The organism is Aliiglaciecola litoralis (genome assembly GCF_039523355.1).
GTDB classification, from domain to species: domain Bacteria; phylum Pseudomonadota; class Gammaproteobacteria; order Enterobacterales; family Alteromonadaceae; genus Aliiglaciecola; species Aliiglaciecola litoralis.
This window is the reverse complement of the sequence record NZ_BAAAFD010000003.1, coordinates 288,358-346,028: the sequence shown is the minus strand read 5'-3', so window position 1 is coordinate 346,028 and position 57,671 is coordinate 288,358. Positions and strand designations below refer to the sequence as shown.

General features: G+C 44.5%; 45 protein-coding genes, 4 tRNA genes and 1 pseudogene (2 of these 50 only partly in view). 13 read left to right on the top strand and 37 right to left on the bottom strand.

Going from position 1 to position 57,671, the window contains the following annotated elements; genetic code table 11:
• Nucleotides 1–1,265 carry the 5' portion of a S8 family peptidase gene (locus ABD036_RS08520; RefSeq protein ID WP_343858672.1) on the bottom strand. Its footprint begins 688 nt before the window's first position, so 1,265 of the gene's 1,953 nt are visible here — the first part of the coding sequence; the start codon lies at nt 1,263–1,265; its stop codon lies beyond the left edge, outside the window.
• Nucleotides 1,266–1,577: 312 nt separating this feature from the next.
• On the opposite strand from ABD036_RS08520, the gene ABD036_RS08515 reads away from it, so the two are divergent.
• Nucleotides 1,578–2,459, top strand: coding sequence for a DUF2138 family protein (locus ABD036_RS08515; RefSeq protein ID WP_343858670.1), 882 nt, complete (start codon nt 1,578–1,580; stop codon nt 2,457–2,459).
• A gap of 750 nt (nt 2,460–3,209) precedes the next feature.
• Here the strand turns inward: ABD036_RS08515 and ABD036_RS08510 are convergent.
• From ABD036_RS08510 to ABD036_RS08485, 6 genes are all read right to left on the bottom strand, one after another.
• Nucleotides 3,210–3,294, bottom strand: a tRNA-Leu gene (locus ABD036_RS08510).
• 3 nt (nt 3,295–3,297) lie between these two features.
• A tRNA-His gene (locus ABD036_RS08505) sits at nt 3,298–3,373 on the bottom strand.
• 123 nt (nt 3,374–3,496) lie between these two features.
• Nucleotides 3,497–3,573, bottom strand: a tRNA-Arg gene (locus ABD036_RS08500).
• 26 nt (nt 3,574–3,599) lie between these two features.
• Nucleotides 3,600–3,676 (bottom strand) — tRNA-Pro (locus ABD036_RS08495).
• A gap of 161 nt (nt 3,677–3,837) precedes the next feature.
• Entirely contained in the window at nt 3,838–4,098 is a 261-nt protein-coding gene (locus ABD036_RS08490) for a DUF5062 family protein (protein ID WP_343858667.1), read from the bottom strand.
• A gap of 25 nt (nt 4,099–4,123) precedes the next feature.
• Nucleotides 4,124–4,756 carry a hypothetical protein gene (locus tag ABD036_RS08485; RefSeq protein WP_343858664.1) on the bottom strand — a complete coding sequence of 211 codons (633 nt, stop codon included), beginning with the start codon at nt 4,754–4,756 and terminating at the stop codon, nt 4,124–4,126.
• A 172-nt stretch (nt 4,757–4,928) separates the two neighbouring features.
• Here ABD036_RS08485 and folD point away from each other — a divergent pair, with 172 nt between their 5' ends.
• Both folD and ABD036_RS08475 read left to right on the top strand, forming a co-directional pair.
• The gene (folD, locus tag ABD036_RS08480) at nt 4,929–5,783 is read left to right on the top strand and encodes a bifunctional methylenetetrahydrofolate dehydrogenase/methenyltetrahydrofolate cyclohydrolase FolD (RefSeq protein WP_343858662.1); all 855 of its coding nucleotides are present in this window, start codon (nt 4,929–4,931) and stop codon (nt 5,781–5,783) included.
• Entirely contained in the window at nt 5,783–6,343 is a 561-nt protein-coding gene (locus tag ABD036_RS08475; protein ID WP_343858659.1) for a DUF1415 domain-containing protein, read from the top strand. The genes folD and ABD036_RS08475 overlap by 1 nt, the downstream gene beginning before the upstream one ends.
• 46 nt (nt 6,344–6,389) lie before the next feature.
• Here the strand turns inward: ABD036_RS08475 and ABD036_RS08470 are convergent, their stop codons facing one another.
• The 4 genes from ABD036_RS08470 to ABD036_RS08455 are packed head-to-tail and all read right to left on the bottom strand — an operon-like array spanning nt 6,390 to nt 10,948.
• Entirely contained in the window at nt 6,390–7,430 is a 1,041-nt protein-coding gene (locus tag ABD036_RS08470; RefSeq protein WP_343858656.1) for a DUF4340 domain-containing protein, read from the bottom strand.
• A 2-nt stretch (nt 7,431–7,432) separates the two neighbouring features.
• Nucleotides 7,433–9,286, bottom strand: a complete 1,854-nt coding sequence (locus ABD036_RS08465) for a GldG family protein (RefSeq protein WP_343858654.1) — start codon at nt 9,284–9,286, stop codon at nt 7,433–7,435.
• 4 nt (nt 9,287–9,290) lie between these two features.
• On the bottom strand, nt 9,291–10,025 hold the full coding sequence (locus ABD036_RS08460; protein WP_343858652.1) for an ABC transporter permease subunit: 735 nt from the start codon (nt 10,023–10,025) through the stop codon (nt 9,291–9,293).
• Nucleotides 10,025–10,948 (bottom strand): ABC transporter ATP-binding protein, encoded by a 924-nt coding sequence (locus tag ABD036_RS08455; RefSeq protein WP_343858649.1) that lies wholly within the window; start codon nt 10,946–10,948, stop codon nt 10,025–10,027. Before ABD036_RS08455 ends, ABD036_RS08460 begins: the two co-directional genes overlap by 1 nt.
• Before the next feature lie 343 nt (nt 10,949–11,291).
• Between ABD036_RS08455 and tsaA the strand changes: the two genes are divergently transcribed.
• The 3 genes from tsaA to ABD036_RS08440 all read left to right on the top strand — a co-directional run bounded on the left by tsaA (nt 11,292) and on the right by ABD036_RS08440 (nt 14,846).
• Nucleotides 11,292–12,011: a tRNA (N6-threonylcarbamoyladenosine(37)-N6)-methyltransferase TrmO gene (gene tsaA, locus ABD036_RS08450; RefSeq protein WP_343858646.1), complete on the top strand. Its 720-nt coding sequence runs from the start codon at nt 11,292–11,294 to the stop codon at nt 12,009–12,011.
• A gap of 115 nt (nt 12,012–12,126) precedes the next feature.
• The gene (locus ABD036_RS08445) at nt 12,127–13,842 is read left to right on the top strand and encodes a proline--tRNA ligase (RefSeq protein WP_343858643.1); all 1,716 of its coding nucleotides are present in this window, start codon (nt 12,127–12,129) and stop codon (nt 13,840–13,842) included.
• Between the two features lie 164 nt (nt 13,843–14,006).
• The gene (locus tag ABD036_RS08440) at nt 14,007–14,846 is read left to right on the top strand and encodes an MBL fold metallo-hydrolase (RefSeq protein WP_343858640.1); all 840 of its coding nucleotides are present in this window, start codon (nt 14,007–14,009) and stop codon (nt 14,844–14,846) included.
• Nucleotides 14,847–14,953: 107 nt separating this feature from the next.
• Here ABD036_RS08440 and ABD036_RS08435 read toward each other — a convergent pair whose 3' ends face one another.
• Nucleotides 14,954–15,844: a GGDEF domain-containing protein gene (locus ABD036_RS08435; RefSeq protein ID WP_343858638.1), complete on the bottom strand. Its 891-nt coding sequence runs from the start codon at nt 15,842–15,844 to the stop codon at nt 14,954–14,956.
• 143 nt (nt 15,845–15,987) lie between these two features.
• Here ABD036_RS08435 and ABD036_RS08430 point away from each other — a divergent pair, with 143 nt between their 5' ends.
• Nucleotides 15,988–17,958, top strand: coding sequence for a monovalent cation:proton antiporter family protein (locus tag ABD036_RS08430; protein WP_343858636.1), 1,971 nt, complete (start codon nt 15,988–15,990; stop codon nt 17,956–17,958).
• A gap of 77 nt (nt 17,959–18,035) precedes the next feature.
• Here the strand turns inward: ABD036_RS08430 and ABD036_RS08425 are convergent, their stop codons facing one another.
• The 3 genes from ABD036_RS08425 to ABD036_RS08415 form a co-directional block, all read right to left on the bottom strand.
• Nucleotides 18,036–18,431: a hypothetical protein gene (locus ABD036_RS08425; RefSeq protein ID WP_343858634.1), complete on the bottom strand. Its 396-nt coding sequence runs from the start codon at nt 18,429–18,431 to the stop codon at nt 18,036–18,038.
• A gap of 46 nt (nt 18,432–18,477) precedes the next feature.
• Entirely contained in the window at nt 18,478–18,891 is a 414-nt protein-coding gene (locus ABD036_RS08420; RefSeq protein WP_343858633.1) for a hypothetical protein, read from the bottom strand.
• Between the two features lie 105 nt (nt 18,892–18,996).
• Nucleotides 18,997–21,024: a TIR domain-containing protein gene (locus tag ABD036_RS08415; protein ID WP_343858631.1), complete on the bottom strand. Its 2,028-nt coding sequence runs from the start codon at nt 21,022–21,024 to the stop codon at nt 18,997–18,999.
• A gap of 277 nt (nt 21,025–21,301) precedes the next feature.
• On the opposite strand from ABD036_RS08415, the gene ABD036_RS08410 reads away from it, so the two are divergent.
• Together ABD036_RS08410 and ABD036_RS08405 are read left to right on the top strand one after the other, a co-directional pair.
• Nucleotides 21,302–23,011, top strand: a complete 1,710-nt coding sequence (locus ABD036_RS08410; protein ID WP_343858629.1) for a hypothetical protein — start codon at nt 21,302–21,304, stop codon at nt 23,009–23,011.
• A 128-nt stretch (nt 23,012–23,139) separates the two neighbouring features.
• Nucleotides 23,140–25,305, top strand: a complete 2,166-nt coding sequence (locus ABD036_RS08405) for a hypothetical protein (RefSeq protein ID WP_343858627.1) — start codon at nt 23,140–23,142, stop codon at nt 25,303–25,305.
• A 207-nt stretch (nt 25,306–25,512) separates the two neighbouring features.
• Here the strand turns inward: ABD036_RS08405 and ABD036_RS08400 are convergent, their stop codons facing one another.
• Nucleotides 25,513–27,336 (bottom strand): DUF885 domain-containing protein, encoded by a 1,824-nt coding sequence (locus tag ABD036_RS08400; RefSeq protein WP_343858624.1) that lies wholly within the window; start codon nt 27,334–27,336, stop codon nt 25,513–25,515.
• Nucleotides 27,337–27,633: 297 nt separating this feature from the next.
• Between ABD036_RS08400 and ABD036_RS08395 the strand changes: the two genes are divergently transcribed.
• Entirely contained in the window at nt 27,634–28,287 is a 654-nt protein-coding gene (locus ABD036_RS08395; protein ID WP_343858622.1) for a hypothetical protein, read from the top strand.
• A 161-nt stretch (nt 28,288–28,448) separates the two neighbouring features.
• Here the strand turns inward: ABD036_RS08395 and ABD036_RS08390 are convergent, their stop codons facing one another.
• From ABD036_RS08390 to rpsB, 21 genes and pseudogenes are all read right to left on the bottom strand, one after another.
• Nucleotides 28,449–29,477, bottom strand: coding sequence for an alpha/beta fold hydrolase (locus ABD036_RS08390; protein WP_343858618.1), 1,029 nt, complete (start codon nt 29,475–29,477; stop codon nt 28,449–28,451).
• 143 nt (nt 29,478–29,620) lie between these two features.
• Nucleotides 29,621–30,754, bottom strand: coding sequence for a serine hydrolase domain-containing protein (locus tag ABD036_RS08385; RefSeq protein WP_343858616.1), 1,134 nt, complete (start codon nt 30,752–30,754; stop codon nt 29,621–29,623).
• A gap of 844 nt (nt 30,755–31,598) precedes the next feature.
• Nucleotides 31,599–32,597: pseudogene (locus tag ABD036_RS08380) on the bottom strand (branched-chain amino acid aminotransferase); the annotation flags it as partial.
• Between the two features lie 156 nt (nt 32,598–32,753).
• Entirely contained in the window at nt 32,754–34,076 is a 1,323-nt protein-coding gene (gene tilS / locus ABD036_RS08375; RefSeq protein WP_343858614.1) for a tRNA lysidine(34) synthetase TilS, read from the bottom strand.
• A gap of 57 nt (nt 34,077–34,133) precedes the next feature.
• Nucleotides 34,134–35,090 (bottom strand): acetyl-CoA carboxylase carboxyl transferase subunit alpha, encoded by a 957-nt coding sequence (gene accA / locus ABD036_RS08370; RefSeq protein WP_343858612.1) that lies wholly within the window; start codon nt 35,088–35,090, stop codon nt 34,134–34,136.
• Between the two features lie 40 nt (nt 35,091–35,130).
• A complete protein-coding gene (dnaE, locus tag ABD036_RS08365; protein ID WP_343858610.1) occupies nt 35,131–38,616 on the bottom strand; it encodes a DNA polymerase III subunit alpha in 3,486 nt (1,161 codons plus the stop codon).
• Complete coding sequence (gene rnhB / locus ABD036_RS08360; RefSeq protein ID WP_343858608.1) at nt 38,606–39,211, bottom strand: ribonuclease HII; 606 nt, start codon at nt 39,209–39,211, stop codon at nt 38,606–38,608. Before rnhB ends, dnaE begins: the two co-directional genes overlap by 11 nt.
• Nucleotides 39,204–40,382 carry a lipid-A-disaccharide synthase gene (gene lpxB / locus ABD036_RS08355; protein ID WP_343858606.1) on the bottom strand — a complete coding sequence of 393 codons (1,179 nt, stop codon included), beginning with the start codon at nt 40,380–40,382 and terminating at the stop codon, nt 39,204–39,206. The genes rnhB and lpxB overlap by 8 nt, the downstream gene beginning before the upstream one ends.
• Nucleotides 40,383–40,412: 30 nt before the next feature.
• On the bottom strand, nt 40,413–41,183 hold the full coding sequence (gene lpxA / locus ABD036_RS08350) for an acyl-ACP--UDP-N-acetylglucosamine O-acyltransferase (protein WP_343858603.1): 771 nt from the start codon (nt 41,181–41,183) through the stop codon (nt 40,413–40,415).
• Nucleotides 41,184–41,186: 3 nt separating this feature from the next.
• The gene (gene fabZ, locus ABD036_RS08345) at nt 41,187–41,621 is read right to left on the bottom strand and encodes a 3-hydroxyacyl-ACP dehydratase FabZ (protein ID WP_425542563.1); all 435 of its coding nucleotides are present in this window, start codon (nt 41,619–41,621) and stop codon (nt 41,187–41,189) included.
• Between the two features lie 50 nt (nt 41,622–41,671).
• Complete coding sequence (gene lpxD, locus ABD036_RS08340; RefSeq protein ID WP_343858597.1) at nt 41,672–42,706, bottom strand: UDP-3-O-(3-hydroxymyristoyl)glucosamine N-acyltransferase; 1,035 nt, start codon at nt 42,704–42,706, stop codon at nt 41,672–41,674.
• 18 nt (nt 42,707–42,724) lie between these two features.
• On the bottom strand, nt 42,725–43,240 hold the full coding sequence (locus ABD036_RS08335) for an OmpH/Skp family outer membrane protein (protein WP_343858595.1): 516 nt from the start codon (nt 43,238–43,240) through the stop codon (nt 42,725–42,727).
• Between the two features lie 57 nt (nt 43,241–43,297).
• Complete coding sequence (gene bamA, locus ABD036_RS08330; protein WP_343858593.1) at nt 43,298–45,769, bottom strand: outer membrane protein assembly factor BamA; 2,472 nt, start codon at nt 45,767–45,769, stop codon at nt 43,298–43,300.
• 63 nt (nt 45,770–45,832) lie between these two features.
• Entirely contained in the window at nt 45,833–47,179 is a 1,347-nt protein-coding gene (gene rseP, locus ABD036_RS08325; RefSeq protein ID WP_343858591.1) for a sigma E protease regulator RseP, read from the bottom strand.
• A complete protein-coding gene (ispC, locus tag ABD036_RS08320) occupies nt 47,176–48,378 on the bottom strand; it encodes a 1-deoxy-D-xylulose-5-phosphate reductoisomerase (protein ID WP_343858589.1) in 1,203 nt (400 codons plus the stop codon). Before ispC ends, rseP begins: the two co-directional genes overlap by 4 nt.
• The gene (locus tag ABD036_RS08315) at nt 48,378–49,244 is read right to left on the bottom strand and encodes a phosphatidate cytidylyltransferase (RefSeq protein WP_343858587.1); all 867 of its coding nucleotides are present in this window, start codon (nt 49,242–49,244) and stop codon (nt 48,378–48,380) included. The genes ispC and ABD036_RS08315 overlap by 1 nt, the downstream gene beginning before the upstream one ends.
• A 28-nt stretch (nt 49,245–49,272) precedes the next feature.
• On the bottom strand, nt 49,273–50,004 hold the full coding sequence (gene uppS, locus ABD036_RS08310) for a polyprenyl diphosphate synthase (protein ID WP_343858585.1): 732 nt from the start codon (nt 50,002–50,004) through the stop codon (nt 49,273–49,275).
• A 36-nt stretch (nt 50,005–50,040) separates the two neighbouring features.
• Nucleotides 50,041–50,598, bottom strand: a complete 558-nt coding sequence (gene frr / locus ABD036_RS08305; protein WP_343858583.1) for a ribosome recycling factor — start codon at nt 50,596–50,598, stop codon at nt 50,041–50,043.
• Between the two features lie 36 nt (nt 50,599–50,634).
• Nucleotides 50,635–51,375 (bottom strand): UMP kinase, encoded by a 741-nt coding sequence (gene pyrH / locus ABD036_RS08300; RefSeq protein WP_343858581.1) that lies wholly within the window; start codon nt 51,373–51,375, stop codon nt 50,635–50,637.
• 129 nt (nt 51,376–51,504) lie between these two features.
• Nucleotides 51,505–52,377: a translation elongation factor Ts gene (gene tsf / locus ABD036_RS08295; RefSeq protein WP_343858579.1), complete on the bottom strand. Its 873-nt coding sequence runs from the start codon at nt 52,375–52,377 to the stop codon at nt 51,505–51,507.
• Nucleotides 52,378–52,510: 133 nt separating this feature from the next.
• Nucleotides 52,511–53,242 carry a 30S ribosomal protein S2 gene (gene rpsB, locus ABD036_RS08290; RefSeq protein ID WP_343858576.1) on the bottom strand — a complete coding sequence of 244 codons (732 nt, stop codon included), beginning with the start codon at nt 53,240–53,242 and terminating at the stop codon, nt 52,511–52,513.
• 432 nt (nt 53,243–53,674) lie between these two features.
• Between rpsB and map the strand changes: the two genes are divergently transcribed.
• The 3 genes from map to dapD all read left to right on the top strand — a co-directional run.
• Complete coding sequence (gene map / locus ABD036_RS08285; RefSeq protein ID WP_343858573.1) at nt 53,675–54,466, top strand: type I methionyl aminopeptidase; 792 nt, start codon at nt 53,675–53,677, stop codon at nt 54,464–54,466.
• A 168-nt stretch (nt 54,467–54,634) separates the two neighbouring features.
• Nucleotides 54,635–57,280: a [protein-PII] uridylyltransferase gene (gene glnD / locus ABD036_RS08280; protein ID WP_343858570.1), complete on the top strand. Its 2,646-nt coding sequence runs from the start codon at nt 54,635–54,637 to the stop codon at nt 57,278–57,280.
• On the top strand, nt 57,268–57,671 hold the start of the coding sequence (gene dapD / locus ABD036_RS08275) for a 2,3,4,5-tetrahydropyridine-2,6-dicarboxylate N-succinyltransferase (RefSeq protein ID WP_343858568.1). The gene runs 421 nt beyond the window's last position; the window shows 404 of its 825 coding nt (coding positions 1–404); it begins with the start codon at nt 57,268–57,270; its stop codon lies beyond the right edge, outside the window. The genes glnD and dapD overlap by 13 nt, the downstream gene beginning before the upstream one ends.

Genomic DNA, 57,671 nt, shown 5'->3' with positions numbered 1-57,671 from the left:
TGCTGAAGCATCAACGCCACTGTTCCTGAAACCACCGCCGCAGCTTGTGAGGTACCCGAAATCTGATAATAATCTTCACCTAACAGGTCAGAGACAAAATTTTTCTTTTGCAATAAATTTTTATTCATTTTCGAACGAATGTGACCGCCAAAAGCCACCACTTCTGGCTTCACAAAGCCTTCAAAGGTCGGCCCTTTAGACGAGAACGTAGCGATACGATCGTCCGAGAAATCGAATTCAGTGAAGTTATCGGTCACAGCACCAACGCTAATAACATATGGATTGTTACCTGGCACGGTGACGGTGCCGTAATCAGAGCCTGAGTTACCTGTGGAAGTTATCACAACCACACCGGCATCCCACAAACGCATTACAGCTTGGTTAATAGGATCATTCCAATAGTTAGACTGCACATCAGCACCTAACGATAGGTTGACAACTCGAATTCTATAACGGTTGCGATTTTGATAGATGTAATTCAAACCATCTAATACATCGGAATAACTGCCACTGCCAGATGCGTCAAAGGCTTTAACAGACAATAAGAACACATCAGGCGCCATGCCGTTGAACTTGCCGTTCTCACTTTTCAGACTACTGGCAATAATGCCTGCTATATGACTACCATGACCGTTTTGATCGTCATTAAGTAAACGTGTACGCACCCCTTGTCGAGCATCATATTTAAAAAACGCTCTTGGGCGGTTGTAGCTGTTACGCAACAACCCTTTACCTTTTTTACCGCCCATTAAGGTACCACTATCCAAAACCGCAACGGTGATGCCTTTACCGGTAATACCAAACTCATGCAACTTATCCGCTCCAGTTTGGGTAGTAATGTAGTTATCTATAGAGAATTTTTTTGTAATACTGGTAACTGTCGAGAGTGCATCACTGATCCCAAGTCCCATAGTCATCACATTACGGTCTTCGGTCATTCTAAGACCTGACACGCTGGCCAGCTCAGTGGCTTGTGACGACGTTAGGTATGCGCTAATAGCGTTGATAATTGGAAATTCACGGGCTACTGCACCGCCGACGTTCTCAACCGCTGCGACCAAAGCATCACGTCCCAACCCTTGTAGAATGTAAGAGTTTTCTTGGCGTAATTGATTGCTCACAACCATCGTTGGCGTATTGCCTGATTGAGTAAAGAATGGCGTGCTGTTGGTATTAGCTTGCGTTGTCAGCATCACTGCTGAGACACTACTGATGAGGGAAACTGCCCCAACTAATAGTGTTTTCTTATCTGTGAAAAAACTCATATCACTTCTCCCTTACGGATGAATAAAATTACTCTGACCAAATAATGCACAACCCGTGCCAACCTGAAAGTTCAACATATCCCATTGATTTTACTAGAAAAATACTCAGACTTAAAAAGTGAACTTAAAAAGTGAACTGGAAAACTTAATATATGAATGAGTGAACACATCCCCTGGTCACTTTTTAAGTTCATTTTTTAAGTGGAAATAAATTACCTCAGGCTTTTATTACATGTTGATTACAGATATCAACAGGGTATGAACACAGACTTTCGATTAGCAATTAAGTTGTATCGATGGGTTTACCTATATATGCTTAATATTAATTTTAGTGAGTACGAGTGCAAAATAGATATGAGCCAAGGTTTAAATAGAAGCAGTAAGACGATTATTTCAATACTCGTTTTAGCCATCGCAATTCTTAGTTACGTTGTTTTTGTCAACCCTAGCCATGATCCCATCACCCTTTCAGAAGAAGCCGAAAGTAGCTTACTGGACGATGATGCTAACGCAGCCTTGTGGGAACAAAACCGAGAGGGATTACAAGGGACTCAAGAAAATGTTGATCTTGAAGGACTCGAACAAACACCGTTAGATTTGACGTTACTTGGTTTAGTCGCATCTGACACTCAATCTGAAGCGTCTGCGACTATTCAATCTCGGCTGCAAGTTAGAACCTATTATGTCAATGATCAGATTGCCTATACCAAAGCAACCCTAGTCGAAATACGGAATGATCGCGTGATATTGCTTAATAATGGCAGTAAAGAAGTATTGCTTTTGCAAGGTACTAAAAGCTCAGATCACAATTATGCAATTGATCCTAAAGACAGTGACGGCGAAAATTACACAATAGTTGATGATCCTGAAGGATTAGCCAAGAAGATCGGAAATCGCCCCAAGTTGCTAGAGCATGTTATTAGTACTCAACCACACACGGCAAATGACGGAACTTTAGGAATGTTAGTTTCGCCAGGTCAAAATCCAAAGCTATATAAGGCTGCGCGTTTTAAAGAAGGTGATGTACTTCAGAAAGTGAATGGTCATGATGTCACCACTGACGAAGGACTAGAAGCCATTCAAACATTAATCCCCAATGCGCAAACCTTAGTATTTAGTGTACTAAGAGGTGGTCGGGTGATCAGCTTATACTTGGATATCCCTTCTGAAGGATTAAAAGTAAAAACCAATTAAGCATCAGAACAAATATCTGATCGGGGATCTTCTAAACTCCTGTTTGTAATTAACTTCGTCAGACGTTGTAGGAGATCCCAGCTAACAACACCGTCATTCCCGAATGCTTTTGTCGGGGATCTTTTAAACTCCTGCTGGTAGTTAACTGCGTCAGACGTTGTAGGAGATCCCAGCTAACAACACCGTCATTCCCGAATGCTTATGTCGGGGATCTTCTAAGCTCCTGCTGGTAGTTAACTACGACAGACGTTGTAGGAGATCCCAGCTAACAACACCGTCATTCCCGAATGCTTTTGTCAGGAATCCTCTAAGCTCCTGCTGGTAGTTAACTACGACAGACGGTTTAAGAGCTCCCAGCTAACAACACCGTCATTCCTGAGTGCTTTTGTCGGGGATCTTCTAAACTCCTGCTGGTAGTTAACTACGACAGACGGTTTAAGAGCTCCCAGCTAACAACACCGTCATTCCCGAATGCTTTTGTCGGGGATCTTCTAAACTCCTGCTGGTAGTTAACTACGACAGACGGTTTAAGAGATCCCAGCTAACAACACCGTCATTCCCGAATGCTTTTGTCGGGGATCTTCTAAACTCCTGCTGGTAGTTAACTACGACAGACATGAACAACAATCAAAATTGGCAATTGTGGCTTTAGAGTGACAGCTTTGTTTCAGGGAAATAGATTTTTTGAAGAGAATTCGAGAATTACTGCATTTTGATAAGTGTCTATTGAGTAGACCAACAACATCAAAATGGTGCGGAAGGAGAGACTTGAACTCTCACGCCGTGAAGCACTGGAACCTAAATCCAGCGTGTCTACCAATTCCACCACTTCCGCAAGTGGGGTGGACGATGGGGTTTGAACCCACGACCACCGGAATCACAATCCGGGGCTCTACCAACTGAGCTACGTCCACCACTGAGTCTTACATTTTTACACTATTTCTTTGTTGCTCGCTACCGAATTATCACCTTTTAGTCGTTCTAAACTGTATCAAACAATTTAGTCTAACTTTTAAGGTATTCATCCTTCCGACCGCTGGCGCGTCCGGCAGGACTCGAACCTGCGACCACCCGCTTAGAAGGCGGGTGCTCTATCCAGCTGAGCTACGGACGCGTGACGAATCAATACAAACAAAAAAGTGGTCGGTGAGACAGGATTCGAACCTGCGACCCCTTGGACCCAAACCAAGTGCGCTACCAAGCTGCGCTACTCACCGAACAATCGTTGCGAAATCCTCTTCGCTACGGGGGGCGCATATTACCCACTTGCCCCTACCTCGTCAAACACTTTTTTAAACAAAATATTCAGATGCTCAATATTAGTCCAATTGGATTAAATATCAGCCAAAATATTGCCGATTTAATGAGGGTTGCTCATTTATTTTAACAACTCGTGATCTGGCGGCAATTTATTCTTAATCCACACCGCCAATCGGTGTTTCATGCTCAATAGATCTTCAGAGTCACTGGCTAATGGTGCAACCAATTTATCATTTACCAACAAACGGTAGATAATTTCGACTTTTTCTTTTTGTCCCATCTCAGGACTAAAATCTTTATAGCCACGATTTTTAGCATAGGTGCCGCCGACCGCAATAGCCATCTTCAACAATTGAGCTTCATTTTTAATTTTTTTCATGCATTAGGGCCTGTTGAACGTTTTTTTAAGTTGTTGGTTTATAAGACCATACGCCATTCTCATTCGCTGAGAAACCAATTTCCTTGAGATAGTTTTCATGTTCGGGACTGTCGGCTTCAGCCACTATTTCATCATATTGCGTCACCTGTTTAAGATGCTGGCCCGAACCCAGTACAAATTGTCCCAAACGACAATCTCGATAAGCGGGGATCACAAAATCAAAATCTACCACAAAAGTACCATCATCTAATTCAAATCCCGACAATAATCCCACCACTTCGGTGTTTTCCATTAGATAGAAAAAGCGCCGATTGAGCTGCGCCATCTTATTTAAAAAGCGAGGGAATAAAACATCTACCTCTTGTTTGTGAAAGTCTAAAAAAAATTTCACATAATTGGAGGGTAGGCTTACTTCTAAAATAGATAAGTGCTGATCGGTTTGCGTCAGCATTTTTCGTAAATAAACCACGTTGGTCAGCGCAATGAAGCCGTTTAATATGGCGACAGGGGCCGCGCCAATGATGACACCGTAGATACAAAAAGAAGCAGCGCCGAACAAGTTATACCAGCGCAGTTTAATGATAGAGCTTCTTGTTAATGAGAAGGCTATGAGCGCAGATGCGCAATAACCAAAAATTTCGACACCTGAGAATTCCAAAAACCACTTCCTATCATAAATTTAACATTGAATCGCAATCGTCTCGGTATTATACGTTAAATTGAGCTGAGCATATAACTCAAATCCACCGATAACGAGTAAGTCGAGATTGCAGAAAATGCATTGGATATGGGACAATGGGTACATCTCTTAGTTACACAAAGAAACCAACATGCCAGCGCAACTGATTAACGGTAAATCCATAGCACAGCAAGTAAGACAAAATGTAGCAGCGCAAGTTGAAGCCATCACGGCTGCAGGTAAGCGAGCACCGGGACTAGCTGTGATTAAAGTTGGCAATGACCCGGCATCTGGCGTTTACGTTGCCAATAAACGTAAAGCCTGTGAAGAAGTAGGATTTGTTGATCGCGCTCACGACTTACCTTCGAGTATCAGCCAAGAAGAATTATTGACCTTGGTCGATGAGCTTAATAATGACAACGAAGTCGACGGTATTTTGTTGCAATTGCCCCTACCCGCCGGCTTGGATGCGAACGAAGTATTAGAGCGCATTCGTCCTGATAAAGATGTAGATGGATTCCATCCATACAATATTGGTCGTTTAGTGCAACGTATGCCCGCCTTACGCCCTTGCACACCTAAAGGCATAATGACCTTAATCGAATCAACAAAACGCCCAGCAAAAGGATTGGACGCGGTAATTGTTGGCGCCTCGAATATTGTTGGTCGCCCAATGTCACTGGAGTTATTGTTAGCCGGTTGTACCGTAACAACCTGTCATAAATTCACTAAAAACCTAAAAAGCCACGTACAACGTGCTGACATTTTAGTGGTTGCTGTTGGTAAGGCAGAATTTATCCCCGGAGATTGGGTGAAGCCTGGCGCTATTGTGATTGATGTCGGTATCAATCGACAATCTGACGGTAGTTTGGTCGGTGATGTGGAATTTGACGTTGCCAAACAACATGCAGGCTGGATCACACCAGTTCCTGGTGGCGTTGGGCCAATGACGGTTGCGAGCTTGATAGAAAACACCTTAGAGGCGTACATTAAGTATCGTTACTGATGGTCAACGAATCCCCTGCAATTAGCGCCACTAAAGTCTGGGTTGAACAGGTAATAGTTAAGCTAAATTTCTGCCCATTTGCGAAAAAAGAAGTGCTTAATCAAAGCATTCGATATTGTGATATCGCGCAACCATCGACGCAGGTCGAACTTACCAGTGTGCTGCACCAAGAAATCATCTACCTAAATGAAAACCGGCAAACAGAAACGACTTTGATAATCGTCTCAAAAGGGTTAGAGAGCTTTTTTGATTATTTGGATGTTCTCGACAAGTTCGAAGATTGGATTGATGATAATCAGTATCGCGGCATCTATCAGATTGCCAGCTTTCACCCCGACTATTGTTTTGAGGATGAGCACTATGATGCGCCTTCAAACTACACCAACCGCTCGCCCTATCCCGTTTTTCATTTACTTAGAGAAGACAGTTTGGAAAAGGCGATAGCGTCATACAAACATCCTGAGCTTATTCCTCAGAATAATATCAATAAGGCCAATGACATGGGCAGCAGCGCTCTAAAAGAGCTTTTAAAGCGCTGTTTTCAATCACCTCAGTGCTAGACAAATAACAGCAGTCGTCTAAAACGACTCACTCATACCCAAGAAGTTACTCACCTGAAGGTGATTCACCCTCGTCAATATTCACATCTCGAGTTTGACTTTGCTGTGCTTGGCTTTCAGATTTAATAAAATCCGTCACCTGTTTATCTAATTGCTGTGCTGAGAAATTGGAAATTTGATAGCTAAGTCCGTCCCAATAACTCTGCCCTGTACTCGTCACTCGGCTAAATTTCACCCAAGCTTTTGGATCAGCGTTTAGTAACTGCATCTGGATAGCAGTGCCGTCCTCAAGCGATATTTCGTAGGTAATGATGTCGGTTTCTGCAGACCAGTTGGCTTCAGCGTCTGTTAGGATTTTATCAAAACTCAAATTGACCACAGACTCAACAAATCCATCAATCACAGTAGCATATTTCAGTGCTTGATTGGGCTGCAGATTGGTAAGTTCGAACGCACCGTCCTCAGCTTGATTACGCTGTATGCTAAAGCCTTTATCACCCATTCGAGCAATGGCCGAGAGTTGCTTTACATCAAAATCTAAAATCGGTTGTCGGAGCCAATCGAATCCATCAGTAGGTAGTTGAATCGATTGATCCAATAACCAACTCTGATTGTTGTCTACAAGGCGTGCGTAGGTCCCCTGACCAGAGCTCGCCTGACTACCAATCAATACTTTGTGAGTTTTCCCCGGCCTTGATACCTCGACTAAAGTCGCTAAGCTATCGGGGTTAGACACATCGGTTAAATTCAATTTATCGAAGTTTTCCGGACGCTTTGTTTTGGCTTCAAACAACACCGCCTGTGAAAGACCTTCGAGTAGCCCAGCTAATTGAGCTTGGTCCACTGGGTAATTGACAAAAACACCGTCAAGACGTGTTTGCCAGCCACTGCGAGCAGGCACAGCGTCAAGCAATACGCCATTGACTGATGATATTTTGATACGCTCAACTCGCGTCGCATTGTCAGCCAATGTTGGGAAAAGTCGCACTTTGTCTTGGTCATGCATAGCCGATTGCACAAACAAGTAATAAATCGCCGCGCCAACAATGGCCAAAAGAATAATCAAAGAAACCAGTTGTTTATTCATAGTTAGAGTCCTTCTGATCCATTTGACCTTGTCCTAAACAATCTGGAAAGCAGCATTAACACCAGCATCAATATGAAAGGAGTAACAGCAATGTTGATGAACTTGAGCCAGTTACCCAATTCTTCAATATCCTTATCTAGCTGATGCCTTACTTCTCGAAGTGCTTTTCTTATCTCAACCCGTTTGGCAACAAAGTCGTCGATGGCTTGTTGCTGCGCCGGAGACAATACCAATGCTGCCCCTTCAGCTTCTTGTTGCTGTAATTGAGCAAGTTGCTGTTCGGTTTCATCTAACTGTTGTTGCAGTAATTGCTCTTGCTCTCTGAACTTACGTTCCGCTTCTACGGTGAGCGCGTCGACCGTGGTAAAGGGTCTTGCGAAAGTGCCGCGACTACGTATGCTGATCAGGGCATTGCTGCCGGCTAAGTTTTCCACGGCATTGGTCACAAAGTCCCCGTTATTCGCAAAGGGCGTGAGCATGGTTTGGCCAAAGAAGTTGGCTTGTTGTACCCAGAATCGATCCGCTAGCATGTCTGTATCACCCACTAGGATGACATTCAACTGCTCAGTACTGGCTATAAAGTCTTGCTGCTGCGAAGTATCTAGCGCCTCATCAAATGCAGACTTTGCTTTACCGGTTAATCGCACAGCTAATACATGCTGTTGATTAGCGTTTTCAAACTCTCTTGATAGCGCTTGCGGCTCTCGGTTAGCAGCGTACGTTCCAACCGGAATCAAGGCAGTGTTGTTAGAGGAGCTCATTAAGGTTTCCCAACGAACAGAGCTACTTGGGTTTTTACTAAACACACCAAAGGATGCGCCATTAATCACTTCGAGGCTGGCCGTCGTTACGTCGCTACGGTTTAACTGCGCAGATTCAATTCCAATAAAACCAAAATGACGTGCAACGCCACCATCACTGGTGCGAATATCGAGTCCAAGTTCTGCATCCAACAGAGTTTGGGTCGCATCAAAGTTAACGCCCCACGCTTTGAACAGCGAGGGCAGATTAGAGCTGCTAGGCCCCATCGCGCCCATTCCCGCCATCATCGCCATGGGATCTGATTCGCTATTAGGATCAACAAATACCAATAACTTGCCGCCCTTAAGCGCATATTGATCAATAGCAAACATCAGCTCTTCAGACACTTCGGTAGGATGAATTAACATCACTACTTCAGATCCTTCAGGCAAGCTCTGGGCTGAATTACCAATTTGCTCTACATCATAAAGCTGTTGAAGTTGGGTTAAAAACGACCATGCAGGATCGAAGCGACCCGACATTGGGTTCTGCCCGCCTGACAAGGGTAGATCACTGACCACTGTTACTTTAACAGCTTGCGGGCTCGACAATTTATGCAATAGTTTGCTGATTTCATACTCTAGAAACTTCTCTTGCTGAGGATCAAAAAACGCAATAACTTCTTGATCATCCAGTGCATTGGTCGCCGCTAAACCCAGATAAATAGCATCACCCAGATTGCCAACGGTAGCCGCTGTGAGGCCAAATTGATTGGCTTGATCTTCGGCTTCGGAAAAAGCGACGGGGTCGATCACATTGAGTTTGATTTTCCCAGGCGCAGCATTGGCATATTCTTGCAACATGCTCTCTACACGACTGGCATAATTACGTAGCGTGGTCATTCCTTTGGAAGATTTATCCGAAAAGAAAAAGTACAAATTTATGGGTTCATCAATGTTAGCTACAATCTCCTTGCTTCCCTTTGACAGGGAATAAACTTGATTTTCGGTCAAATCAAGGCGCAACGGACTGAGTAACTGATTATTGAGCACCGTCAGTGCAAAGAACAAAATTGCCAGTAAAAATAGAATGAAAGAGGTAGATAATTTACTCATCCGATTAATCCGCCTTTTTGTGTTCGATGATCAACAAACTGACATACAGCCAAATTGCAATGGAAATCAGGAAATAACCCACATCGTTGAGTGCAATGACGCCCTTGGCCATGGATTCAAAGTGAGTTAAAAAGCTAAACGAGGCCACCGTATCTATGACTAACGAAGGTGCCCAGTTTTTAAAGGCATCAAGCACAATATTGCTGCCACTAACGACAAACAAGAAGCACACCACTACGGCTAAAATAAAGGCCACCACCTGATTTTTAGTCAGTGCTGACATGCACATGCCTATTGCTAAGAAGGCTCCCGCCATCAACCAGCTGCCAATATAGGCAGCAATAATGACACCGTTATCCGGCGCGCCGAGATAGTTGACCGTAAGCCACAGTGGGAACGTCAACAATAACGACAATCCCAGCACAGCCCACGATGCTAAAAACTTCCCAAGCACCGCTTGCAACGTACTGATAGGCAGAGTCATTAACAATTCAATGGTGCCACTTTTGCGCTCTTCCGACCAAGTGCGCATGGCAATCGCTGGCACTAAGAATAAATAGAGCCAAGGATGAAAATTGAAAAACGGTAACAAATCCGCTTGTCCACGTTCGTAAAAACTTCCAATAAAGAAGGTGAAAACGCCAGATAAAATCAGAAAGATAGTAATAAAGACATAGGCAACGGGAGTTGCAAAAAAGCTGGATAGCTCCCGCCTAAACAAAGTAAAAACCAGTCCCATTAGGCTTGCTCTCCTTGTGTAATTTCTCTGAAAACTTGATCTAGACGGCCTTGTTCAACAAAAATCGTATCCACCGGCAGTCGTCGTTCTTTAATATGTTCAGTCACATGATGCAAAATATTAGCACCATTCTGTGTCAACAAGGTCACTCGACCAGAGGTTCTGTCATGCTCCAAATCTAAAACGCCTGGTAACTCAAGGAAACCCGAAATATCAGAAGGGTAACTTAGGTGCAATGTGACTGCTTTATAGTATTTTGACCTTGCCAATAAGGCATCTGGGGTATCATCAAAGCGAAGTTGACCTGAGGATATAATCATCACCCGATTACACACAGCGGTCACTTCTTCCAAAATATGGGTAGATACGATGACGATTTTGTCTTTTGCTAAGTTCTGAATAAGCTCACGAACTTGATGTTTTTGATTGGGATCGAGGCCATCGGTAGGTTCATCTAGGATCAAAATCTCAGGATCATGCAAGATAGCTTGAGCAAGTCCCACTCGGCGTTTAAACCCTTTGGATAAATTTTCAATCGGCTTGTCTAGCACGCTTTGTAAATCAACCTGCTTGATAACAGTATTGATCCGATTCTTTTTGTGCTCACCTTTTAGCCCTCTTACCCTAGCAATAAAGTTCAAGAACTGTAACGGTGTCATATCGCCATAAGCAGGTGCACCCTCTGGCAGATAACCAATCCTTTTTTGAATTGATTTAAGATCATCTTGCAACGACATATCGCAGATTTGGATGTCGCCCGAGCTGGGCGCAAGAAATCCGGTTAACATTTTCATCGTGGTTGATTTTCCAGCGCCATTGGGGCCTAAAAAGCCCACAACATCACCAGCATGTACATTGAATGAAAGGTCATTTACTGCAACAAAATCACCAAACAATTTAGATAAATTATTTACATAGATCATACTATTCCCATCATGATCAAGAATTAACAAAATTCAGGGTGTATATGGTGCCCATAAAAAAGAATTCAACAATTTTTATTGGACAAATAAGCGCAATGCTAAACGGACGAAAATGGATTTGCTGACATAAGTCCCCAAGGTCAGATTTTTAGTATCTGAACGAATTGTCACCATGATACTAAAAAAAATGACTTAAGCTAGAACGAACTAACTTAAGTCCAAATGGGTCGGGGAAATGAGTTGGCGCAAGGCTAGCAAAGAAATATGTCGGGAAAATGTCAAAAGGCATTAAAAATGTTGCAGAATATATCAATGCGCTCCCTCATTTAAACAGGCTTAGTTAATGACAATTGCCATCGAACCCATTGCGTTTATCCGCACACCCTATAAACAGAAGTTTGCGATCCCTAGGCAGCCAGGATTGGCGGATGCAGCATTAGGTGAGATCCAATTTGTTGAAGGGCTCAATGATGCCGATTTTATTCGAGGCATAGAGCAGTTCAGCCACCTTTGGTTGTTGTTTCATTTTCATCAAACCCACTCCGCTGATATTTCCGCCTTAGTCAGACCACCGAGATTAGGAGGAAACCAAAAAATCGGCGTATTCGCGTCACGCAGCACTCATCGGCCTAATAATATTGGCATGAGCGTGGTCAAACTCATCCATGTTGAGCAGCGCAAAACCGGACCATGCCTGATTGTCTCTGGTATGGATTTAGTTGATATGACACCGATTGTCGATATTAAACCTTATCTGCCCTATGCCGATGCGATCACCGATGCACAAGCGGGCTACGCTCAAGCGCCTCCGACACAATCACTTGAAGTGGTATTTTCAAAGGCCAGCTTAGCCACCATTGCACGGCATGAAACAACCTATCCGCAGTTATTTACCCTAATACAACAGGTGTTATCACAGGATCCTCGCCCTGCATACCAGCAAGGTAAAGCGTCCGATAGGATCTATGGAGTTAAGTTGTTTGATTTTGATGTTCATTGGCGCGTAGAGCAAGCGCAATGCATTGTTGAACAGATACTTTTGGTCGAAACCTCAATCCGTTAACATCGTAGCTGTTTTTATAGCGCTAAACACGACATTATCGCTTTTGCGTCACCCGCTGTTTTGCTAGACTGTGTGCCGTTTTGCACCCCTGTGATTAAAAGGATCCACAAAGCTGATGCGTACCAGCCAATATTTACTGTCAACTCAAAAAGAAACTCCGGCAGATGCCGAAATAGTCAGTCATCAATTAATGCTGCGAGCCGGCTTGGTGCGTAAACTCGCCTCCGGCTTATATACCTGGTTACCGACTGGCCTGAGGGTATTAAATAAAGTCAGTGAAATCGTGCGTGACGAAATGAATAAAGCCGGTGCTATCGAGATGTTAATGCCAGTCGTACAACCTGCTGACTTATGGCAAGAAAGCGGGCGCTGGGAAGAGTACGGTCCGGAATTGCTACGCATTAAAGACCGCCACAATCGAGATTTTGTTTTAGGACCCACACACGAAGAAGTCATTACCGCGTTGGTCAAGAACGAGATCAGCAGTTATAAACAGCTGCCGATTAATCTGTATCAAGTACAAACTAAATTTCGAGATGAAGTGCGTCCTCGCTTTGGCATTATGCGTAGTCGTGAATTTACCATGAAAGATGCCTATTCATTTCATATCGACAATGACTCTCTTGAAAAAACCTATCAAGATATGTTTCAAGCGTACTGCAATATCTTTGAGCGCCTAGGGCTAGAGTATCGTCCAGTAATAGCAGACTCAGGTTCCATAGGTGGTGCGGTATCTCATGAGTTTCATGTACTGGCAGAATCGGGCGAGGATGCCATCGCCTTTAGTGATAGCTCGGATTACGCGGCCAATACTGAAATGGCTGAAGCGCTAGCGCCAGCAGGAGAAAAACCGACAGGAACTCAGACCATGAGTGAAGTCGCTACTCCTAATGTGGGCACCATTGAGCAGGTTTGCGCCCATTTTGACGTTACAGCAGAGCAAACGGTCAAGACATTGATTGTGCTGGCTCAACAACAAGACGACCAACCGCAAGGATTAGTCGCCTTGGTGCTGCGCGGCGATCATCAACTCAATACCATAAAGGCTGAGAAACTAGCCGAAGTGCACGCACCTTTAACGCTAGCATCTGATGATGCAGTCAAACAAATGTTGGGCTGTGATATTGGTTCTTTAGGTCCCGTGGGATTAACTATCCCAGTGATTGTCGATAGAAGTGCCGCCCATTTGGCTGATTTTATATGTGGTGCCAATAAAACCGGTTACCATCTACAAGGTGTAAATTGGCAGAACGATGTTGGCGAAATTCAACAAGCAGACATTCGCGAAGTGCAAGCCGGAGATCCTTCACCAGATGGCCAAGGGAAACTCGAAATTAAGCGCGGTATTGAAGTTGGTCATATTTTCCAATTAGGCGACAAATATTCTAGCGCGATGGGTTGTGGTGTATTAAACGAGCAAGGTAAACATCAAATCTTAACCATGGGATGTTATGGCATTGGTGTTTCACGCATAGTTGCAGCGGCAATTGAACAAAACCATGATAAGTATGGGATCATTTGGCCTGATGCCATTGCGCCGTTCAAATTAGCACTGATTCCAATGAATATGCACAAGTCGCATCGAATTCAGGAAGTGGCTGAAACTTTATATGAGAAGCTCACGGCTGCGGGCATTGATGTGTTGTTTGACGACCGGAAAGAGCGGCCTGGGGTCATGTTCAATGATATGGAACTGGTGGGTATTCCGCATACATTAGTAATCGGAGAACGCAACCTCGATGAAAACAAGGTGGAATACAAGAGTCGCCGCAGTGGTGAAAAACAGCTACTGGATATAGACAACGTCATTCGCTTTATTACCCAGTTGTAATTCAAATACAAAACGCCAGTTCTCACTGGCGTTTTTACTTTTGAATTCAATTCCATATAGTTTTCAATAACTTTGCATAGCAAAACATCTTAATTGTTGATTTGTTCACTGATACGCTATGCTAATACTTGCATGAAGTAGCAAAGCTTAAAAAGAGATAATCTATGCGCCTAACCTTTTATGGTGTGCGAGGCTCAACTCCCGCACCCGGACCAGAATTTATAAAGTACGGAGGCAATACTGCTTGCGTCCACTTGCAGTTGAATGACGGTACCGACATTATTCTTGATGCCGGAACGGGAATTAAAAAGCTAGGCCAAGAGTTAATCAAAAAGCAGTCTGATGTGCATTTGCTGCTCTCCCATAATCACTGGGATCATATTCAAGGCTTTCCCTTTTTCGCTCCCATCTACCAACCGGGACGCAACATTTTCATTACCCCAGGTATGATTTCATTTGATGAGCACGATGCGGTGCTAAAACAGATGACCGGCAGTTATTTCCCAGTTGATTACAAGACCCTACAATCAAACATTGAGCTCAAGCCGATTGGTAAAGACGTTGAAAGTTGGAATATCAATAGCGCTAAAATATCTCGCCTTGCGATGAATCACCCGGGTAGTGGCAGCTCTTATTTAATTGAAGCTGACGGCGCCAAAGTCGCTTACATTACCGACAACGAACTCTATCCTCCTTATCGCAAAGAAACCGATTTTCTAGAATGGGTCGAATTTGCCATGCAAGCAGATATCGTCATCCATGATGCCCAATATATGTTATCCGATATGCCCGGTAAATCAGGTTGGGGGCACTCGGTTGCAGAAGAAGCGGTTAAACTTGCGTTAGCTTGTCGCACTAAGCGTTTAGCGCTGTATAGCCACGATCACATCCGCACCGATGACGAAATAGCCGCCATCGAAGAACATTGCCAATATGTGATTGAGATTGCCGAAGACGACCTACAGGTATTTGCGGCAGCGGAAGGGCTAGCAATAGATCTATAGCTTCACTTTACGAAACGTGATTTTTAAGATTTCTGACTGACTGGCGACGTGTGACCGAGCTAGAAACCCTAGTTAGACTGCAAGGATTTGCCGCAAACTCAGCCATTTTATGCCGCCTTAAAACAACTTCTACCGCTTTGTTTTGCCAAATAAAGCGCTTTATCTGCACGATTAAACAAGTCTTGCTCTGAATCTTGCTCAACAAACTGGGTACTACCGATACTGCACGATACTCTATGTCTGGCTAAAATAGGCATATCTTGCATGAATCGACGAATGCGCTGAGCAATTTTACTGTTGGTTGCCGCGTCGCTGCCTGGCAGTAAACAACAAAACTCATCACCACCAAATCGAAACACGTAGTCGGTGTCGCGCACCGATTGACGCAGCGCATCAGCCATGGCGGTCAACACATTGTCGCCTTCGTGATGACCAAAGGTATCGTTAATTGTTTTAAAGTTATCCATATCAATGACTAACAGGCCAAATGCTTCATGGCTGCGTCGGGCCTGACTTATCAAGCGCTGCAGCGTTTCTTGATAATTAGCGCGATTACCTAACGAGGTTAAGTGATCTTTAAGTGCCAACTGTTTAACATTGTGATGCTCTAGCGCATTTTTAAGGGGGAATTTAAAGTGCTTGTGCAACTGATTTAACACCGTGGTTTCACGGGGGCTAAGCGGATTCGAAAAGCCATATACCAAAGTTGCCAAAATCGTATGATTGGCTACTTGCTCTAGGGTTTTTATATTGTTAGCCTGACTATTGTCTCCCATAGAGAGCAAGCCCGTTGGAAACTTAATGGTTACCGAGTCAACGTTAAGGTAGCGTTTCAATTGGGCATAAAAAACACTGGTTAACTTGTGCAGGTCAATGCTGGCAGCCAATTGTTGCATGATGTCATGCGACTCCATTTGGCTGAGTCCACTTTGTTGTGGATCCGAGCTAAAAAGAGTATCACTTATCAACGTATCATAGCGTGACGATAATTGTTCCAAGGCGGTAGCTCCTGCCAATTTTTTGGCGAATAGTGCAGTTTCAATTCAATCTAACGATTGTTTGCAATCACTATGCCAGTAGATACTGCTAAGCTTAAAAAACGCATTCCCAATCTAGAATTCGATAAAGGAAATAACACCCGATGCATGTGAGTTTCGCCAGCATAATGATCTTAATGACAGTCGCGGTATTCACCGTTTGGCTGTTTAAGCGGGTCAATTTACCGCCAATTTTAGCTTACCTATTTTGTGGCGTTGTGGCCGGTCCTCACATGCTGGCCATTATCGACAATCCAGAAGAGATGCACTTTTTTGCGGAGCTGGGGATTGTATTTTTATTATTCTCACTAGGCCTTGAATTTTCCCTACCAAAAGTACTGGCGATGCGCCACTTAGTGTTTGGCATCGGTCTTGCGCAAATGGTGATTACCACCCTTGTATTCATGGTCATCGCCAGTTTGTTGGGCTTTGATGCCAAAGCAGCACTGATCATTGGTGGCATGATCGCGTTGTCGTCCACCGCAATCGTGATAAAGCAGATGAGTGAGAAAGGCACGCTTAACACGACACGAGCGCAAATGGTGGTAAGTATTCTATTGTTTCAAGACCTGGCCGTTGTACCGCTTTTAATTTTAGTCCCCTTATTGGCTGAAAGTGCCCACAGCAGTTTGTGGTTAGCTATTGTCATGGCGCTGTTAAAAGGCACTTTAGTGGTTGGCATTTTACTCGCGATTGGCAAGTGGTTATTGCCACGCATTTTTAATGAAGTGGCTCGTACTCGCACTGATGAGCTGTTTGTTTTAACCACCATATTAGTTGCCCTATTGGCAGCTGGACTTACCTACTCCTTTGGTTTGTCGTTAGCACTAGGGGCATTCTTGGCTGGCATGATGCTCAGTGAAAGTCAGTACCGTCATCAACTTGAGGCTGATATTCGTCCCTTTCGTGACATTTTAATGGGATTGTTTTTTATTACGGTGGGTATGCGCTTTGAAATGCAAACGCTGCTCAATCAATTCCACTGGATATTGTTAGGACTGGTCGTGATCATGGTGCTTAAGCTTTGTTTAATCCGAGCCGTGACTTGGTTGTTTAAATCCAACAGCATCGACTCTTGGGCTACCGGCTTAAAGTTATGTCAAATGGGTGAATTTAGTTTTGTGTTAGCGGCTTTGGCGGTCAATCACAATTTACTCACGGCTGAGCAAGGCTCCATGTTACTGGCAATAGGCGTGCTTTCTATGGCCTTAACTCCGTGGCTTATAGACAACAGTCTGGGCATAGCCAAACGCTTAGTAACCGAGCAATCACCGGCTGTCACAGCAGACATCGGTGAACTAGATCACAGTGGCATGCATGATCATGTGCTGATCCTCGGCTTTGGTCGCGTGGGCCAATCAGTAAGCCGTTTACTCACTATCGAAGCAATTCCCTATTTGGTGGTTGACGCAGATCCGGTCAGAGTCAATGAAAGTCGTAGTGCCGGTCATCCTGTTGTGTTTGGCGATGTTAGCCAAAAGTCGATATTAAAGGCAGCAGGAATCGAATCGGCAAAGTTAGTGCTTTTGACCTTTGATGAGCACCAAAAAGCCTTGAGTGTGATAAGAACCATTACGGAAATACGTCCTAACTTGCCTGTTGTAGTGCGCACTCGTAAAGATTACCACCTGCAAGAATTGTACGCTGCTGGTGCCAGCCAGGTGGTGCCTGAAATACTCGAAGGTAGCTTGATGTTGGTGTCACAGGTGTTGCATTTATCGGGTATCCCAATGTCACGCATACTGAAACGCGTGCGCTCAGAGCGTAAGGAGCATTACCGACACATGCATGGCTTTTTCCCCGGCGAAACCACTGAGGTGAGTTACAATACCGCGGATAAATTAGAATTTATGCACGCGATTATATTAACCCGAAATGCCTATGCTGTGGGCAAAACCATCAACGAATTAGACTTGCTTAGACGCCGTATCACTTTGCAGGGCCTAAGAAGAAATAATGTAGAAATTGCCGATCCAGATCTGCATGAACCACTGCAAGCCAATGATGTAATCATCATTTCGGGCAAACCTAGGCGCGTTGAGCGCGCCGAGCTGTATTTGTTAGAAGGGCACTAGGGCAAAGGTGTTTAAGGCAAAAGCCTGAAACGAGGCACACCTTAGCATCTCAACCTTGTCAATTAAGGTTATTAATTTCACGTTCTATTTTTGATCGGTGGATCGCACCACAATAATGCCTGCGGCGCACTGGTGTCTTTAATCAATACTTTATAATAACCGTTTAATGGATCGACATCGGTATCCGTGATCACCACCGATGATTTGTCCGCAGAAACTCGATGGGACAAATCGTTATGATCATTATTATCGAATTGTATATCGCTCACCTCGTATCGAGGAAAGCCGCTGACAGTCACGGTTATATTGGAAGGCCCAGAACCGATAATTTCGGTAATCCCCCCGTCACCATCACTGCCACCGGTGTATCTAAAACTGTATTCCTGGCCATTGGTTGCTTGAACATTAATATATTTACTTCCTACTACACTGGCACTTTTTTGAACATCCAACGTGACTGAAAAATCAGGCATAATCTTGCTCCTATTTGAATCTAGTATTGAACCAAAGTGAATCGTTTTAGGTACGATTCCTAATGGGCGGGTCACACATAATGAAGTGATTATCAACAATATCGATCACTTTGATCGTGTATTCGCCTGACATCACATTCGCGCCAGTGTCTAAAATAACAATGCTTTTATTGTGATCAATAGCGGCCCCCTCAACAAAGGTCCAGCTCAGGTCGGCAGTCACACTATTATTGGTGAATAAACACTTCGCAATTCGATATCGAGCGTCAGCTTTGATCACAACTGGAATTGCTACAGGCCCACTACCTACAATTTCCTCTATGCCTCCAGCGCCATCGACTCCGCCGGTAAATCGATAACTGTAAGGTTGTTTTGAATGAAGTGCAGTTGTATTTTTATAACCGCTACCTTTGGGGCTATGGCGGTTTCGTACATCCAGTATTATTTCTTCGCATGACATAGCATTTTCCTTGAAGATAAATCAGTGCACAGTCGCACTGCTATACACTTATATTATACGCAATTACAGATAGTACAAATTTCAATCAAATGATGGGTTTTAAAGTTACTGCTTTATGGCAGCACTCAATCGCAGTTGATACGCGGTGGCCTGTTCTTTTTGCCCCAGATGTTCAGACACGACAATGAGATCTGGTAAGCGGATAAAAGGCACCTCACCCTTTGTAGACTCGGAAAGTATTTGCAAGGCATCTTGCCAAACCTGTTGAGCCACACCGAAGTCCTGTTGATAATGGTGAAGCTCTCCTTTTAGGATCAAACTGCGGGCATAGCTGGTGCGAAGTTCCTCTGGAACATCTTCTCGCCAAAACGCGGCCAAAATATCCTGTGACTCCTTTGCTAACCTTTTAGCGAGGTCGATATCTCCAGCTATTAACGCCTTACGACCATGGAAGGTTTTTACGCCGGCCAAAAAGTAAGCCGAACGTTCATCTTTAGGATTCGCCTCAAATGCTCGACTAATTAACTGTGAGGCTTGTTCTAAATGAAAATGGCTATTTTCGCCAGCGTAATGCACTAAGCGCCAATGGCTATTGCCAAACTCCAACATCCACTTAATGTTGAGTGGATCTCGATTGTGCAGTTGCTCAGTAAGCATTAACGCTTGTTGGAAAAGTCTTTCGGATTGTTCTAATTGTTGCAAATTCTCAGTTGCCTGGCCGAGCAACTTCAAGCTAGTTATATGAATTTCTCGCCATTCAATGTTGTGCGGCTCTGCTAATAGGTTTTGCTCTATAGCTTGCACTTGTTTTTGAAAATAACCTTGCGCCGCGCCAAGTTTTCCTTGCTCTAGTGCTAAGCTGCCCAGCCAGGAATCGACATTCGCTGCTTCAAATCTTAAAACCAGATCCTCCGGAAATTGCTCAAGCCAGTTGCTATAGAGTTTTCGTTCAGCCAACATATGCGCTTCAGCTTGTGCGAAATTTCCGCGACTTTTATCCAATACGGCTAAATTGTGATACCCGTATGCGACTTCTCTTTGCCAGTCGAAATTATCGGGATCTATTGCGGCTAATTTGATTGCACTGTCTCGATAACGGCTCAGCCACATCTGTGCATCCTGGTAACGTCCTTGCTCCCATGCCACATAGCCTCGCCAAAACTCTGCTTGTGATAGATCAAACAACCGCTGGGCATTTTCTGGTGCCCGCTGATATAGCGCTGAAGTGCGCAAATGGGCTTCTTTAAAGGCGTTCATTGCTTCGATGTAATTCCCTTCATTGAGACGCACTTCGCCAATGCCCGTTAACGAGCGAGCTTGTTCTTCCAACGTGCGGTCGCTTAAATCACGGGCATCCAAGTTAGAAAAGTACTCAATGGCTTTGTCATCTACTGAGCGCATTAGATCCAAACGCCCGACCGTTTCTAGTCGTTGCCGCAGATCACCAAGCATAAAGCCGACAATATCTTCGGCTTGTTGTTGGCGCCGCTGGGCATCATTTCGTGCCAAAAATGCCGACACGGCGAGCACCACAGCAATTGACATGCCAATTACCGAGGCGGTGGTGATAGCGGCCATACGCCTAAAACGGCGTTGTGCATCTCGTTGTGCCAAGGCATCAAAACCCACCCCTAACAGGCCGGCGGCCAGTTTCAAAAATGCCCGCTGCTTACCGTCACCTTGATCTCTTGCATCGGCAGCAAGAGGTTCCCTCTCTGGCTCGCCTGGGTGCTCTGGCGCCAACAAGCTGGCAGGGAAACACGCCACTCCAGGTGCGCGACTTTGCGGCTCTCCGCCAACGATAAAACTAAAGATACGCTGTTCTCTGCCTAGTTTTCGAAATTCAGCAACTTCATTGTTAACCCATTTCGATTGGGCCGAATCAGGCGAGCAGATAACGATAAGAGAGTTAGAATTGAGCAGTGCTTGGTTTACCGTGCTACCTAGATCTCCAGAGCTAGAGAGTTCATCGCGATCGCGAAACACTTTGCCTATTTTGCGGGGTATAGGGCCAAATTCGCCGTCACTGCCCACTAGCTTACTGGGCACGTTAAACGTTTCCAGTTTGCCCATCAACCAACGTGCTATTTTTTCATCGGCATGACTGTAACTGATAAAAGCACTGTACTGCATTGCGTGTCCCTTAGATCGACGTGAATGCGCTAAACGCACAAAGATACGACTATTTTCTGTGTAAATAGTGTACACCAGTATGCTCGAAATAGTGGCTCTTTGACATATTGAAAAGCGAATTTATAAATAACATTGATGGATAATTGCGCTTAAACAATAACGTTGACTATTTTAATACCCTATTGATTTCAAAAGTTAATTTGTAATTCCGCACGCTTTGTTCATAATTCATACACTAAGGACTTTAAGAAAACACGGTTATCAGGACGCATCAACTATGGCATCAGCTTTGGCAATAAATATTGGCGTATCGGGCCATAGGGATATCCCGCTTCAAGATGTGGCGAAACTTGAGGCTGCTATAGATGATGAACTGAATGCAATGCAACAACGCTACCCAAATTCAACCATTAATGTCCTTTCAGGATTAGCTGAAGGGGCTGATCAGTTGGTAGCTCGCGTTGCCTTAAAACGTAAAGTGAATGTGATCGCCGTATTGCCCTTTGACATTGAAGAATATGAAAACGATTTTACCGAGGATAATGCCAAATCGGAATTTAGTGCCCTACTAGCACAATGCGTAGACGTAAAAGTTTGCCACATTGATGATTCAGCTGACCGAGATGAGGGTTATTCGGCGTTAGGCCGTACATTGGTCAGCTGCTCAGACATTATATTGGCCTTATGGGATGGCGTAGTTGACCCCTCTGAAGGTTTAGATAGCGCTTCGGTGTTGCCCGGCGGCACGGCCGATGTTGTGAAAATGTGTGTGGAAGGACTGATGGATGATTCCAGCCTGCTGTTTTCAAAGCCTAACAAGACCTATTGTAAATGGCTGTTAACCAATCGAACTCGTCACCCTAGCCTTCCTGCTAGTATTGGCTCAGCCGAGAATATTGCGAGCTGGAAACCCTTGCCAATTCCGGGCAATCAAGAATTGTCTGTATTACAAGATATCTTGGGAAAAACAGAACACTTCAACCTCGATGCGCAAGCGATATCGCAACAAGATAAAGATAACAGCGTGGCTTTTCTACTTGGCTCGTTAGAGAAAAAGGATACCTTGGGGCCTATTACAAAATTAATAGAGATATATTCGGTAGCCGATTGCCTTGCCCAAACTCGTCAGAAACAGCGCTTCACTTCACTCAAATTGATCACCGTTTTGTCATTTTTTGCGATTACTGCTCAGCAAGTATACGCCGGACTCTTTCCTACCCTAACCTGGTTTATTATCCACATCGTTTTGGTTGCAATAGTCCTTGGGATCTACCGATTGTTTTTTGTCGGCACTGACTCCAAAGAAGAGCAGTTTGTAGAATGGCGGGTTTTTGCGGAAGACCTGCGGGTACAAATATTTTGGCATATTGCAGGTATCTCAGATCACTGCGCCAACAACTATCGCACCACTAAGCTGTATGAAATGGATTGGATAGTCGATAACTTAAATAAGCTGATGATGACCATTCCCGAGCCGCAACAATACGATATCAATTTTGTGCGTAAAAACTGGATCATTGACCAGCGTAACTACTTTTACGGTCAGCGCGGCGAGCGTGGGCGTGCTGCACAACTGATGGTGAAATTTAAAAAATTCAAAATCCTATCGGTGGTATTTTTTGCACTGGCAATCGCTCTCATGTTTTTCAGCGTGTTTAAAATCCAGTTTAATTGGCTGTCGGCACTATCCGACGATCTGTTGTTTATTATCATTGCCTTGGCGTTTATTAGCTCGGCGCTGTTAAAAACATTCTCGGCCCAAATGGGATTTGAAGAATTAAGTCAACGATACCTAAGAACGGGCTATTTCTTTCAACAAGCGATGAACAGAATGGCGATCATCGATGCTCAGGCATTACGTAACCAAACAAGCCAAATTCGGTCATATCAAAACGTGATTAAAACCATCGGCATCGAAGCATTAAACGAAAACGCTGCATGGTTACAACTGCATAAAATGAATGCCTATCAGGTTCAGGTAAGTTGATGCTGCATTAGGATGATATACCCAAGTTGGCATTGCAGGTTTCACAGGCATATCGTTCAAAATTGCCTCAAATATCGGATGCTGTTATCGTTGATTACATACTTAAAAATAATAACAATAGTAAAAACATGGATTTTATTAGTGAGTTAAAACGCCGCAATGTGTTTAAGGTTGGGATTGCCTATCTGGTGATGGCTTGGATTGTAGTGCAAGTGACCTCAATTGCCGTACCTGCACTGCATTTGCCTGCTTGGGTAAATACCCTGGTGTTTTTCTTTGGCCTGATTGGCTTTCCCTTTGCGCTGTTTTTTGCCTGGGCATTTGAAATTACCCCTGAAGGGGTAAAACGTGAATCTAATATAGGCCCTGAAGAATCCATTGCTGCCCACACTGGTCGCAAGCTCGACTTTATTATCATTGGCCTTTTGGTGCTTATTGCAGGCTATTTTATCTATGAAAGTCGCTTTGCGTCTCCCGAACCATCCTCTGCTAGCGCTGAAAATCAAATTAGCGCAACTGACACAGCTGCCAGTGCCGACGCGTCACAAGATAAAAAAGGCAATGCCGTCATAGCCCTTGCGGTATTGCCCTTTGTGAATATGAGTAACGACCCAGAGCAGGAATATTTTGTGGACGGCCTAACCGAAGAATTACTCAATAGTCTTACCCGAGTACAAGGCTTAAAAGTAACAGGTCGCACCTCTAGCTTTGAATATAAAAATAAAAACATTGATTTGCGTGAAATCGCCAAAAACCTCGATGTCGCCTATTTGGTGGAAGGTAGCGTGCGTAAAAGCAAAGATGATTTGCGTATCACAGTACAGCTAATCGAATCCGAATCGGGTAGCCATATTTTGTCCGAAACTTTTACCCGCAAACTGGTTGATGTGTTTGCTCTGCAAGAAGACATCAGCAATCAAGTGGCCGCGGCTTTAAACCTTACTTTAGTGCTTAAAGATGAGCGGTATCACTCGGCATTATCAACCCTTGATTATCTGGCAGTTGAAAAAATGGTCACCGCCAGAGCCTTAATTAATCAAATTGCCGAAGCGCCAGTGTTACAAGCCTATAACACCCTGCTTGAATTGAATAACCAGTACCCACAAACCCCTGAAATAATGGGTTTAATGGCTTATGCTGCACTGATAACTGCTGGTATTGCTGAGCCGATAATCACTCTCGATCAAATAATTGAATTGTCCAAACAAACCATACAACTGGATAGAAAGAATCTTGATGCTCTATCGACTCTTGCGACTATTTATGATGAATACCCTCAACATTATACAAAAGCCAATGATATCTATCAGGCTGTAATCCGCTTTTACCCTGCCAATGCAAGCACTTACAAAGCTATGTTGGTTTTTTTAATACAAATGAACCGAAGTTGTGAGGAGATTCAAACGTTTTTGAATACCGTGCCTGCTGGAGTATTTAGCGTAGAAAAACAACAACAATATAAATTTATGCTTAGCCATTGTTTAACACCTAAATTGGCAGAGGCGCAACTAGCCGAACTAACAGATAAAGCAATTGCCGACATTTCGCTTTATTATTCGAGCCCAACGTTTTGGTTTGAAGACATTAAAAAGAAAGTTGCTAAAAACCCTAATCAACGTTACCTAACATCTTATTATAACGATTTACTTATTATGGGCGCTAAAGACAGTGCGCAGACTATCAGTAACAAAATTGATTTTAATGCAGATGGTTTCTGGTCTTTTTTTGCATCTATAGACTCTTATTTACACGATATAAAGGGTTATAAAAAACCTTTTGATTTCAGATCAACGCTAGAAACTTTATTTGATAATGATAGCGCTCTAAATTCTGCTATTCCACTTGCTAAACAGGCCACCACTGAGGGGCGAACTACAGAGCTTAAAAGTTACCTTGATAAGGTGCCCGTATTCTCCATTGGCGTTGATACCGCTTACTATTCTTATGGCCTGGTTATTTTACAATATTATTCCGGCGAAAAAGCCCTGAGTAAACAAACGGCACAGCAGTTTTTTAAGCAACTTCAAGAATACAAAAGCAAATACCCTGAGTCTTTTCGATACTGGCGATTAAACTCTTATTTATTGCCCATGGCATTCTTCTCAGGTAATGACGCACTGGCCGCTGATATTCTTAATCAGGATTTTGCTGATAATTATGAGTATTGGGCTGATGATTATGAAGCGGTGGCTTTTGCGTTACATCCGTGGGCGGAACATCCTAGCGTTATTGACTATTTAAAACGTATTAAGGCTGACCAGCAGCACATGTTGCAAAAGTATGATTTGCGTTAATGGGGTGTTGTTGCTGGATTAGCGTTAATGGTAGTAAGCGGTCGTTGAACATTTATAAGTTTATCCTCCGTCATTCCCGCGAAGGCGGGAATGACGGAGGATAAACGGGAAGATGTTAATGTCAGCACTCTAAATCTTTGAGTCAGTCAAAAAAACAAATGCCAAGCTTGGGATCAAGCTAAAAAACATTTGTACAACGTCAACCCCCTAAAACTGATCATCAATCCATTGATTGACGTTGTTTTCCAGTACATGCAATGGAATCGATCCCGAGCCCAACACGACGTCGTGAAATGCGCGAATATCAAATTTGTCGCCCAATTTTTGAGTGGCTAATTCGCGCAGTTCAAGAATTTTTAACTGGCCAATTTTATAGGCCAGTGCCTGCCCTGGCCAAGCAATGTAGCGGTCGATTTCGTTAATAATATCTTCTTCACTTTTGGCCGCATTTGCTTTGAAATAATCGATAGCCTGTTGACGTGACCAACCCATTGCATGCATACCGGTATCAACGACCAAGCGCACTGACCGCCACATATCATAAGTAAGCTGACCGAAGCGCGAATACGGGTCTTGATACAATCCCATATCATAGCCTAAGCGTTCGCTGTACAGCCCCCACCCCTCAATGAAAACGGTAAAGCCATTGTAGCGGCGAAAGTTAGGCAGTTCGCCCAATTCCATTTGCAGCGCTATTTGCAGGTGATGACCCGGCACAGCCTCATGTACGCTTAACACTTCCATCTCGTACTTCGGCCTTGTGTGCGGTTCGTGCAAATTAACAAAATAATATCCGGCGCGAAGACCATCAGCTGACGGCCCCTGATAGTATGCGGTTGTGGTGTCAGGGGCTATGTTGTCAGGAATGGCTTTTAGGCCATAAGGCATGCGGGGTAGCTTGCCAAATAATTTGGTTAACTCTGGATCAAGACGTTTACTGGTGGCCAGATAGGCTTCAAACAAGGCCTCTGGTGTGTCGTAATAAAACTGTGGGTCTGTACGTAAAAAGTGAATAAACTCGTCAAATCTGCCGTTAAACTTCACTTCTTCGATGATTTTTTGCATTTCACGACGGTTTTTAGCCACTTCTTGTAAACCAAGTTGATGGATTTGCTCTGGTGTCATGTCGGTCGTGGTGTAATAGGCTATCTGATATTGGTATAGCTCGTCGCCATTGGGGAGTGCAGATACGCCTACCGTATCCCGGCTGGCAGGCAAGTATTTGTCTACAAAGAAGTCGTTAAACTGACGATATGCCGGTATCACCATGTCACCTATAACGCGCTGTGCTTGTTGACGCAGTGCCAATTTCTCATCATCGGTGAACTGCTCTGGCAAGCTTTCAAATTTAACGTAAAACCGACTCTTAGTCGGGTCATCGACTAGCTGGCTTTGTAGCTGAGCCGGTATACGGCTCATCGTTGCTTTGGGTGGCATCATGCCTTTTTGCATGCCCAATTCCAAAAGCGCTTGCGTTTGTTCGAGCACAGCAGGAATACGCTCCATGCGCGTAAGCCAATTTTGATAATCCGACACTGTGGATAAAGGCACGTAGTTTGCGAAATCATCCAAGGTTTGCACACCGCTAAGCTGATTCATGGGCATCAAATATTCCTCTAACGTGAAATATTTATCGCTCATTTCGTTTTGCCACTTAAACAGCGCGTAATTAACCTGATTTGGTGCGGATAATTCGTCTGGGTTTATCGATTCTAACTCTGTCTGTGTTGCGGCTATTGCAGCTCGTACACGCTGCATTGCTTGCAATGAATAATCGGTCCACCGGCTGTTCTGTTCAGCATTGGCCATTCCCAGATAAGTGGCCCTTTCTGGACTGAACTCCAACTCCATTTGCCAGCTTTTATCTAATAGCGTTTCAAAAGCAACATCAGCTTGGTTGAGTTGGGAAGAGTAACTGGGGGCCGAAGAAGTAGCCGAGGTGTTGGGTGATAAGGCAGGTTTAGCAGTGCATCCTGAAAGTATAAAGCTCAGTATCAGACCACAGCAGAGCATGACAAATCGAGTTAGCATATTATCTCCATATAAAAGATTGGATCTACGAAAAACAAGGATAGTAGACATTTCAGCGATATACGAACGGAGCAGCTAAATATACCGTTAGGTTGTTGTCGATAATGAATCAATCTATGCTCGCATCGATTTGTGCTTTTTACCAATTCAGTGCGAATAAATTGTGTTTTATGATGATGGCTGCCTTTGATTGTATAGAAAGCTGGAGGCTGTCGACAATTGATTGATGTAGATCAACTTCTCTTGGCATGAAAAGGTTATTTTGCCCAAATCAACGATTAGAACGGCTTACAATCAATGAAATATATTATCGTACTTTTTATCTGTTTTTATTCCGGACTCGCTAGTGCTGGGGTCATCTCTAAGGATTATCAATCCGTCGGAGATGGTCTTATAACTATAGACACCGTAGGTCAAAAAGAATGGCTAGATGTGACTGAAACACGGTCGATTCAATTCCAAATACTGCAAGGCGCGAATCAGTGGACTGATGACGGTTTTCGATTGGCGACAGATGATGAAGTACAAGAGTTGTTTATCAATGCTGGAAGTTTGTACGGATTTGACTACGTTGGGAACCTAAGCTGGGGGGATAGAAATAATGTATCACGCTTCGGTGAACTATATCATGCTCATGAATCAGCGATAACAACATTACTCGAATTGCTCGGTGGTGGCGTTAATCACTTTGACGGTGCCCAAATAACGCATGGCCTGTTGGTAGACGATAACAACGATGGATTTTCCAATTTGGCGTCGATAGGTATTGCAGGTGAGCGTGGACCTTTCACAGATCTAAATGACGGCGGAGATATATGGGGCGGAAATGGAAGTTCAAGTGATGTTGCTGCTTTCTTTGTAAGAGACATACCAGAACCGTTTTCCTTAGGACTAATCTTACTAGGGTTACTTGTGTTGACTGCAACCAGCTACAAAAGATACGCTTTGTGAAGATTAAAGTCGTTTATTAATTAGTTAGTTAGGTGCAGAGTCAATGTTAGGTGTGTGTCGAATATGACTCGTTTGCCGACAAGACTGACACGAGGCAAATGCCCCAACCATTGCGCTTTTTAGTTTACCTTAAAGGTATTCGCTGTTAAGGGCTTTTAACGTTACTTCTCGTCAAGAAACCGGCTGACTTGCAGGGTAAATTCCTCTTTTGCACACCACGGATCGCCATGTCCGCAGTCAGCGTCTAGCTCAACTAACTTTGCCTTAATCATAGGAGCAAATGCTCTAGCGGGATGCGGTGTCACCACGCGATCATCTGCGCCTAACACAATTAAAAACCGCGCTTTGATGAGCGCGGCAACTTTGCTTAAATCATGTTGCGCAGCGCGTGCTATGTCATGGGTAATCATCGCCTGCGCTTGACGCTGATAATCCCAAGTATTGGCGATTGTCAGGGTACTTTGTTGAGCTTGCTCGGTTATTGTTTGTATAATCTCATCTCGTGGAATGCGTGTTCCAAGCACTTCTGGAACCATGCCAATATAGCGCATGCTTGTCAGCGCAGATATTGCTTGTTGACATTGACAGTTGCGAAATAAGGTCATGAGATTGATTTGTGTTGTCCACAATGCAATGTCGAAACTCGGCAATTGAGGGCTGCCAATGGCAGATACAATTTTTTGCGTGAATGCGGGATATCGCACTGCCCATTCGAATGCTTGCATGCCCCCCATGGACAATCCCACGACCGCATACAATTGATTAACCCCCAGCACATTGGTAAGCAGTTTATGCTGACTGTCTACCATGTCAGCAATGGTGATCACGGGGAACTTTTCGAGCGGCTGTACTTTGCTATTGGACGGCGAGCTTGAAATACCATTAGCCAAAGCATCCACAATCACAATGAAGTATTTACTTGGATCTAGTACGCCGTCGGTAACTAGATATTGATGATCTTCTGAGCTACCGGTATACCAAGTAGGAACCAATATGGCATTGTCTTTGGCAGCATTTAGTTGGCCAAAAGTACGATAGCCGATTTTGCAATCTTGTATTTTGTCACCACTGACTAAAGGACATTGATCAAATTCGGCAAATTGTTGTTTTGCGTCTGCGGTTGTTTGGGCACGACTAAAACAACAAACGAACACGAATAAAATAGTCAACCACTTAACTCGTACTGGCATCTGTGCCTCCTTCAACCAAAAACAGAATTTCAAATATCAAACTAGTGACTTTTTGCAAACCTGTCAGAGTTTGCTAAACAATATCGAGCAAACGACATTGCAATATGACATTTGCTCGATACATCTTATCTCTTTTGAAGTTATTAATTTTCTTCAAAATAGGCTTCAACTACTTTTTCGAGGTACTCTGTTGATGCATTGGCAGCGGCATTATTACACATGATAGCTACTGAGAGTCCGCTTTCAGGGTAGCGCACATAACCTGTCCTAGTCCCTAACCAACCACCACCATGCATGTATCCTTGGTGACCAAAATGTTCACCTTTTACCTGACCATTGGCATACAAATATTTTTCAAAAATAGGTAAATCGCTATTGGGCGTATTCATAGTATCGATCAGTGCCTGCGGTTTAGGACCGATGACAGGCTCATAGTAATTTTTATCCCATTTAGCCATGTCTTCTAAGTTGGTGTGTAGGCCTCCATCCCCAACCCAAAATAAATTGGTCATATCTGTGACATAGCCGGTTTTGTCTTTATTTGGTTTATAACCGGTAGCGCGATTCGGGATGATCTCAACCGGGTCGTCACTAAAAAAGGTAGATTTCATATTGAGCGGTTTGAACATATGTTGCTCGGCAAACTCTCGCAAAGTCTGTCCGCTGACTTCTTCCACTAACATGGCCAAAAGAAAGTAGCCCAGGTTGCTATAGTCCGTTTTTTCATTTGGTGCATGACGCAAGGGGGCCGTTTTTACAACATCGTAAAACTCTTTGATAGTCAGGTAATCTTGGTTGCCTAACCGAAATTCACCGCCAGCGACTGATTTTAGTTTGACCCCTTTAGGGGCTGGCTCTTCCATTAAGTCGTCGGTGATCATGTCATAATCGCCCATGCCAGCAGAGTGACCGATGATCGCATTAATGCTCACCTTGTGGCCATAATCGGGCAGTTCTGGCAGGTAGGTGCGAATATCTTTGGATAAATCTATTTTCCCTTGCTGGGCTAAAATTTGCACCGCCATCGCGGTAAATTGTTTTGATACGGATGCCATGCGGAAAACGGAATCTGGCGAGAGTGCTACCCCCAGTTCCAAGTTGGCCATGCCATAGGCACTTTTATGAATAAACTCACTGTTTTTCATTACCCCGACACTACAGCCGGGTCCGTCAGTGGTGTTGAGTTCAGAAAAAATAGCGTCAACCTTCTCATTGAACGAAGCGGCAGTTGCAGACAAGGGTAAGATTACCAATAGCGTAGGGAGAAGTGATTTCATCGTTTTCCTTAACAAAAATGGTGTTAGAAACACTATAAAACCAGAAAAATCTTGCCACATAAAGACATAATTTATGATTGAGAATAAAAAGAGACAAAATATAAAAGTCAGCAAGAGGTTTTTACGGGGCGGTTGATTACTACACCAATGTAAACTTCTATAAACCATGGATATTGCAGCACTTGCCAGCACTAGGTACTTCAACCCAAGAAGATCAAGAGATCTAACCAAGCTGTTGTTTTTGTGTCCTAGTTTAATTTGACCTTGACAGAAGGTTTGCGAGGTCCCCGCTAACGACATGCGGGGATGACGGATTTTGGACATGCGGGGATGACGGATTTTGGACATGTGGGGATGACGGATTATGGACATGTGGGGATGACGGATATTCGTACATGCGGGGATAACGGTTATTTGGACATGCAGGATAACGTTGTTGGGAAAAGTAGTTGAGGAGTACAAAATGTCGTTTTCATGGACGAAAACGCCAAGCGTACAAGGATGTATTTACCGCGTTTTTGTGGGGCTCGGACTAGTTTGACCTTAGCGGAATGTTTGGGAAGTCCCCGCGGGGATGATCGAATAGGGACATGCGGGGATGACGGATTTTTTGGACATGCAGGATAACGTTGTTGGGAAAAGTAGTCTGAGGAGTACAAAATGTCGTTTTCATGGACGAAAACGCCAAGCGTACAAGGATGTATTTACCGCGTTTTTTGGCTCGGACGAGTTTGACCTTAGCGGATTGATTGGGAGGTCGCCGCTGGGATGATCCAATAGGAACGTGCGGGGATACCTGTGTTGGAGCATCGGGGAGGGCTAACTCCCCTTGCTTGAATCGATATTAAAGGGAGGTTAACCAACCGTGTTTATCTTCGCTCTCGCCCCACTGGATTTTATTTAACGCTTGGCGTAATTTCATCGTTGTTGGGCCAGCTTCACCGCTACCAACTTTATATTCTTTACCATGTTGAATAAGCGTACCCACGGGTGTCAGCACGGCGGCCGTGCCAGAAAGCGCCGCTTCGGTACCCGGTTTTGCTGCTCGCTCTAACAGTTCAGTAACAGAAAGTTCTCGCTCGCTAACTTGCATGCCCAAATCGGCTGCCAGTGTCAGTAGTGAGGCACGGGTAATACCGTGTAAAAATGTGCTGTCTAACTTTTTGGTGATGATTTCGTTACCGTCAATCAACACGAAGTTGGCCGCGCCGGTTTCTTGTACATCACCACCGGGGCAAAATAGGATTTGGTCGGCATTGACATCCGCTTTCGCTTGTAAAATTGGCCCTAATGCACTGGCATAGTTGCCGCCGCTTTTGATCATGCCCATGTGCGGTGCGCAGCGCATGCCATCTTCAGCTAACAGCAGACGCAAGGGTTTGGCGCCACCAGTGAAGTAGTCACCCACCGGTGACAGCAACACATACAACATTGACGCAGCGGTAGGAGCAGCGGCTTTACCAATGGCTCCTTCGGTACCAATGTGGGTTGGACGGATATACATAGAACCCGGAGGTGCTGGAACTTCGTCAGCATACTGCTTGACGATATCCTTGATCATCTGTGCCAATTGATCAGGTTGAATGGCCGGTAAATTTAACAAGCGGCTGCTTTGTACCATGCGTTTAATATTTTCGTCCATTCTGAAAATTTTAACGCTACCATCGGCATGGCGGAAGGCTTTAAGGCCTTCAAAACAGGTACTGGAATAGTGTAAGACATGTGCTCCGGGGTGCAGTTGAATACTGTCAGATTGAACAATCTGAGTATCACTCCACTGATCATTTTGATAGGTCGCGAGCGCCATTTCTGGCATAAAAACCGTTCCGAATGCAGCCATGTTATTCCTGTTCTCCTGATTAAATTAAAGGTTCACCCCAAGATAAACCGTAGTTCTGGGATTTTACGCTAGAAGCGCCCTGAAACTCTAGCGTTGTATCACATAATTATTGGTCAATATCGTAAACTAACCGACACTAGAGACCGTTTACTCTGAAATTCACAGCACAGGTGCACTTGCGTGCCACGCTACTTTATCCTTCAATTCAACAGGCGCATCATGGCTAAAGATGAGTTTGCCATTAATACAAACGCCTAGGCAGACATTGTCGTGAAATAACATCAGACTTTGCTCGCGCTGCCATACCGGTATATCCCATAGCTTAAACCATTGTTTCAACGGCTTAGAATGCGGTTCGGTTGCAGGTTTAAATTTGAAACTTAAAGCCACGCTGCGCAGATAAAGTCGACCTTGATTCAATACTTCAGGAATCAAACTGAAATGAAGCTTCCCCAGACGATTAGGCATGATAATTTGCTGACCATCTAATTCAAATTCATGCTCACTTGAAATGGATTGGTAGCACTCGATACAGTATAGATATTCTCTAAAACGACGAAATTGAAAATCCCCAAACACTATTTTAGGTTCAGCGTCGCGCTTGGCGGTTAACAGGCTAGGGAGTTCCAACAAGACCGCCTGAGATGGCAAAGGCACCCCTTGTTGAGCCAACCACAAGCGTACAATTTGATTTTGCCATGACGATGAGTATCGGAGCAACGACGGAATATGCAATGCATTGTCGTCATTTTGCAGCGCCGATAAATAGGTTAGAGTCACCTCATCCAATAGCCGTTGCTGTTCGGCACACAAGTGCGCACTGCGCTGCACGGCCTGCGCCATGTCGGGCCAACGTTCCAGCATTTTGGGGACAATTTGTTGGCGCAAAAAATTTCGATCAAAACGTTCATCTTGATTAGACTCGTCTTCAATCCATTGAAGGTTTGCTTGCTTTGCGAGCTGCAACACCGTGTCCCGATTAATTCCCAACATAGGTCTAACTAATCGTACACCGTTTTCTCGGGTCAACTCTTGCGGCATCGCAGACAATCCTTTCGGCCCAGCCCCCCGTTTAAGTTGTAGCAAAAAGGTTTCCAGTTGGTCGTCTTGATGCTGTCCCAATAAAATAATGCCATGATGTTCGGTGACAGACTCAAGCGCGCGATAACGGGCACTTCGAGCTGCCGCTTCGATTCCTTGAGGGGACTGGGGATCAACATCGACTCTAATGGCACGAAATGGCATTGCTAATGCTTCGCAAATTGCGCCGCAGTGAGCTTGCCACTTATCTGCATGTTCAGATAAACCATGATTAACATACACGGCCAAATAGCGATGTTGACTGAATTGCTTAGTTAAACTAGCAACTGCATGGAGCAACAGATGGGAATCGACACCGCCGCTGTACCCGATCACAATCTGACGAGCTGAACAGTCGAGAAAGTCGCTAAGGCGATCAGTTAACGTATTTAGAACAGACATTACAAAAAAACCGTCTTGTTGGCACAAGACGGTTCCTTTTTATTACTAAGCGAAATATTAACAATACCCAAACGACATGATCCGCTCATAGCGTTGTTCCAGCAAATCTTCTTTAGATAAAGACAAGAGTTGCGATAACTGTTGTTTTAAGGTGGCTTTCAAATTCGCTGCCATCGCATCGTGGTTGCGGTGAGCGCCCCCTAATGGCTCTTCGATAATATTATTGATTAAGCCGAGTTCTTTGATCTGACCGGCACTGACACCCATTGCTTCAGCAGCAAGAGGCGCTTTTTCAGCGCTCTTCCATAAAATAGACGCACAACCTTCTGGCGAGATAACCGAGTAAGTACTGTATTGCAACATGTTCACTCTATCACCTACGCCAATCGCCAGCGCCCCACCTGAACCACCTTCGCCAATGACGGTACAAATGATAGGCACCGTTAAATCAGACATTTCTTTAAGGTTGCGAGCAATAGCTTCACTTTGGCCACGCTCTTCCGCACCGACGCCAGGATAGGCACCGGGAGTGTCAATAAAGGTAATAATAGGAATATTGAAGCGTTCAGCCATATGCATTAAGCGTAACGCTTTGCGATAGCCTTCTGGCTTTGGCATACCGAAGTTACGACGGATTTTTTCGTGCGTATCGCGCCCTTTTTGATGACCAATGATCATCACCGGCTGACCGTCAAAATCAGCCAAACCACCGACAATGGCTTTATCATCGGCAAAGGCTCTATCGCCTGCTAACTCGTTAAAGTCGGTAAACAATCGAGCAATATAATCGAGGCTATACGGACGCATGGGATGACGCGCCAATTGGGATACTTGCCAGGCTCCCAGATCGGAAAATATTTTTGCTGTTAACTCCGCACTCTTCTCGCGAAGCCTAGTGATCGATTCTTCAATACCAACATCAAACTCACCACCTTGATTCACTAGGCGGAGTTCCTCAATTTTTGCCTCTAGATCGGCAATTGGCTTTTCGAAATCAAGATAATTTAAACTCATCCCAAACCTTATTTTATTGTCGTTTAACGTCTTATCGTCGTTAACTAAATTGCAATGATACCGCCGATTTCGGCAGTAACTGCTGTAATTCATATATTAGCTGATCTTCGGGTGTCACATACCATTGTGCACCTGAAGCCATAATCATCTCGGCGTCAGGGTGAATCACTTTAATATTCACAGGACAACTACCGCCGCGATAGTTCTGTAGAATTGCTTGCAGTTTAGTCACAGATGCTTCATTGCACCAGTCTGATTGTACTTCTAAACCCAAACATTTTACGTTTTTCTCCCGCGCTTGCACAATATCCATAGCATCACGGGCTGATATTGTATTGCCCCCAGAGAAATCATCAAAGCTGACCTGTCCAGATATGAGCAAAATTCGGTCAGGTTGCAGAATTTCCTCGTACTTTTCGTACATTTCGGGGAAAAAACGTGCATCCATTCTGGCACTTTTATCATCTAAAGTCACAATTGCCCAGCGACGGCCCTTTTTATTTACCATTACCCGCACACCTAACACTAAGCCAACGGCTACGGCGGTGTTCTCTTTGCCCGTGGGTTTTAAGTCAACGAGGCGGCCAGAACTATAATGTTTAAGCTCTTGTTCATACTGATTGATCGGGTGGCCGGTTAAATACAAACCGAGGGTTTCTTTTTCACCGTCTAACCAAACCTTCTCGGGCCATTCAGGCACATTAGCAAACGCTTGTTCGACTTGTTCTGGCTCGGTGGTCAGCAAACCAAACATATCAGATTGTCCTGAAGACTCGGCTTTAGCGTGTTGATCGGCGGCTTTCATTGCCTCAGGTAAGGTTGCCATTATGCAGGCGCGATGTGGACCTAAATTGTCCATGGCACCGGACATCACTAATTTCTCCAGCACCCGTTTGTTAACCTTCTTCAAATCGACTTTAGCGCAAAATTCAAATAAGTCTGAAAACGACTGATGCTCATTACGGGCAGCAATAATCGCTTCGATAGGACCTTCCCCTACTCCTTTAATCGCACCAATGCCATAAACAATGCGGCCTTGTTCATCGACGGTAAAACGATACTGCCCAGCATTGAGGTCGGGCGGTAAGATGGTGATCCCCATACGGTTACATTCATCAACTAGGGTGACGATTTTATCGGTGTTGTCCATGTCAGCCGACATTACCGCGGCCATAAATTCCGCGGGATAATGGGTTTTAAGCCACAGTGTTTGGTAGGAAACTAATGCATAAGCGGCAGAGTGGGATTTGTTAAAACCATAACCCGCGAACTTCTCTACCAGATCGAAGATCTTGGTCGCCAGATCTGGATCGATATTATTATTTTTAGAACCCTCGGCAAACACACTACGTTGCTTAGCCATCTCCTCAGGTTTCTTTTTACCCATCGCACGGCGCAGCATATCCGCACCACCAAGGCTATAACCAGCCATAGCTTGGGCGATTTGCATAACTTGTTCTTGATAGAGAATAATCCCGTAGGTTGGCTGTAGAATTTCCTGTAAGCATTCATGCTGATACTCAGCATCCGGATAAGAAATTTCTTCGCGACCATGCTTACGGTCGATAAAGTTGTCTACCATGCCCGATTGCAAAGGACCGGGGCGAAACAGTGCCACCAAAGCGATGATGTCTTCGAAGCAATCCGGTTTTAATCGCTTGATCAGATCTTTCATACCACGAGATTCCAATTGGAACACGGCGGTAGTTTCAGCGTTTTGTAACACTCTAAAACATTTAGGATCTTCAAGGGGAATGGCAGAAATATCGATTTGTTTACCACGCCCTTTGGCAATCATATCGATTGCCCATTGGATGATTGTCAGGGTGCGCAGACCCAAGAAGTCAAATTTAACTAGCCCCGCTGTTTCGACATCGTTTTTGTCAAACTGAGTCACCGGGTTTTTGCCTTCGTCATCACAATACAAAGGCGCAAAATCCGTTATCAAGGTAGGCGCGATAACGACACCACCGGCGTGTTTCCCTGCATTTCGGGTTACCCCTTCGAGGATCCTTGCCATATCGATGAGATCTTTGACTTCCTCATCTTGATCATAAAGCTCGGGCAGACGCGGCTCGACCGCAAAGGCTTTTTCCAAGGTCATACCCGGATCGGATGGGATCAGTTTAGAAATCCGATCAACGAATCCATACGGATGGCCCAACACTCGTCCTACATCTCTCACTACCGCTTTTGCCGCCATGGTCCCGAAGGTAATGATCTGTGATACCGCATCACGGCCATACATATCGGCGACGTGATCGATCACTTCATCACGCCTATCCATACAGAAATCGACGTCGAAGTCAGGCATGGATACCCGTTCAGGATTCAGAAAGCGTTCGAACAGCAAATCGAATTCAAGTGGATCTAAGTCGGTGATATCCAGTGCATAAGCCACCAAAGAGCCCGCCCCCGACCCTCGCCCCGGGCCAACCGGAATGCCGTGGTCTTTACTCCACTGGATAAACTCCATCACTATCAGGAAGTAACCTGGAAAGCCCATTTGATTGATTACGGTTAACTCGATTTCTAAACGCTCATCATATTCGGGCCGTTTTTCCGCGCGCTCTTTCTCATCCGGAAACAAAAAAGCCAGTCTTCGCTCTAGGCCTTCCCAAGATACCTTGACAAGATAATCGGCATCCGACATACCACCGGTCGGAAACTTAGGCAGGAAGTATTCACCTAATTTAACGGTTACATTGCATCGTTTGGCAATCTCAACGGTATTTTGTAGGGCTTCGGGGATGTCACTGAACAACTCACACATCTCTTGGGGACTGCGTAAGTATTGTTGTTCAGAATAATTTTTGGGACGGCGTTTATCTTCCAGTGTGTAGCCTTGGTGAATTGACACGCGAATTTCATGAGCGGCAAAGCCTTCTCGGTCGATAAAGCAGACTTCGTTGGTCGCCACTACCGGCAGATCATGTTGCTCTGCCCACTCGACAGCGCGTTGCAAATACTCTGGTTCTCCGGGGCGACCTGTACGTTGTAATTCAAGATAATAGCGGTCGACAAAGTGCTGTTGATAAAACGCCGATATATGCTGGGCTAAGCCACTATTTCCTTTGGTCAACATCATGCCCAAATCACCGGCAGCACCACCTGATAACACAATCACGCCTTGGTTATATTTAACCAACCATTGCTTGTCGATTACGGCGCGGTTCTGTACATGACCACGTAAATACGCTTCGGAAATCAGTAGGGTGATATTTTTATATCCCTGATTATCCATTGCCAATAGCGTTAAGCGAAACAGCTCATCGCCCAATTCATCGCTTTGTACCCAAAAATCGGCACCTATAATCGGTTTTATACCGTTGGCATGGGCTTGATCATAATATTTTACCAAGCCACACATGTTCATTTGGTCGGTAATCGCCACAGCGGGCATACCCATTTCCTTGACCTTGGCGATGATCGGCTTAATTTTGTTTAGGCCGTCCATCATGGAATAGTCGCTATGAACTCTTAAATGGATAAAATCGACACTTCTGTCATTCCCTTCAGACTGCATGGATGACTCCGCCGTGTTGTATTAATACTTGTTGCACTGGTTTAAAACTCATTCTGTATTCTGGTAATGGACCCAATTCGGCCAAGCGGCTCAAATGGGCTTTAGTCGGATACCCTTTGTGGGCATCAAAACCATATTGTGGGTGGCGTTCATGCAAGCTTTGCATTTCTTTATCACGGGTAACTTTAGCGATAATGGACGCGGCAGAGATTTCGGCCACACTACCATCGCCTTTGACAATGGCTTCACTGGCATACTGCCATTTAGGTAGTCGATTGCCATCTACTTTGACAAAATCAGGTACTATGGTTAAACCCTCAACGGCTCTTTGCATAGCAAGCATAGTGGCATGCAAAATGTTCAACTCATCAATCTCTTGCGGGGATGCCCGTCCAACTGACCAGCACAATGCACCCTCGACGATAAGCGAGTATAAAGCGTCACGTTTTTTCTCGGATAACTTTTTCGAATCAGTTAATCCAGCGATGGGTTTAGTGGGGTCGAGAATGACTGCTGCGGTGACAACATCACCGACTAGAGGGCCCCTGCCCACTTCATCTACGCCGGCAACATAGTTTGCAAAAGCACTACTCATTACTCGCTCCAATTAACGTCAATACCGCATTGGCGGCCTGCTTGTCAGCGTCTTGCTTAAGCATCTTATGCAATGGCACAAACTCATCGCTTACGGTGCTGTTTGGATCGCTTAGCATGCCGACCAGATATTCTGAAATGGTGTCAGGGTTAACCTGCTCTTGCAGTAGTTCAGGCACCACAAGTTTATCCGCGAGCACATTAGGTAATGCAAAGTATTTGGCTTTATACAGTCGCTTCATCATCTGGTGGGTAAACCATTTCAATCGATAAGCAACCAGCATCGGTCGTTTACATAACATGGCTTCCAAAGAGGCAGTACCTGATGCCAGTAGAATTGCATCGGATGCAATCATCACGTCTCTTGATTGACCCAATAGGACATTGATCACTAATGACTCGGATGGAATCTCATTTTGTTTAAACGCTTGGATCTTCGCTTCAATTTGTTGTTTTCGAACTTCATTGACTGCCGGAATGAGAACATTCAAGCTGCCCAAAGCATCACACACTTTCGCCGCACTGTGCAGGAAAATATCTAACAACATATTGACCTCTCCGGCACGGCTGCCGGGCAACAACGCTAACACTTTTTGATCTTCAGTGAATTCAATCGATGACAGGTCTTGGCGCGCTTTAGCTTGATCCGGTTGCAGTGGAATATCGTCCGCCATGGTATGACCGACGAATTGACAAGGGAAACCATGCTTGTCGTAAACTGCTTTTTCAAACGGAAAAATACTGAGCACTAAATTAGTTGCTTCGCCAATCCCATAAATGCGATTTTCTCGCCAAGCCCAAACGGTTGGAGACACATAATGAACGGTCTTTATCCCCAAGCGTTTGAGTTTTTTCTCTAGCGGTAAATTAAAATCTGGTGCATCGACACCAATGAACACATCGGGAGGGTTGTCTTTAAAATGATTAAAAACTGACTTTCTAATGTGCAACAGTCTGCGGATCCGAGATAACACTTCGACCAATCCCATGACTGACAACTCTTCCATATCGAACAAGGTTCGGCAGCCTTGTTGCAACATGTTAGGACCGGCAATCCCTTCGATGATGGCATCCGGATATTGCAAGCGAATTTGTTTGATCATGCCTGCGGCAAGCACGTCACCGGAGGCTTCTCCAGCAACGACACCGATTTTAAGAGGAACTGATGACATGTTAAGAGGCTCGCGAACAAGGAGTCATTATTAGCGGATTATGCCGCGAGCAGAGTTTGCAACAAACTCCGCCATCACACCCACTTCTTTGGTTTGTTGTGCCATTTCTCGCAATAGAGCCACCGCTTCTTCAGCGCGATTTCCGTTGCGATAGAGCACTTTATAAGCACGTCGGATCTGCATGATAACGTCTTTATCGAAGCCTCGACGTTTCAAGCCTTCAGAGTTGATCCCAGCTGGCGTGTTGTCAATGCCATTGACCATGACATAGGGTGGAATGTCACTGAGTACTACACAGCCACCGCCAGTAAAACAATGCGAGCCGATGTGGCAGAACTGATGAACCGCCGTCATTCCGCCTAGTATGACGTAATCACCCACGTGCACATGGCCAGCGATAGTCGCATTATTGGCTAAGATATTATTGTCACCCACCATACAATCATGGGCCACATGTACATAAGACATGAACAGATTGTTAGAGCCGATCTTGGTCAAACTTTGATCTTGAATGGTGCCACGATGAATAGTGACACATTCTCTGAATACGTTGTTATCGCCTATTTCTAAGCGGGTAAGTTCTCCGGCGTATTTTTTATCTTGGCATTCTTCACCAATAGAGCCGAACTGAAAAAATCGATTGTTTTTGCCGATTTTACTTGGACCTTTGATGACCACGTGTGATTCCACCACACAGCCACTGCCCATTTCAACACCTTCTCCAATTAATGAGAAAGCCCCAATTTGGACGTCAGGCGCCAGTTTCGCAGAAGGGTGAACAATCGCTGTTTCGTGGATCACTGCTTACATTTTCCTCATTGCACACATAAATTCAGCAACACAGGCATCTTTGCCGTCAACACTGGCAACGCCGCGAAATTTCCAGATCCCACGCTTTTCTTTAATCAAGGATATCTCAAAATCTAAACGGTCACCCGGCACTACTGGCATTTTAAAACGGGCATTATCGATACCTGCGTACAAGTATAGCTCGTCACTGTTACCTGCTGTTTTGAATCCCAACACACCTGCTACCTGTGCCATTGCTTCCAAAATTAGCACCCCAGGGAAAATAGGCTTGCCTGGAAAATGTCCCGTGAAACAAGGCTCATTGATGGTGATATTTTTGTAAGCTTTAATTGATTCACCTAGCTTGCACTCAGTCACTCTGTCAACTAACAACATTGGATAGCGATGCGGTAACAACGCCATAATCTCTTCTATTTCAATGACACTCATATTGTCGGCCAAAGGCTGATCTCCTTACGTACATAAACGCTATCATGCGTTTACTTGTCTGATTGTTGTTTTTCCAAATCTTTGACACGTTGCACTAGGGTATGAAGTTGGCGCAAATGCACAGCATTCTTCCGCCATTCTCGATTGCTCGTGGCTGGCATACCGGACGAATAAACACCGGGCTCTTCGATCGATTTGGTGACCATAGACATACCAGTAAAATGCACATTATCGGTTATCTCTAAATGGCCATTAATACCAACTAAACCGGCAATGCTACAATTGCTGCCTAAGCTAGTGCTACCGGCAATAACCGAACAAGCTGCCATTGCCGAATTTTCGCCAATTTTTACATTGTGGGCAATCTGAATTTGATTATCCAAGATAACACCATCACTGATGACAGTATCATCTAATGCGCCGCGATCAATTGTGGTACTTGCCCCAATCTCAACACGATTACCTATCACCACACGACCCAGTTGAGGGATTTTGATCCATCGACCTTTGTCGTTAGCATAGCCAAATCCATCGCTACCAATTACGGTGGCCGATTGCACCAAGCAATCGTCACCCATAATGGTGTTGTGATAGAGCGTCACATTTGCCCAAAGCTTAGTGCGATTGCCGAGCTGACAACCTTTGCCAATAAAGCACCCTGCACCAATTTGCACGTCATCACCCAGTGTAACACCTGATTCAATGACCGCATTAGCGCCAACACTAACACCCTGGCCCATCACCACATCGTCGGCTATCACTGCACTAGGTGCAATGCCCTGCGCACACCGAGGAGTCGTATCAAGTACCTGAGCAGCTAAAGCAAAGCCGACATAAGGGTTGGTATGAACGAGTGCGGTGCAGGGACAATGGGATAATTCATCAGGATGCAAGATTACCGCTTGCGCTTTCGTGTCTGCAAGTTGCGTACGATACTTGCTATTCGACAAAAAGGAAATCTGACCAATGCCCGCACTTGCCAAAGTTCCCAGTCCACTGACCTGACTTTGTTCTGTGTCATTAGCAGCTAAGTGCAAGGTTGCACCGATTTTATCTGCTAATGCCTGTAAGCTTATTAACTGCATGCGGGCTCCTTGGTTTTTTTATTTCATTGCACTGACTTTTTTCAGTACTTTTTCAGAGATGTTGTGTGCTGGTGTCGCATACACAATGGCTTGTGCATCTAACACAAGGTCATAGTTTTCTTCGTCAACGATTTGTTGAATTGCAGAGTTAAGCAATTGAATAATCTTGATGTTTTCTTCTTGCTGACGAGCTTTCACTTTTTCTTGAAAAGGCTTAGCCATAGCTTCGTACTCAGCATTTTTCTTTTGTAGACGCTCTTGCTCAGCTTTAATTTGTGCTTCACTCATGGTCGGTGCGTCTTTACGCAATTTATCAAGTGCAGTCGCCATTTCTTGACGCATTGCTTCAATTTTTGCACCTTCGTCTTTCAATTCAATTTGCAACGACTGTTGCATCGCAATGGCTTGCGGCATTTGCTGAATAATTGCTTGTCTGTTGATGACGCCAATTTTCTGCTCTGCGTAAGCAACGGTGCTCATCATAGCGCTGCTTAGTAGTGCGGTGGCTAAAAGTGCTTTAAATAACTGTTTCAAGGGATACTCCTTCCTATATTTTTAGTTTTGGCGATTAGTAACATCACTAATCTAATTTTAAAATGTTTGACCGATATTAAACGAGAAGAATTTGACGTCATCTCCTACCCGTTCTTGTAATGCTCTTGAAAAGCTAAACACCATTGGTCCCATTGGTGATAGCCATTGTATCGAAAGTCCAGCAGAAGCTCTATAGCGCGTCCAGTCACTGTAATCAGCTACCGGATCCGGGCTACGTGAGTCGACACTGAGGTCACGATACTTATCAAAATCAAATTCTGTGTCCCACACGTTACCCACATCAACAAAGAAGCTAGAACGCACGGAGTTATCAAATTCTTCACCAACAAAAGGCGTCGGTACTATGAGTTCAAGCCCCCCTAAGAGCATGGCATTACCCCCTAAGGAACGAGAAGAAACAACCAAGTTGTCAGACTCAGGTCCCAGGTAGATAGTTTCCCCGTTAGGCCCGGTAATACTTCTTGCTGAACGCTGTACACCACGAGGACCTACGGTGTTATTTTCGAAACCCCGCAGGGTGTCGCTACCACCGGCAGTAAAGTTTTGTGTGAAGGGCAGTATCTGCTCTATACCGTTACTGTCACCATAGCCATTTCCATATCCCGCTCTAATGCGCGTAAGCACTGACCAACGCTGGTTTTGCGATAGCGGGAAGTAGAACTTACTGTCAAAAATGGTTTTGAAGTAGTTCACATCTGAGTTTGGCGTAGTAATACTAAATGACGAGCTTTGCGATGACCCTGCTGTTGGGAAAATACCACGGTTGAGTGTGCTACGACTCCAAGACACAGAGGTCAAGAAACTCGAATAATCTATCGGCGCATCCGGGTTACTTGGGTCAATAAATTGATTGTAGAAGCGATCAGTTTGTTCATAGTTACTGCGACGTGACAACTCCACATCACTGTAACTGAGACCGAAACTGATGCGGTTAAATTCGTTGATTGGGTAACCAATATTAACCCCCAACGAGTATTGTTTACTGTTGTACTGAACTAGGTTTGCGCTACCTGCGTCAAATTCACTATAGGACAAACTTCCGCCCAAACTAATGCCGTCTATGGTGAAGTACGGATCCGTATAAGATAGCTGCACACTTTTTTGGAACGACACTGTACTGATATTAAAAGCTAAGCGCTTGCCTGTTCCGAGGAAATTATCCTGCTGTATCCCCGCTTGCAAACTCAATTTGGTTCGATCGCCGTAACCGATACCAGCATTAAAGGATCCAGAAGGTTGTTCTTTTACCTTGTAGATAATGTCGACTTTGTCATCTTCACCCGGCAAGCGGATAGTCTCAAAATCAACGTCTTCCATATAGGTCAATCGAGACAAACTGTTTTTAGATGACTCTAACAAGTTATTCGACAGCCAAGCGCCTTCCATCTGGGTAACCGACTGACGCAGTACCTCATCCGCAGTGACCGAGTTACCTTCAAAGTTAATTCGGCGCACGTAAATACGTTTCCCAGGGTCAACCGATAACGTTAACTTAACGGTTTTGTCTTCATCATTAATTTCGGGAATGGTGGTCACCGTTGGATAAGCATAACCAAAACGCCCTAGATATTTACTGATAAATTCCTCGGCATAGGTGACTCTGGCTTGGTTGTACAATTCATTCGGCAGTAACGGTAATACCGCTTTCATATACTCTTCGTTGCCAAGCAAGTCTCCCACTAACTCCACTTCAGACACAGTATATTGTTCACCTTCAGTCACATTCAGGGTGATATAAATGCCGTCTTTTTCAGGGGTCATGGATACTTGGGTTGAATCGACCATATAGCGTAAGTAACCGCGATCGAGGTAATAACTGCGGATCGTTTCCATATCACCCGATAGGGTTTGTTTCTGATAACGAGTTTCAGAAAGAAAGTCCCACCAAGGCGTATTAAATTTCAGTTCCATTTGGCGGAACAATTCGGCATCGCTGAACACTTCATTGCCAACGATATTAATCTGTTTGATTTTGGCTGAATCGCCTTCTTCAAATAAGAGTTTAAGATCGACGCGGTTACGCGGTAGAGGTGTGACAATAGCACTGACATCAGCATTGTATTTACCAATACTGTAGAAGAAGTCTTTCAAGCCATTTTCAATGCCTGTCAGTACGGTTTTATCTAGCGGTTCGCCGACACGAATATTGTTGCCGTCCAAACTTTCCTGCAACTGTTCATCTTTAATATCATCGTTGCCTTCGAAAATGATATTACTGATAGTTGGACGTTCTTTTACGCGAACAACTAGCGTGGTTCCGTCACGCAGAATTTCAATATTTTCAAAGTGAGTGGAAGAATAGAGACTGCGGATCAGTTGCGATGTGCGAAAGCTATTCATAGTATCACCGACATTTACCGGTAGATACGTCAAAGCGGCACCTAGAGCAACCCGTTGCAATCCTTCAACTTTAATATCGCTGACTACAAATTGTTCATCTGTGGCAGCAAAGGTCAAGCTAGCACTGGACAAAAACAATCCGGCTACAACTAACTGTTTAAACTTCATTTATTAATATTCTTCCTAAGCACTATTTGCTCTCTTTGACGGAGCATAATTGTGGTTTGCGCGCTACAGTCGCGCGATATCGTTATAAAAGGCGATTGTCATCAATAACAGTAAAACGATACCACCAATTTTAAAACCTACTTCCTGAACAGACTCTGAAACCGGTTTACCAGTCACAAGTTCGATCACGTAATAGAGCAAATGACCACCATCCAGTACCGGTAGAGGTAAAAGATTAATGATACCTAAATTCACACTGATCAGGGCTAAAAAACTTAAAAAAGCTACAATCCCAAAGCTGGCACTCATTCCTGCACCCTGTGCAATGGAGATGGGTCCGCTGAGGCTTTTTACGGATATATCACCGGTAAAAAGTTTACCTATCATGCCGACACTCAAGGTGACTAAACGCCAGGTTTCGTCAACGCTGTGCCAGATTGCTTCCACTGGACCGTACTGCTTAACAAATACATGGGTCGCTGGATACGGTTGTTGGAACGGGATTATTCCTAAATACCCTTTTTGCTGATCATCAGCTTTTGCTCCAACTCGGCCGGTAAGCGTCGTCTCATTGCCGTCTCTTTGCACCCGTATACTAACATTTTGTTGCGGGTGCTGCTCGATAAGCTCCACTATTTGTTCCCAATTTTGCACAGTAGTTCCATTAAACGACAGAATAATATCGTTTACTTGCAAACCTATGCCATCACCTGGTGAAGATTTCTCCACATAAGCCACTTTTTTACTGACCTGTGGACGAAACGGCACTATTCCTAAACTGTCCATTGGCGACTGTTTATCGGGATCAAGTTTCCAGTTTTTCAAGTCAAGTTGCAGGTTACGCTCGTAGCCTGCTGCACTGCGAACTTTGAATTGCGCTTTAGGCTCACCAATCACGCCCATTATTTCATAATTGACAGCCGTCCAGTCATCTGTTGGACGTCCCTCAAAGGCAATAATTTCATCGCCCTGCTTTAACCCCGCCGCAGCGGCATAGGAAGCTTCAGGGATTTCTCCGACTATCGGCTTGCGAGTCTGCTCACCAATCAGTAACAACAAGTAAATAGCTAAGATGGCGAATAAAAAGTTGACCATTGGACCTGCCGCTACAATGGCGATGCGTTTTAACACCGGTTGCCGATTGAAGGCATAAGGCAAATCTTCATCACTAACATGATCAACACGTTCATCAATCATTTTCACGTATCCGCCTAATGGAATGGCGGCTATCACGAACTCAGTGCCTAATTTATCTTTGGTTTTCCACAGCGCCTTACCAAAGCCAATTGAAAAGCGCTCGACTTTAACACCACAACGTCTGGCTACCCAAAAATGGCCCCACTCATGCACTGCAACCAGTATTCCAAGTGCAACAATAAAAGACACAAGGTTCCATATAAAATCAATCATGCACAGGCCTTACGAAGATGTTGGCGGGCTAAATCTCGGGCTTGGCTATCTAACGCCAACACATCGTCGATGCTATTGATCTGGGTTGCTTGGATTTGTTCCACCACATTGCGATTAATAGTCGCGATCTGATTAAATCCGATATGACCAGATAAAAACGCCTCAACCGCAATTTCATTAGCCGCATTCAGAGACGTGGTAGCGTATTGTCCAGCAGCGCAGGCATCAATCGCGGTGCGCAGATTCGGATAACGTTCGAAATCAGCTACTTGGAAGCTAAAATCAACCATGTCGACAAAATTCAACGGTTTTACACCGGCATCGATTCGCTTAGGATAAGCAAGACAATGCGCAATGGGCGTACGCATATCGGGGTTGCCCATTTGCGCCAGCACAGAGCCATCGGCATATTGCACCATAGAGTGAATAATGCTCTGTGGATGCAACACGATTTGAATATCATCACAGCCCAGACCAAATAACCATTTGGCCTCGATAAACTCCAAGCCCTTATTCATCATAGTGGCAGAATCAACCGAGATTTTGCGCCCCATATCCCAATTAGGATGGGCACAGGCTTGATCGGGAGTAATACTCGAAAAACTGTCAAGCGGTCGTGTTAAGAAAGGTCCACCGGATCCGGTTAGCAATATTTTGCTGATCCCTGAACGGTGTAAATCACCGTATTGATAGTTTTCCGGCAAGCATTGAAAAATGGCATTGTGTTCGCTGTCGATAGGTAACAGTTGCGCACCACTTTTATTTACCGCATTGATAAACAGCTCGCCACACATGACTAACGCTTCTTTATTGGCCAGCATCACTTTTTTACCGGCATTAACCGCGGTCAATGTTGGTATTAATCCGGCTGCGCCTACAATGGCGGCCATGACGCTATGAACCTCATCTAATTGCGCGATGTGACATAGCCCTTCATTACCGCTTAGCAGCTCACAACTTAACCCAGCTTGGGCTGACTTTTGTTGTAACTCGCTGTAATAAGAATCGTCAGCAATGACTAAAAAGTCCGGCTGATAAACCAGTGCTAATGAAATCAGTTTATCTACATTGGAATGTGCAGAGAGTGCGGTCACATTATACTTATCCGGATGCAAGGAAACGACGTCAAGAGTACTTTGCCCAATCGAACCGGTAGCGCCTAGAATAGTAATATTATGTAAATCAGAAGACTGTGTCACTAGCCCGCCATCCACAACACGTAACAGTAAGTGAACACCGGAAACGCTGCGGTCAAACTGTCAATTCGATCGAGAATACCACCGTGGCCTGGCAGAATTCGACCACTGTCTTTGATGCCTGCACAGCGCTTAAACATACTCTCATTCAAATCGCCCAAGGCAGAAACTCCCACCGTTAAACCACCAATTAAGATATGCATCCAGATGCGCCCAGGATCGACCTGATAATGTAATGCAGCGAAGGCAATGATTGCTGTCGATGCCCCAATACCACCGGCTAAGCCTTCAAGGGTTTTACCCGGTGAAACATTGGGACGCAGTTTATGTCGTCCAAATTTAACACCTACGAAAAAGGCGCCAATATCCGCAGCCCAAACGATGCCTAGCACGTAAAATATCAGTGACACACCATAGAATGGGTCAATGTCATACATGTGAGAGCGCAAAGAAACTAACGCAACAAAAGTGGGAATTAAGGTGAGCACACCAAATAGGCAACGGATGGCTTTACTATTACGCCAGACAATTGAAAATCGTGGATAGGCGATGATCATTAACAACGAAACGAACCACCAAACTGCCGCCACGCCTAAAATGTAGGTGTAAAACTGATTGAGTGCGCCTTGATACCAAATGACTTCAGTTGGGACCCAGAATATCAGAAACACACAACACAGCATGATAAACAGCGCATACATTGCCTTGCGTGGACGCGGTAAAATGCCTGACATATTGGCCCATTCATATGCGCCTAAACCAATCACGCCCGCAATAAACAGTTCAAACCCCAAAACGGGTAAAAATAAAATACAACCCAACGCGATTGGGGCCAATATCAAAGCCGTGATGATGCGTTGTTTTAACATACTAAATCTCCTGACGGGATGATAAGACTCATCCTTGCTCGCCTACTTGCTCACCGGTTAAGCCAAAGCGACGTTGACGTTCTGCAAAGTCATCTACCGCGAGCTGAAAAGCCTGCTCGTCGAAGTCTGGCCAAAGGGTGTCAGTGAAGTACAATTCAGCATAAGCACATTGCCACATAAGGAAATTACTGATCCTATGCTCGCCGCCGGTACGAATTAACAAATCTAGCTCTGGCTGATCTGCCAAACTGACAAATTGATGGAAATCCTGCTCATCAATCTCGTCAATCGTTTTGCCCGCTTGCAGATTAGACTTCACTAATTGCTTAGCTGCATTAACAATATCCCAACGACCACCGTAATTAGCGGCAATATTGAGGATCAAAGCAGTATTGTTTTCAGTCAACTGCTCTGCTTTTTGTATTTTAGTAACTAACTTGGGGTCAAATCGTGAGGTATCGCCGATGATCTTCAATCGAACATCGTTCTTATTGAGTTTCTTGGCTTCACTGTTTAACACAAAGTTGAACAGATCCATCAGCACACCGACTTCTTCAGCCGGCCGCTTCCAGTTTTCGCTACTAAAGGCAAATAACGTCAGCGATTTGATATTATTTTGCCGCGCGAAACGCACTGCTGCACGAACAGACTCCACACCGGCCTTATGACCAAAGGTGCGGATCTTCCCTTTTTTTTGTGCCCAGCGACCATTACCATCCATAATAATAGCAACGTGCTGTGGCATTTTATTTTGTGTCATAGATTTCCGCCAAAGCTTCCAATCAACATAGGTTGATTAGATCTCCATCAACTCTTTTTCTTTATCTTGTAGCAAAGCGTCGATTTCTTTGACGAATTCGTCTGTCAGCTTTTGAATTTGTTCTTCGCCCTTGCGACTTTCATCTTCGCTAAGCTCTTTTTCTTTCAGCAATTCTTTGATGTCACTGTTAGCATCACGACGAATATTACGCACTGCCACTCGGCCTTGCTCGGCTTCGTTTCGAACGACTTTAATCAAGTCTTTACGGCGCTCTTCAGTCAACGCTGGCATAGGAATGCGCATTGCAGTGCCTGAGCTCATCGGGTTTAAACCTAAGTCTGACTGCATTATCGCTTTTTCAACAGCCGCTGCAGCACTCTTATCAAACACGTTTAATGCCAAAGTACGGGCATCTTCTGCAAAGATATTTGCTAGCTGTTTTAACGGTGTATCCGTACCGTAATATGGCACCATAATACTGTCTAATAACGCTGGGTGAGCGCGACCAGTTCGAATTTTGCTCAACTGGCTTTTGAGTGCACTGATGCTTTTTTCCATACGCTGTTTAGCATCGTCATGAATTTCGTTAATCATGGCATTCTCCCTAGAATATTTTTTGAATAGTTATTATTAATCTTGCGTCGATTGATGAGAAATCGTGGTTCCCTCATCTTCACCTAACACTACTCTTCGCAGCACTCCAGGTGTATTCATGTTGTAAACTCGAATAGGTAAACTGTGATCTCTTGCCAACGTAAATGCGGCCAGGTCCATCACTTTTAACTCTTTTTCTAATACTTCATTGTAACTGACGTTTTTAAGCAACACAGCATCGGGATTAGTCATTGGATCGGAATCGTAAACGCCGTCCACTTTAGTGCCCTTTAATACTGCATCGGCTTCAATTTCAATCCCTCTTAGGCAGGCCGCCGAATCAGTGGTAAAAAATGGATTACCGGTGCCTGCGGAGAAAATCACCACACGACCAGACTTCAATAAGCTAATCGCTTCTGTCCAATTATAAGGGTCACAGATACCATTCAATGGAATGGCAGACATCAGACGCGCATTGACAAATGCTCTATGCAAGGCGTCACGCATGGCCAACCCGTTCATTACAGTGGCTAGCATACCCATGTGGTCACCGACTACGCGATTCATGCCGGCTTTTGCCAAGCCTTCACCCCGAAATAGGTTGCCGCCGCCTATCACTAAACCAACTTGTACGCCCATCTCTACTAGTTCTTTGATTTCTTGAGCCATTCTGTCGAGCACTTTGGCATCGATACCAAAGCCCTCATCACCCATCAAGGCTTCGCCACTCAACTTCAATAAAATTCTTCGATAGGCAGATTTAGGTGCGATACTCATTGATTAGCCATTCCTTCATGTTTGTTATAGCAATTGGTCGTGGGTTTTCTATACATAGTAAAAGGCACCTCAATTTGAGGTGCCCATAGTTTATATGACATTAGCAGTACGCAAAAGCGAAAGGCGCAATTATTTCTTTGCAGCTTCCATTTGCGCAGCAACTTCTGCCGCAAAATCTTCTTGTTTCTTCTCGATGCCTTCACCCACTTCGAAACGTACGAAGTTGACAACATCAGCACCTTTAGACTTAAGTAAGTCACCCACAGACATTGAAGGATCTTTTACAAAAGGCTGTCCAGTTAAGCTGATTTCGCCAGTGAATTTCTTCATGCGACCAGAAACCATTTTCTCAGCGATGTCAGCTGGCTTGCCAGACTGAACTGCAATTTCAAGTTGGATTTCTTTTTCTTTAGCTACAACTTCAGCTGGAACATCGTCAGGCTTAACGAATTGTGGGCTAGCTGCAGCAACATGCATTGCAACGTCTTTCGCCAATTCTTCGTCACCGCCGTTCAAAATTGCAACAACACCGATACGGCCACCGTGCACGTATGCACCTAGGTTATCACCTTCAACTGTCAACACGCGACGAGGAGAAATGTTTTCACCAATTTTGGCAACCAAGGTATCACGCGCATCAGCGACAGAAACACCATCGATTTGGGCGCTATTAAGCGTTTCCATGTCATTGATTTTGTTCGCAGCGGCTACGTCGATAAGTTTGTTAGCAAAAGCCAAGAAACCTTCATCACGTGCAACAAAGTCAGTTTCACTGTTGATTTCCATCATAGTCGCAACGCCGTTGCTCACTTTAGTAATGATGATACCTTCTGCAGCAATACGACCAGCTTTTTTAGCTGCTTTTGCTTGACCAGATTTACGCATGTTTTCAATTGCTAATTCGATGTCACCGTCAGTCTCAACTAACGCTTTCTTACAATCTAACATGCCGGCGCCTGTGCGCTCGCGAAGTTCTTTAACTAGGGCTGCTGTCACTGCCATTTTGCTTTCCTCAGCATAAAAGTAGATCTTAATTTATAAAACAGGGGCCGTAATAAATTACCGCCCCTGAAGAAAGTACTGCGTTGAAAACTAAGCGCTTTCAACATGACGCGACTGACGCCGCGCGCTGAAATTACTCAGCAGCTTCGACGAAGTCGTCTTGCTCAGCTTGTACTTCTAGGTTCTTCTCACGACCTTGCGTAACTGCATCAGCAGCGGCATTCAAGTACAATTGGATTGCACGAATAGCATCGTCGTTACCTGGAATGATGTAATCCACACCATCAGGATTAGAATTGGTATCTACAACCGAAATTACTGGAATACCTAGGTTACGAGCTTCAGTAATTGCGATGTGTTCGTGATCGGCATCAATAACGAATAAACAGTCAGGAAGACCGCCCATGTCTTTGATTCCACCAAGGCTGCTTTCAAGCTTGGTCATTTCACGTTGAAGCATTAATACTTCTTTTTTGGTTAGCTTCTCAAACGTACCGTCTTGAGATTGCTGTTCAAGGTCTTTAAGACGCTTGATTGATTGACGAACTGTTTTCCAGTTAGTCAACATGCCACCCAACCAACGCTTGTTTACATAGAATTGGTCACATTTTTGAGCCGCTTCTTTGATCGGATCACTTGCAGCACGTTTAGTACCAACAAAAAGGACTTTACCTTTTTTAGAAGATACGTTGCTGACATAGTTCAATGCTTCATTGAACAAAGGAACCGTTTTTTCAAGGTTGATGATATGAACTTTGTTACGAGCGCCAAAGATAAAAGGTTTCATTTTTGGGTTCCAGTAACGAGTCTGGTGACCGAAATGCACGCCCGCTTGGAGCATGTCACGCATTGATACGTTTGCCATTATAATTTCCTCAAATTGGGGTTAGGCCTCCATACATCCCATCTATCGATCCAATTAGGCGGCAAAACCAGCTTGGACACCCCGACAAATGTGTCGATGTATGTGTGTTATTTAATAATGTTTTCGCGTTTTTCGTTACTCAAAAAATTGAGGTATCGAAATTGCGGTGCGCTTTATATCACGCCACACCCTCTGAGGCAAGTGAATTGCCTTATTTGTGCTAAAACGTAACACTTTTATCCTAGCCGAACCGGTCTAGACGATCAGACACAGAAAACAGGGCCTAGTCGAGCTGCTGCATTAAGCCCCTAAATTGGTAGACGTTCGGTAAAGATACACTGCAACCTCGCCTCTCCTATACTTTTTCAAGCGCAAAAGTTACAATTTCATTTATAGACACTTAATGTAATTTTGAACGTTTGAGAGCCTAACTTGACCATCACTATTAAAACACCTGAAGAAATCGAAAAAATGCGCGTAGCTGGCCGCTTAGCTGCTGACGTTTTGCAAATGATTGGCCCTTTTGTGAAAAAGGGAGTTACAACTGACGAGTTAAACCAAATTTGCCATGACTATATTGTCAATGAGCAGCAAGGAGTGCCCGCGCCATTAAACTACGGTAATCCACCTTTTCCAAAGTCTATCTGCACCTCGGTAAATCATGTGATATGTCACGGCATTCCATCGGATAAGAAGCTCAAAGACGGCGACATTATCAACATTGATGTAACGGTAATAAAAGATGGCTATCACGGCGACACCTCTAAGATGTTTGTGGTGGGTAAACCAAGCATTATGGCGGAACGGTTGATAAAGGTGACTCAAGAGTCGCTTTACTTGGGGATCAAATTGGTCAAACCTGGGGCCAAACTAGGTGACATAGGCTATGTGATACAACAACATGCGGAAAAACATAATTACAGCATTGTTAGAGAGTATTGCGGTCACGGCATAGGCGCCAACTTTCACGAAGAGCCTCAAGTCGTGCATTATGGACGACCTAATACCGGAGTGGAATTAAAAGAAGGCATGTGTTTCACCATAGAGCCGATGGTCAACGCCGGTAAACGATATTCAAAAGTGTTGCCCGATAATTGGACGGTAGTGACCAAAGATCGCAGCCTCAGCGCCCAATGGGAACATACCTTATTGGTTACCAAAGATGGCGTTGAAATTCTCACACTGCGTGATGATGAAACCATTGATAGAGTGATCAGTCATTAGTCACGCTAGGAAGGGGTGGCTCAACAGCTTATGAAGTTAGATTATGACTTGCTCATTTTAGTTATTTGCGTTGTGCTTGGGGGTGGTAGACACTGCCATTCCTAATAACGAGCAAATTTGCATTGTGTCTGTATTGCACAGCATTTTATCAACTGACGAGGAAGTCTATTGTCGTTACAACATCTTGTTGAACAAATTCACAAAATTACTGACATCAACGACATCAAAAGCTTTAAGCAATGTGTTGCGGACAGCTACACCTGGCTGAACGAAGATTTTGAAACGGTGCCCGTTGACCAGTTAGTGCACGCTAGAGCGACATTCGTCGACCATTTGCTATGTCATGCGTGGGACTTAATTGATTTAAAAGCACATAAAGGCCTTTCATTAGTGGCCGTCGGCGGGTATGGCAGAGGCCAATTGCAACCCTATTCCGATGTCGATTTATTGCTGTTAAGTGAAAAACCGGTCAACGCAAAAGCACAAGAAGCTATCGGCCAGTTCATTACCCTGCTGTGGGACATTAAACTCGATGTCGGCCAATCCGTTAGAACGATCAAAGAAACGATCAAACTAGCCAAAGCCGATATCACTATTGCCACTAATCTAGTGGAAGCCCGCTTATTAACGGGCAGTAAAGATACCTATGATGTGTTACAAGCAAAGTTATCTGAACGTAGCTATTGGAGCAGCAAGGATTTCTTCACCGCGAAATACAAAGAGCAAAAAGATCGACATGCCAAGTTCAATGACACCTCTTACAACCTAGAGCCGAATATCAAGGAAAACCCCGGTTGTCTGCGCGACATTCAATCCATTGGTTGGGTGGCCAAACAACACTTCAACGTGTGGAACGGCAGGGAATTGGTTGAGCATGGCTATTTTGCTGAGGGTGAATGGGCAGAATTGATTGAGTGTCGTTCCCACCTATGGCGAATTCGCTTTGCCTTACATCTGATTTCTGGTCGCAGTGAGAATCGCTTGTTGTTTGACTATCAGACTGATGTTGCGGAAAAACTGGGCTACGGATCAGGTAAAGCTGCGGTAGAGCAGATGATGAAAGCGTTTTTCCGCATTGTGCGACGCGTGGCTGAATTAAACGAAATGCTACTTCAACACTTCAGACAAGACATCTTAGACCTCAAGGTTAAACACGCCTGCATTATCAATGATGATTTTGAACTGCTCGATGGTTTGATTGCAGCACGCAAAGAAAACGTATTTAGTACGCCAGCGGATATTTTAAGTTTCTTGTTATTGATTGCCAATACGCCTGATTGCAAAGGGTTGCATTCGAGTTGTCTGCGTGAATTACGCAATGCCCGCCGCGCATTGAACGACCGTTACTTTTGCGAAATCCCAGAATGTCGCGAGTTGTTCATGCAGTTGGTTCGCCACCCAGCGTTTTTCGGATTAGGTTGGGACTTGATGCATAAACACGGTATTTTGCAGTCCTATTTACCACAATGGGATCATATCGTTGGCATGATGCAATTCGATTTATTCCATGCTTATACCGTTGACGAACATACCCACAGACTGGTCAAGAACGTTTATCATTACCATGCTGAAGATAATACTGACTTTCCCCGTTGTAAACGCATTGTCAAGGAAGCCGATAAGCCAGAGTTACTCTATTTAGCCGCCATTTTCCATGATATTGCCAAAGGTCGTGATGGCGATCATTCGATATTAGGTGCTCAAGATGTGGTGTCATTTTGTCAAGCACACAAAATAGATGAACAAGACACAGAACTGGTTCGCTGGTTAGTGGAAAGCCACTTGTTGATGTCGGTAGTGGCCCAGCGTCGGGATATTTACGATCCCGATATCATTGGTGAATTCGCCGCAGCGGTAAAAAGTCAAAATCATTTGAATCACTTGTACGCCTTAACATTAGCCGATATTCGCGCAACCAATAATAATTTATGGAACGATTGGAAGGCCTCGCTATTAAGAGAGCTGTACCAGTTGACCAAAAAGGCCTTGGAGAATGGGCTACAGTGCGGAGTCACCTTGCTAGAGCGGGTCACTAAACACCAAGTAGAAGCCCGCGAGTTGTTAAAGAAAAAAGGCATTACCGGCACCGATGTAGATCAGTTTTGGCATCGACTGAGCAATGATTATTTCGCTCGATTTAGTCCCGTACAACTTGCTTGGCACACCCAAGAAGTGGCTAAAGCAATGGAGTCTAACAGTGACAAAATCACCCTAGCGTTGAATGATAAAACCGCCAAGGCAGGAACTGAATTATTTGTGTATGGTAAGAATCGTCCCGCTTTGTTTGCGCAAATTGCCTCGGTGCTAGACAGTCGTAACTGCTCTATCCACGATGCGCAGATTACCATTACCAACGACAATTACGTATTCGATAGTTTCATTGTGTTAGAACAAGATGGCTCTCGGATATCGTCGCCGGCGCGCATGCGCAGCTTAATAGATGCCATCAGGACCCAGTTAGCGAAACCGGGTAGAGAACATCATAACAGACGTAAAATGTCTCGGCGTATGAAACAACTCGACGTCAAAACCAAAGTGCGTTTTTATCAAAGCAGTTCAGACGTCACCATGATGGAATTAGAAGCACTTGATGCTCCTGGCCTGCTGGCCAAGGTAGGCCATTTATTTGTGGAGTTGAAACTGACGCTGCATATGGCGAAGATCACTACCATCGGTGAACGTGCAGAAGATTTATTCATTATTGCCAATCAGCAAGAGCAATGCTTGACCACTGAACAGCAAGTGCAACTCAAAAACCGATTAACCCAACTTTTAGATCAACCTCAAACTGACGGTGAAACATGTCCGACTTAAAGAACCAAATAGAAGCTGCTTTTGAAAATAGAGCAGCCATAACAGCCAAAAATGTTGACCAAGCGACCAAATCTGCGGTGCTCGAAGTCATCGAATTGTTAAACACCGGTAAAGCACGCGTAGCCGAAAAAATTGCCGGTGAATGGGTCGTACATCAATGGCTGAAAAAGGCCGTGTTATTGTATTTTAGAATAAATGATAACAGCGTAATGGCCGGTGCTGAGAGCACCTTTTTTGATAAAGTTCCGCTTAAGTATACTGACTACACACAAAGCCAATTCGAACAAGAAGGGGTGCGTATCGTGCCACCAGCAGCCGTTCGTACCGGTTCATTTGTGGGCAAAAATGTAGTGGTTATGCCGTCTTACGTGAATATTGGTGCTTATGTAGG

Coding starts and splice junctions, on each gene's coding strand:
- ABD036_RS08515 (WP_343858670.1), top strand. CDS start 1,578: ATGCTTAATATTAATTTTAGTGAGTACGAGTGCAAAATAGATATGAGC.
- ABD036_RS08490 (WP_343858667.1), bottom strand. CDS start 4,098: ATGAAAAAAATTAAAAATGAAGCTCAATTGTTGAAGATGGCTATTGCG.
- folD (WP_343858662.1), top strand. CDS start 4,929: ATGCCAGCGCAACTGATTAACGGTAAATCCATAGCACAGCAAGTAAGA.
- ABD036_RS08475 (WP_343858659.1), top strand. CDS start 5,783: ATGGTCAACGAATCCCCTGCAATTAGCGCCACTAAAGTCTGGGTTGAA.
- ABD036_RS08470 (WP_343858656.1), bottom strand. CDS start 7,430: ATGAATAAACAACTGGTTTCTTTGATTATTCTTTTGGCCATTGTTGGC.
- ABD036_RS08465 (WP_343858654.1), bottom strand. CDS start 9,286: ATGAGTAAATTATCTACCTCTTTCATTCTATTTTTACTGGCAATTTTG.
- ABD036_RS08460 (WP_343858652.1), bottom strand. CDS start 10,025: ATGGGACTGGTTTTTACTTTGTTTAGGCGGGAGCTATCCAGCTTTTTT.
- ABD036_RS08455 (WP_343858649.1), bottom strand. CDS start 10,948: ATGATCTATGTAAATAATTTATCTAAATTGTTTGGTGATTTTGTTGCA.
- tsaA (WP_343858646.1), top strand. CDS start 11,292: ATGACAATTGCCATCGAACCCATTGCGTTTATCCGCACACCCTATAAA.
- ABD036_RS08445 (WP_343858643.1), top strand. CDS start 12,127: ATGCGTACCAGCCAATATTTACTGTCAACTCAAAAAGAAACTCCGGCA.
- ABD036_RS08440 (WP_343858640.1), top strand. CDS start 14,007: ATGCGCCTAACCTTTTATGGTGTGCGAGGCTCAACTCCCGCACCCGGA.
- ABD036_RS08430 (WP_343858636.1), top strand. CDS start 15,988: ATGCATGTGAGTTTCGCCAGCATAATGATCTTAATGACAGTCGCGGTA.
- ABD036_RS08425 (WP_343858634.1), bottom strand. CDS start 18,431: ATGCCTGATTTTTCAGTCACGTTGGATGTTCAAAAAAGTGCCAGTGTA.
- ABD036_RS08420 (WP_343858633.1), bottom strand. CDS start 18,891: ATGTCATGCGAAGAAATAATACTGGATGTACGAAACCGCCATAGCCCC.
- ABD036_RS08415 (WP_343858631.1), bottom strand. CDS start 21,024: ATGCAGTACAGTGCTTTTATCAGTTACAGTCATGCCGATGAAAAAATA.
- ABD036_RS08410 (WP_343858629.1), top strand. CDS start 21,302: ATGGCATCAGCTTTGGCAATAAATATTGGCGTATCGGGCCATAGGGAT.
- ABD036_RS08405 (WP_343858627.1), top strand. CDS start 23,140: ATGGATTTTATTAGTGAGTTAAAACGCCGCAATGTGTTTAAGGTTGGG.
- ABD036_RS08400 (WP_343858624.1), bottom strand. CDS start 27,336: ATGCTAACTCGATTTGTCATGCTCTGCTGTGGTCTGATACTGAGCTTT.
- ABD036_RS08395 (WP_343858622.1), top strand. CDS start 27,634: ATGAAATATATTATCGTACTTTTTATCTGTTTTTATTCCGGACTCGCT.
- ABD036_RS08390 (WP_343858618.1), bottom strand. CDS start 29,477: ATGCCAGTACGAGTTAAGTGGTTGACTATTTTATTCGTGTTCGTTTGT.
- ABD036_RS08385 (WP_343858616.1), bottom strand. CDS start 30,754: ATGAAATCACTTCTCCCTACGCTATTGGTAATCTTACCCTTGTCTGCA.
- tilS (WP_343858614.1), bottom strand. CDS start 34,076: ATGTCTGTTCTAAATACGTTAACTGATCGCCTTAGCGACTTTCTCGAC.
- accA (WP_343858612.1), bottom strand. CDS start 35,090: ATGAGTTTAAATTATCTTGATTTCGAAAAGCCAATTGCCGATCTAGAG.
- dnaE (WP_343858610.1), bottom strand. CDS start 38,616: ATGCAGTCTGAAGGGAATGACAGAAGTGTCGATTTTATCCATTTAAGA.
- rnhB (WP_343858608.1), bottom strand. CDS start 39,211: ATGAGTAGTGCTTTTGCAAACTATGTTGCCGGCGTAGATGAAGTGGGC.
- lpxB (WP_343858606.1), bottom strand. CDS start 40,382: ATGTCATCAGTTCCTCTTAAAATCGGTGTCGTTGCTGGAGAAGCCTCC.
- fabZ (WP_425542563.1), bottom strand. CDS start 41,621: ATGAGTGTCATTGAAATAGAAGAGATTATGGCGTTGTTACCGCATCGC.
- lpxD (WP_343858597.1), bottom strand. CDS start 42,706: ATGCAGTTAATAAGCTTACAGGCATTAGCAGATAAAATCGGTGCAACC.
- bamA (WP_343858593.1), bottom strand. CDS start 45,769: ATGAAGTTTAAACAGTTAGTTGTAGCCGGATTGTTTTTGTCCAGTGCT.
- rseP (WP_343858591.1), bottom strand. CDS start 47,179: ATGATTGATTTTATATGGAACCTTGTGTCTTTTATTGTTGCACTTGGA.
- ABD036_RS08315 (WP_343858587.1), bottom strand. CDS start 49,244: ATGTTAAAACAACGCATCATCACGGCTTTGATATTGGCCCCAATCGCG.
- uppS (WP_343858585.1), bottom strand. CDS start 50,004: ATGACACAAAATAAAATGCCACAGCACGTTGCTATTATTATGGATGGT.
- frr (WP_343858583.1), bottom strand. CDS start 50,598: ATGATTAACGAAATTCATGACGATGCTAAACAGCGTATGGAAAAAAGC.
- pyrH (WP_343858581.1), bottom strand. CDS start 51,375: ATGAGTATCGCACCTAAATCTGCCTATCGAAGAATTTTATTGAAGTTG.
- tsf (WP_343858579.1), bottom strand. CDS start 52,377: ATGGCAGTGACAGCAGCCCTAGTTAAAGAACTTCGCGAGCGCACAGGC.
- rpsB (WP_343858576.1), bottom strand. CDS start 53,242: ATGGCAAACGTATCAATGCGTGACATGCTCCAAGCGGGCGTGCATTTC.